Origin of the sequence: Actinoplanes sp. NPDC026623, from assembly GCF_040638275.1 — a bacterium.
GTDB lineage: Bacteria > Actinomycetota > Actinomycetes > Mycobacteriales > Micromonosporaceae > Actinoplanes.
In genome coordinates this window covers 1-44,089 of the sequence record NZ_JBEZXZ010000056.1, presented here as the reverse complement: position 1 = coordinate 44,089, position 44,089 = coordinate 1, and the positions used below count along the sequence as shown (strand labels likewise).

General features: G+C 73.9%; 45 protein-coding genes and 1 pseudogene. 14 read left to right on the top strand and 32 right to left on the bottom strand.

Going from position 1 to position 44,089, the window contains the following annotated elements; all coding sequences use genetic code 11:
- On the top strand, window positions 1–2,922 hold a 2,922-nt coding region (locus tag AB0F10_RS18775), incomplete at its 5' end, for a S8 family serine peptidase (protein WP_360626050.1).
- On the opposite strand, the gene AB0F10_RS18770 is transcribed toward AB0F10_RS18775, so the two are convergent.
- From AB0F10_RS18770 to AB0F10_RS18760, 3 genes are all read right to left on the bottom strand, one after another.
- A complete protein-coding gene (locus AB0F10_RS18770; RefSeq protein ID WP_360626064.1) occupies window positions 2,891–3,316 on the bottom strand; it encodes a type II toxin-antitoxin system VapC family toxin in 426 nt (141 codons plus the stop codon). The two genes, AB0F10_RS18775 and AB0F10_RS18770, sit on opposite strands and share 32 nt — an antisense overlap.
- A complete protein-coding gene (locus AB0F10_RS18765; protein WP_360626047.1) occupies window positions 3,316–3,564 on the bottom strand; it encodes a FitA-like ribbon-helix-helix domain-containing protein in 249 nt (82 codons plus the stop codon). The genes AB0F10_RS18770 and AB0F10_RS18765 overlap by 1 nt, the downstream gene beginning before the upstream one ends.
- Window positions 3,565–3,722: 158 nt before the next feature.
- Window positions 3,723–4,022, bottom strand: coding sequence for a hypothetical protein (locus AB0F10_RS18760; protein WP_360626044.1), 300 nt, complete (start codon window positions 4,020–4,022; stop codon window positions 3,723–3,725).
- A gap of 84 nt (window positions 4,023–4,106) precedes the next feature.
- On the opposite strand from AB0F10_RS18760, the gene AB0F10_RS18755 reads away from it, so the two are divergent.
- Window positions 4,107–5,330, top strand: coding sequence for an alpha/beta fold hydrolase (locus AB0F10_RS18755; protein WP_360626041.1), 1,224 nt, complete (start codon window positions 4,107–4,109; stop codon window positions 5,328–5,330).
- 9 nt (window positions 5,331–5,339) lie between these two features.
- Here the strand turns inward: AB0F10_RS18755 and AB0F10_RS18750 are convergent, their stop codons facing one another.
- Window positions 5,340–6,047 (bottom strand): type 1 glutamine amidotransferase domain-containing protein, encoded by a 708-nt coding sequence (locus tag AB0F10_RS18750; protein ID WP_360626039.1) that lies wholly within the window; start codon window positions 6,045–6,047, stop codon window positions 5,340–5,342.
- A gap of 112 nt (window positions 6,048–6,159) precedes the next feature.
- Here AB0F10_RS18750 and AB0F10_RS18745 point away from each other — a divergent pair, with 112 nt between their 5' ends.
- Window positions 6,160–7,062 (top strand): LysR family transcriptional regulator, encoded by a 903-nt coding sequence (locus tag AB0F10_RS18745; RefSeq protein WP_360626036.1) that lies wholly within the window; start codon window positions 6,160–6,162, stop codon window positions 7,060–7,062.
- Here the strand turns inward: AB0F10_RS18745 and AB0F10_RS18740 are convergent.
- Window positions 7,054–7,956: a MerR family transcriptional regulator gene (locus AB0F10_RS18740; RefSeq protein WP_360626033.1), complete on the bottom strand. Its 903-nt coding sequence runs from the start codon at window positions 7,954–7,956 to the stop codon at window positions 7,054–7,056. The genes AB0F10_RS18745 and AB0F10_RS18740 overlap by 9 nt on opposite strands.
- A 79-nt stretch (window positions 7,957–8,035) precedes the next feature.
- Here AB0F10_RS18740 and AB0F10_RS18735 point away from each other — a divergent pair, with 79 nt between their 5' ends.
- Both AB0F10_RS18735 and AB0F10_RS18730 read left to right on the top strand, forming a co-directional pair.
- A complete protein-coding gene (locus AB0F10_RS18735) occupies window positions 8,036–8,803 on the top strand; it encodes a class I SAM-dependent methyltransferase (RefSeq protein ID WP_360626030.1) in 768 nt (255 codons plus the stop codon).
- 10 nt (window positions 8,804–8,813) lie between these two features.
- Window positions 8,814–9,875 (top strand): PIN domain-containing protein, encoded by a 1,062-nt coding sequence (locus AB0F10_RS18730; RefSeq protein WP_360626027.1) that lies wholly within the window; start codon window positions 8,814–8,816, stop codon window positions 9,873–9,875.
- A 36-nt stretch (window positions 9,876–9,911) separates the two neighbouring features.
- Here the strand turns inward: AB0F10_RS18730 and AB0F10_RS18725 are convergent.
- The 3 genes and pseudogenes from AB0F10_RS18725 to AB0F10_RS18715 all read right to left on the bottom strand — a co-directional run bounded on the left by AB0F10_RS18725 (window position 9,912) and on the right by AB0F10_RS18715 (window position 12,219).
- Window positions 9,912–10,132: pseudogene (locus tag AB0F10_RS18725) on the bottom strand (prevent-host-death protein).
- Between the two features lie 8 nt (window positions 10,133–10,140).
- Window positions 10,141–10,581 carry a hypothetical protein gene (locus AB0F10_RS18720; protein WP_360626024.1) on the bottom strand — a complete coding sequence of 147 codons (441 nt, stop codon included), beginning with the start codon at window positions 10,579–10,581 and terminating at the stop codon, window positions 10,141–10,143.
- 90 nt (window positions 10,582–10,671) lie between these two features.
- Window positions 10,672–12,219, bottom strand: a complete 1,548-nt coding sequence (locus AB0F10_RS18715) for an MDR family MFS transporter (protein ID WP_360626061.1) — start codon at window positions 12,217–12,219, stop codon at window positions 10,672–10,674.
- Between the two features lie 175 nt (window positions 12,220–12,394).
- Here AB0F10_RS18715 and AB0F10_RS18710 point away from each other — a divergent pair, with 175 nt between their 5' ends.
- Window positions 12,395–12,967 (top strand): helix-turn-helix domain-containing protein, encoded by a 573-nt coding sequence (locus tag AB0F10_RS18710; protein ID WP_360626021.1) that lies wholly within the window; start codon window positions 12,395–12,397, stop codon window positions 12,965–12,967.
- Window positions 12,968–12,988: 21 nt separating this feature from the next.
- Here the strand turns inward: AB0F10_RS18710 and AB0F10_RS18705 are convergent, their stop codons facing one another.
- Entirely contained in the window at window positions 12,989–13,447 is a 459-nt protein-coding gene (locus AB0F10_RS18705) for a carboxymuconolactone decarboxylase family protein (RefSeq protein WP_360626018.1), read from the bottom strand.
- 107 nt (window positions 13,448–13,554) lie between these two features.
- Here AB0F10_RS18705 and AB0F10_RS18700 point away from each other — a divergent pair, with 107 nt between their 5' ends.
- Entirely contained in the window at window positions 13,555–14,418 is an 864-nt protein-coding gene (locus tag AB0F10_RS18700) for a sigma-70 family RNA polymerase sigma factor (RefSeq protein WP_360626015.1), read from the top strand.
- Here AB0F10_RS18700 and AB0F10_RS18695 read toward each other — a convergent pair.
- Genes AB0F10_RS18695 through AB0F10_RS18685 form a run of 3 tightly spaced genes read right to left on the bottom strand, consistent with a single transcriptional unit; the run spans window position 14,415 to window position 16,117 of the window.
- Entirely contained in the window at window positions 14,415–14,717 is a 303-nt protein-coding gene (locus AB0F10_RS18695) for a substrate-binding domain-containing protein (protein WP_360626058.1), read from the bottom strand. The two genes, AB0F10_RS18700 and AB0F10_RS18695, sit on opposite strands and share 4 nt — an antisense overlap.
- Window positions 14,718–14,725: 8 nt before the next feature.
- The gene (locus tag AB0F10_RS18690) at window positions 14,726–15,235 is read right to left on the bottom strand and encodes a LacI family DNA-binding transcriptional regulator (protein ID WP_360626012.1); all 510 of its coding nucleotides are present in this window, start codon (window positions 15,233–15,235) and stop codon (window positions 14,726–14,728) included.
- A 15-nt stretch (window positions 15,236–15,250) separates the two neighbouring features.
- Window positions 15,251–16,117 carry an MOSC domain-containing protein gene (locus AB0F10_RS18685; RefSeq protein ID WP_360626009.1) on the bottom strand — a complete coding sequence of 289 codons (867 nt, stop codon included), beginning with the start codon at window positions 16,115–16,117 and terminating at the stop codon, window positions 15,251–15,253.
- A gap of 123 nt (window positions 16,118–16,240) precedes the next feature.
- On the opposite strand from AB0F10_RS18685, the gene AB0F10_RS18680 reads away from it, so the two are divergent.
- From AB0F10_RS18680 to AB0F10_RS18665, 4 genes are all read left to right on the top strand, one after another.
- Window positions 16,241–17,776 carry a sodium:proton antiporter gene (locus AB0F10_RS18680; protein WP_360626006.1) on the top strand — a complete coding sequence of 512 codons (1,536 nt, stop codon included), beginning with the start codon at window positions 16,241–16,243 and terminating at the stop codon, window positions 17,774–17,776.
- Between the two features lie 91 nt (window positions 17,777–17,867).
- Complete coding sequence (locus AB0F10_RS18675) at window positions 17,868–18,509, top strand: TetR family transcriptional regulator (protein WP_360626003.1); 642 nt, start codon at window positions 17,868–17,870, stop codon at window positions 18,507–18,509.
- Window positions 18,506–19,873, top strand: a complete 1,368-nt coding sequence (locus AB0F10_RS18670; protein ID WP_360626000.1) for a patatin-like phospholipase family protein — start codon at window positions 18,506–18,508, stop codon at window positions 19,871–19,873. Before AB0F10_RS18675 ends, AB0F10_RS18670 begins: the two co-directional genes overlap by 4 nt.
- Before the next feature lie 34 nt (window positions 19,874–19,907).
- The gene (locus tag AB0F10_RS18665) at window positions 19,908–21,002 is read left to right on the top strand and encodes an MFS transporter (RefSeq protein ID WP_360625997.1); all 1,095 of its coding nucleotides are present in this window, start codon (window positions 19,908–19,910) and stop codon (window positions 21,000–21,002) included.
- On the opposite strand, the gene AB0F10_RS18660 is transcribed toward AB0F10_RS18665, so the two are convergent.
- Together AB0F10_RS18660 and AB0F10_RS18655 are read right to left on the bottom strand one after the other, a co-directional pair.
- Window positions 20,950–22,659 (bottom strand): insulinase family protein, encoded by a 1,710-nt coding sequence (locus tag AB0F10_RS18660; RefSeq protein WP_360625994.1) that lies wholly within the window; start codon window positions 22,657–22,659, stop codon window positions 20,950–20,952. The genes AB0F10_RS18665 and AB0F10_RS18660 overlap by 53 nt on opposite strands.
- Entirely contained in the window at window positions 22,656–23,600 is a 945-nt protein-coding gene (locus AB0F10_RS18655; RefSeq protein ID WP_360625991.1) for a hypothetical protein, read from the bottom strand. The genes AB0F10_RS18660 and AB0F10_RS18655 overlap by 4 nt, the downstream gene beginning before the upstream one ends.
- 164 nt (window positions 23,601–23,764) lie before the next feature.
- On the opposite strand from AB0F10_RS18655, the gene AB0F10_RS18650 reads away from it, so the two are divergent.
- Window positions 23,765–24,730, top strand: coding sequence for a hypothetical protein (locus AB0F10_RS18650; RefSeq protein WP_360625988.1), 966 nt, complete (start codon window positions 23,765–23,767; stop codon window positions 24,728–24,730).
- Window positions 24,731–24,819: 89 nt separating this feature from the next.
- Here the strand turns inward: AB0F10_RS18650 and AB0F10_RS18645 are convergent, their stop codons facing one another.
- From AB0F10_RS18645 to AB0F10_RS18620, 6 genes are read right to left on the bottom strand one after another with little or no spacing between them, the layout of a single operon-like run.
- The gene (locus AB0F10_RS18645; protein WP_360625985.1) at window positions 24,820–25,773 is read right to left on the bottom strand and encodes an NAD(P)-dependent alcohol dehydrogenase; all 954 of its coding nucleotides are present in this window, start codon (window positions 25,771–25,773) and stop codon (window positions 24,820–24,822) included.
- Between the two features lie 51 nt (window positions 25,774–25,824).
- A complete protein-coding gene (locus AB0F10_RS18640) occupies window positions 25,825–26,253 on the bottom strand; it encodes a hypothetical protein (protein ID WP_360625982.1) in 429 nt (142 codons plus the stop codon).
- Window positions 26,250–27,527, bottom strand: a complete 1,278-nt coding sequence (locus AB0F10_RS18635; protein ID WP_360625979.1) for a molybdopterin-dependent oxidoreductase — start codon at window positions 27,525–27,527, stop codon at window positions 26,250–26,252. The genes AB0F10_RS18640 and AB0F10_RS18635 overlap by 4 nt, the downstream gene beginning before the upstream one ends.
- Window positions 27,500–28,150: a methyltransferase domain-containing protein gene (locus AB0F10_RS18630; RefSeq protein ID WP_360625976.1), complete on the bottom strand. Its 651-nt coding sequence runs from the start codon at window positions 28,148–28,150 to the stop codon at window positions 27,500–27,502. The genes AB0F10_RS18635 and AB0F10_RS18630 overlap by 28 nt, the downstream gene beginning before the upstream one ends.
- Window positions 28,147–28,776: a DUF2064 domain-containing protein gene (locus AB0F10_RS18625; RefSeq protein WP_360625973.1), complete on the bottom strand. Its 630-nt coding sequence runs from the start codon at window positions 28,774–28,776 to the stop codon at window positions 28,147–28,149. The genes AB0F10_RS18630 and AB0F10_RS18625 overlap by 4 nt, the downstream gene beginning before the upstream one ends.
- On the bottom strand, window positions 28,773–29,432 hold the full coding sequence (locus AB0F10_RS18620; RefSeq protein WP_360625970.1) for a glycosyltransferase family 2 protein: 660 nt from the start codon (window positions 29,430–29,432) through the stop codon (window positions 28,773–28,775). The genes AB0F10_RS18625 and AB0F10_RS18620 overlap by 4 nt, the downstream gene beginning before the upstream one ends.
- 142 nt (window positions 29,433–29,574) lie before the next feature.
- On the opposite strand from AB0F10_RS18620, the gene AB0F10_RS18615 reads away from it, so the two are divergent.
- The gene (locus AB0F10_RS18615) at window positions 29,575–30,630 is read left to right on the top strand and encodes an NAD-dependent epimerase/dehydratase family protein (protein ID WP_360625967.1); all 1,056 of its coding nucleotides are present in this window, start codon (window positions 29,575–29,577) and stop codon (window positions 30,628–30,630) included.
- Complete coding sequence (locus AB0F10_RS18610) at window positions 30,627–31,964, top strand: hypothetical protein (RefSeq protein WP_360625964.1); 1,338 nt, start codon at window positions 30,627–30,629, stop codon at window positions 31,962–31,964. The genes AB0F10_RS18615 and AB0F10_RS18610 overlap by 4 nt, the downstream gene beginning before the upstream one ends.
- Here AB0F10_RS18610 and AB0F10_RS18605 read toward each other — a convergent pair whose 3' ends face one another.
- The 12 genes from AB0F10_RS18605 to AB0F10_RS18550 form a co-directional block, all read right to left on the bottom strand.
- Entirely contained in the window at window positions 31,965–33,143 is a 1,179-nt protein-coding gene (locus AB0F10_RS18605; RefSeq protein ID WP_360625961.1) for an ABC transporter permease, read from the bottom strand.
- Window positions 33,136–33,795: an ABC transporter ATP-binding protein gene (locus tag AB0F10_RS18600; protein WP_360626055.1), complete on the bottom strand. Its 660-nt coding sequence runs from the start codon at window positions 33,793–33,795 to the stop codon at window positions 33,136–33,138. Before AB0F10_RS18600 ends, AB0F10_RS18605 begins: the two co-directional genes overlap by 8 nt.
- Window positions 33,796–33,803: 8 nt before the next feature.
- Complete coding sequence (locus AB0F10_RS18595; protein ID WP_360625958.1) at window positions 33,804–34,856, bottom strand: peptidoglycan-binding protein; 1,053 nt, start codon at window positions 34,854–34,856, stop codon at window positions 33,804–33,806.
- Window positions 34,856–35,407 (bottom strand): hypothetical protein, encoded by a 552-nt coding sequence (locus AB0F10_RS18590; RefSeq protein WP_360625955.1) that lies wholly within the window; start codon window positions 35,405–35,407, stop codon window positions 34,856–34,858. The genes AB0F10_RS18595 and AB0F10_RS18590 overlap by 1 nt, the downstream gene beginning before the upstream one ends.
- 47 nt (window positions 35,408–35,454) lie before the next feature.
- A complete protein-coding gene (locus tag AB0F10_RS18585) occupies window positions 35,455–36,645 on the bottom strand; it encodes an ATP-binding protein (RefSeq protein WP_360625952.1) in 1,191 nt (396 codons plus the stop codon).
- 15 nt (window positions 36,646–36,660) lie between these two features.
- The gene (locus AB0F10_RS18580) at window positions 36,661–37,314 is read right to left on the bottom strand and encodes a response regulator transcription factor (protein WP_360625949.1); all 654 of its coding nucleotides are present in this window, start codon (window positions 37,312–37,314) and stop codon (window positions 36,661–36,663) included.
- A 50-nt stretch (window positions 37,315–37,364) separates the two neighbouring features.
- Complete coding sequence (locus AB0F10_RS18575; protein WP_360625946.1) at window positions 37,365–39,074, bottom strand: ABC transporter ATP-binding protein; 1,710 nt, start codon at window positions 39,072–39,074, stop codon at window positions 37,365–37,367.
- The gene (locus AB0F10_RS18570) at window positions 39,071–40,675 is read right to left on the bottom strand and encodes an ABC transporter ATP-binding protein (RefSeq protein WP_360626053.1); all 1,605 of its coding nucleotides are present in this window, start codon (window positions 40,673–40,675) and stop codon (window positions 39,071–39,073) included. Before AB0F10_RS18570 ends, AB0F10_RS18575 begins: the two co-directional genes overlap by 4 nt.
- 138 nt (window positions 40,676–40,813) lie before the next feature.
- Complete coding sequence (locus AB0F10_RS18565) at window positions 40,814–42,487, bottom strand: RICIN domain-containing protein (protein WP_360625943.1); 1,674 nt, start codon at window positions 42,485–42,487, stop codon at window positions 40,814–40,816.
- Between the two features lie 62 nt (window positions 42,488–42,549).
- Window positions 42,550–43,026, bottom strand: coding sequence for a hypothetical protein (locus AB0F10_RS18560; protein ID WP_360625940.1), 477 nt, complete (start codon window positions 43,024–43,026; stop codon window positions 42,550–42,552).
- Window positions 43,027–43,051: 25 nt separating this feature from the next.
- Window positions 43,052–43,846 (bottom strand): TIGR02452 family protein, encoded by a 795-nt coding sequence (locus AB0F10_RS18555; protein ID WP_360625937.1) that lies wholly within the window; start codon window positions 43,844–43,846, stop codon window positions 43,052–43,054.
- A 42-nt stretch (window positions 43,847–43,888) separates the two neighbouring features.
- Entirely contained in the window at window positions 43,889–44,020 is a 132-nt protein-coding gene (locus AB0F10_RS18550; protein WP_360625934.1) for a hypothetical protein, read from the bottom strand.
- Between the last annotated feature and the right edge of the window lie 69 nt (window positions 44,021–44,089).

Here is a 44,089-nt window from a genome sequence, read left to right as displayed (position 1 = left end):
CTGGACCGTAAGGTCCGGGCCACGTTCGCACCCGGCACCGGCACCGGCGCAGGCCGGACCGACGCCAACCTGCGCCAGATCTCCGCGCCGCGGGCGTGGCGGGCCGGGTACACCGGCCGGGGCGCGCGGGTCGCGGTGCTGGACACCGGCGTCGACGCCACCCACCCGGACCTGGTCGGCCAGATCGCCGAGAAGATGGACTTCACGGCCGAGGGCGGGGACGCCGTCGACCACTTCGGACACGGGACCCACGTGGCGGCCACGATCGCCGGCACCGGCGCGGCATCGGGCGGCGCGCGCCGGGGCGTGGCGCCGCAGGCCCGGCTCGTCGTCGGCAAGGTCCTCGACGACGACGGCGGCGGCACCGAATCGCAGCTGATCGCCGGGATGGAGTGGGCCGCGAGCCGGGCCGCCGTGGTCAACATGAGCCTCGGCGCCGGGGATCCGAGCGACGGCACCGACCCGGCCTCGCTCGCGCTGGACGCCCTGTCGGAGCAGACCGGCGCGCTGTTCGTCGTCGCGGCCGGCAACTCCGGGCCGTCCGACGGCTCCGTCTCCTGGCCGGGCGCCGCGGCGAAGGCACTCACCGTCGGCGCGGTCGACGGCGACGACGCGGTCGCCGGGTTCTCCAGCCGCGGGCCGCTGGTCGGCACCCGGGCCGCGAAGCCCGAACTGGTCGCGCCGGGCGTGGACATCGTCGCGGCGCGCGCGGCCGGCACCGCCATGGGCCGGACGATCGACGCGCGCTACGTGGCCGCCTCCGGCACGTCGATGGCGACACCGCACGTCGCCGGCGCCGCCGCGGTGCTGGCGCAGCGGCACCCCGACTGGCGCGCCGAGCAGCTGAAGGCCGCGCTGATCGGCGCGGCCGACCCGATCACCGGCGCCGAGGGGTACGCGCGGGGAACCGGGCGCCTCAACGTGGCCCGGCCGCTGTCCGGCGTGGTCAGCACCACGCCCGTGGCCGGCCTCGGCACCCTGGCGTTCCCGCAGTCGGGCACCGCCTCCACGAAGCTGGCCTGGCTCAACACCGGCACCCGGCCGGCGGAGGCCGCCCTCGACGTGCGGGTGACCGACCGGCACGGCGCCGCCGCCGCGGCCGGCGCCGTGTCGCTGTCGGCGCGGGCCGTCCGGCTCGACGGGGGCGCCGGCGGCGCGGTCACGCTGAGCGTCGACCAGGCCGCGTTCGCGGCCCGGCCCGGCTTCTACACGGCCGAGGTCACCGCGCGGGTGGGCGGCGAGGTCGCGGCACGGACGCTTGTGACGTTCTTCGTGGAGCCGCCCAGCTACGACCTGGCGATCGAGACGACCACGATCCCGGGCACGCCGGCGGAGGCGGGCGCGAGCGTCAGCATCCAGATGACCAACATCGACGACCCCGCCCTGTACTCCGGCTACGTCTCCGCCGAACCCGGTGAGACGCTGACGGTCCGGGTACCCGCGGGCCCGTACAGCGTGATGGGCTCGTTCATGGCATGGGCGGACACGGACGAGCGGATGGCCCTGGCCGGCGACCCGGACGTCCAGGTCGCGGGGGACACGACGGTGCGGCTCGACCTGACCCGGGCCCGGCGGCTCACGGCGAGCGTCGACGACGTCGCCACGGAGGCCTCGTCGGTCGGCCTCACCTACCTGCAGATGCCGCGGCGCGGGGTCGGCTGGACCGACTTCGCGTTCGCGTGGGGCGCCTCCGCCCGGGAGTGGAACGTGTTCCTGGCACCGAACGACGGCACCGAGGTCGGCACGTTCGAGGCGTTCGGCGCGTTCGGGCTCGACGCGCCCGGCGACGGGCCCAGCCCCTACCTCTACGACCTGATCCACAGGTACGGGAACGGGGTTCCCGCCGATCCGGCGTACCGGGTCACCGGCGCCGAGAAGGCGGCGCTGGCCCGGATCGACCAGCGGTTCCACCGGCTCGACACCCCCGCCTCGGAGACCGGGCACAAGCGGTACGGGTTCGGCCCGGAGGGCATCTTCCTTTCCGACACGTACACGAGCGGGCTCTCCGGTGACCGCACCGACTACCTGTCGCCCGGTTTCGCCTGGCTGGACGAGGCGTTCTGGAACGGCATCGTCACCCAGGAGCCGACCGCCCGCTACGAGCCGGGCAGCCGCCAGGAGAAGGTGTGGGTGCGGCAGCCGCTGCGCTCCGACTGGTTCGACGAGCCGGACGGCGGCGTGAGCTTCTGCCAGCCGGCCGCGCCGAGCCGCACCCGGGGCAACATGCACGTCGAACTCGTCACCCTGACCGACCAGCACGGCCGGTTCGACTGCCTCGCCGACGGCTGGGACCTCGAGATGAAGCGCAGGCTCACCCTCGAGCGGGACGGGAGGCGCGTCGGCGAGGTGGCCGGCTCGGCCGCGAACTTCCCCGTGCCGCGCGGGGCCGCCGACTACCGCCTGACCTACGACGTCGACACCACCCCGGCCGGCCTGCCGGTGTCCACCAGGGTCACCACCTCCTGGACGTTCCGGTCGGCGGGCCCGCGGGGCACCGGCGACGCCCCGCTGCCGCTGCTGTCGGTGGACTACACCCTGCCGCTGGACGCGGCGAACCACCCGGCGTCCGGCACGGCGACGTTCACGGTCCGCCAGGCCCGCGGCGTACGCCCGCAGGCCGTCACCGCGTTCACGCTGGACGCGTCCGTCGACGGTGGGGGCACCTGGCGGCGGGTCCGGGTCGTGGGCGCAGGCGGGGGCGCGTACCAGGCGGAACTGCCGCGACCCGCGGCGGGCGCGACCGTCTCGCTGCGGGTGAGCGCCAGGGGTGGGGCCGGCAGCGGCATCCAACAGACCGTCATCGACGCCTACCGGCCCGAAGTCGACACGGTGCTCACCCGCTCGCGGCTACAGGCACCGAGTCCGCCAACGGCTAACCCGGTAGCTCCCATTAGGCGGTTGTCTCCTGCCACGGGTCGATGAGCGAGATTCCGGTATCGATGAAGTCCTTGGTGTTGCGCGTGGCCAGGGTCGCGACCTGAGATCGGCAGATAGCGGCGATCTGGCCATCAAATCCACTGATCGGGTTGCCGCTTCCTTCGCGGCCGGCGACCACGAAGGCGTAGGCGCCGGCCGCAGCGAGGTCGAAGGGCAGAATCTGGCGGGGGAAGGCAGCAAAGATTTCGTCGGCGGCCTGATGCAGGTCATGCTTGCGGCGGCCATCCGATAGCCGCGCGATGCCGTAGCGGATCTCGGCGACGGTGACCGAGGTGGTGTAGAGGCCGGTACTGGGCGTTTGCTGTAGCCACGCGAGCACGGCCGGCGCGGGTGCAGCACGCATGAGTTCGGAGACGACGTTGGTGTCGAGGACGATCATCACTCGCCGAAATCCGCCGCTCGGGGTGGGATGGTCCGGGCCGGAACGTCGAGGTCAACTCCGCCGAGCTGCGCGAACCGCTCGGTCAGCGCGCTGAAGAGGTCGGTTCGCGGGCGTTCTTCCTCGGTGGCGGCCGCCGTGAGAATCAGGCGAATCTCAGCCTCCATGGAACGGCCGTGCCGGGCGGCCCGGAGACGCAGCTTCTCTTTGACGGAGTCGTCCAGATCTCGAATGCTGAGCGCTGCCACTGCCTCATCTCCTCACGACTCGCAATGATAGCAATGCTAGCGCGGGCGGCCCGCAACCGATGGCCGCCCGCTACTTCCGACGTGAGCCGGCGAAATGTCCTCGCATCACTTCGCAGGGGACGGCAGAGCGGGTGTCGGTGTGAGAAACGAGCAGAGGCTCACCGCACCGGGAGGTTCACCCGGCGGCCCAGGCCGAACTGCGGCGCGTTGGTGTCGGTCACCATGGCGAACGCGCCCGCGGGCACGCCCTCCCGGGTCGCCACCCGCGACGCCGCCGCCAGCAGGGTGCGCTCGCTCGCGCCGGCGATGAAGAAGATGTAGGCGTCGCCGAACTCCTCGCCGTCGTCGTACTCCTCGAGGCCGAGCTCCTCCTCCAGGTCGATCATGAAGTCACCGACGTCGTCGATCCAGTCACCCTCGGCGGTCATCGGAATGTGGATCTCTACCAGCACAGCCATGCCGACAATGATCCAGCAACGGCCGCCGGGCCCGGCCCGCGGGTTTCCCCGCGCTCCCCCGCCGGATCATGCTGAGGTGGTCCGGTGGGATCAGGGGCGGGAGTACGGCGGCTGTTCGACGACCCGCTGTGGCAGATGTTCGCCGAGACCGCGCTGCGGACGTCGACCCGGGGCGGCGCCGAGTACGGCGAGGTCGCCGCGATCGTGGAGCGCGCCGGCCCGGGCGGCGCGGACGACTGGCACGCGGCCTGGAGCGGATACGCCGCCACCGTGCGGGGCTGGGCCGAGGACAGCCGGGACCGGGGCCACCGGGTCAGCGCCCGCGAGGCGTACCTGCGGGCCGCGACCTACCTGCGGATGTCGTACCAGCCGCTGTTCGGCGAGCCGGCCGATCCGCGGCTGGTGGCGGCGTTCGAGCTCGAGTCGGACTGCTTCGGCCGGTTCGCCGCGCTCGCGCCTCGCCCGGTGCGGCCGGTGCGGGTGCCGTTCGAGGACACGAGCCTGCCCGGCTATCTGTGGCTGGTCGACGACCGGCCGCGGCCGGTGCTGATCGGCGTCGACGGCTACGACAGCAACGTTCACGAGATGTACTGCTCGTTCGCCGTGCCGGCGCTGCGCCGGGGCTACCACTGCCTGCTGGTGGACGGCCCCGGCCAGGGCGGCGCGCTGGTGCTGCAGCGGTTGCGGATGCGGCCCGACTGGGAGAGCGTGCTGCGGGCGGTCGTCGACGCCGCGCTCGGCATGCCCGAGATCGACGGCGACCGGATCGCCGTCATGGGCTGGAGCTTCGGCGGCTTCCTCGCCCCGCGCGGCGCCGCGGGCGAGCCGAGGATCACGGCGCTGGTCGCCGATCCGGGCCAGTGGGACCAGGGCGACGCGATCCGGGCCATCCTGCCGGCGCCGGTGCGCGACCGGTTCCCCGATGTCGACCCCGCGGAGCTTGAGCCGCTGCTGGCCGCCGTGGTGAACGATCCGGTCGCCCGGTGGAAGCTGGTGCAGCGCGGGTTGTGGGTGCACGGCTCGGCGACCCTGGCCGAACTGCTGATCGACCTGGGCCGCCGCTACACCCTGTCGGACGTCGCCGGGTCGATCGCCTGCCCGACGCTTGTCGGCGCCGCCGACGGTGACCCGGCGTCGGCCGGCGCCGAGAAGCTGTACGCGGCGCTGAACTGCCCGAAGACGTTGGTGCGGTTCAGCGCCGCGGAGGGCGCGGCCGGGCACTGCGAGGCCTGGAACCGGTCCCGCTTCGACCAGGTCGTCTTCGACTGGCTCGACGAGATCCTGCGCCCGCCGGCTCCGCTCAGCTGACCGCCTGCTTCAGCCGGCCTTGACCAGCGACTGAACCACCTCGCGGGCCGTGTCGGCGCTCGACTGCGGGTTCTGTCCGGTGATCAGGTTTCCGTCGCGGACGACCGTGCTGGTCCACGCCGGACCGGACTCGATCACCGCGCCGAGCTCGCGCAGCCGCGACTCCACCAGGTACGGGCTGCGGTCGCCGAGCCCGCCCTGCCGCTCCTCCTCGTCGGTGAAGACGGTGAGCCGGCGCCCGGCGAACAGGAACCGCCCGTCCGCGCCGACGGCGCTCAGCAGCCCGGCCGGGCCGTGGCAGAGCGCCGCGACGGTGAGCCGCCGGGCGTCGGCCTCGGCCAGGATCCGGGCCAGCTCCGGGTCGGTGGCCAGGTCGGCCATCGGCCCGTGCCCGCCCGGCAGGTACACGGCGTCGTAGTCGCCGGTCCGCACGTCGGCGAGCGCGAGCGGCTGCCGCAGCTCCCCCGCGATCGCGTCGAGGTAGGCACGGAATTCGGCGGCGTCGGCGGCGGAGACGCCACCCCGCTCGTCGAGGCTGATCGGGTCGACCGGCGCGGGGCGCCCGCCGGGTGTCGCGATCCGCACGTCCGCGCCGGCCTCGCGCAGGATCCGGTGCGACGCGGCCACCTCCTCGGCCCAGAAGCCGGTCGGATGGCTGTCGCCGTCGGCCAGCGTGAGCGAGTCCGCCGCCGTGATCACCATGAGCACAGAGGGCATCGTGTTTCTCCTTCGAGGAAGAGCGAACGGGGTTGGGCAGGTGCCCGCCCCTCAATGGAAACTATCGCTATCGTTGCGAACGGCTATAAGGATTCTTATATCGGGCGGTGTCATGGATCTTGATCTGCTCGCGGTCTTCCTGGACATCTACCGCACCGGCTCGCTGTCCGCGGCCGCCGGCATCCGCGGCGTCAGCCAGCCCGCGATCAGCGGTCAGCTCGCCCGGCTCGAGCGCGACGTCGGCGCGCCCCTGTTCGTGCGCACCCCGCGCGGCGCCACCCCGACCGACCGCGCCGACGACCTCGCCCGCCGCGCGGGGCCGCACCTCGACGCGCTGCGCCAGGCCCTCGCGGCCGGCGACCCGGGACCCGATCCGCTCGGCCCGATCCGGATCGGCGGCCCCGCCGAGGGCATGACCGCCCGCATCCTGCCCGCGCTGACCCCGCTGGTCGAGCGCGGCCTGCGGGTCCGGGCGAGCTTCGGCCTCGCCGCCGACCTGCTGGCCGCGCTCGCCCGCGGCGAACTCGACCTGGTCGTCTCCGCGATCCGGCCGACGGCCCGCGGCCTGCTCGCGACGCCGCTCATCGACGAGCAGTTCGTGCTGCTCGGGCCCCCGTCGCTGGCCCGGACCGTCGACCCGGTCACGCTGGCCGCCGATCCGGTACGGGCGCTGGCCCACCTGCCGCTCGTCGCGTACGCGGAGGACCTGCCGATCGTGCGCCGCTACTGGCGTTCCGAGTTCGGCCGCCGCCCGCCCAACGAGGTGGTCATGACGGCACCGGACCTGCGGGCGGTCCTCGCCGCGGTGATCGCCGGCGCCGGGGTCTCCGTCCTGCCCCACTTCCTGGCCGAGGCGGCGCTGGGCGCCGGCTCCGTGCTGGAGCTGCACCGCCCGCAGGTCGAGCCGCTCAACACCATCTATCTGGCGGTCGCCGCCGGACGGCAACGCGACCCGAGCATCGCGGCGGTGCACCGCCGGCTGCTCGACCGGGCCCGGCAGTGGGGCTCACTCTGAACACCGGCGCTGGGTGAGCCAGCGCAGGACGTCCAGGGCGTGCGACGAGGGTTCCGGGATCGGGTGGAAGACGTGCTCGACCACGCCGTCGAGGACGACGAGCGTCAGCCGCTCGTACAGGATCATGTCGCCCGCCGTGAACGTCGGCAGGCCGAGCCCCCCGGCCAGGGTCATCCGCGGGTCCGGGAGGAGCGGGTACGGCAGCCGCAGCCGGTGCACGAGCTCGCGCTGATAGCCGGCCGACTGCGCGGACAGCCCGTAGACGCGGTCCGCACCGGCGGCGAGTATCTCGGCGTGGTGGTCGCGGAACCAGGCGGCCTGCTCGGTGCCGGCCAGCGCGCCGTGGATCTCCAGCAGGCTGTTGGGCAGGTCGACGCCGGGCCGCCCGGTCAGCGGGTAGACGAAGATGACGCTGCGCCCGGGGCCCAGCGCGCCGAGCTCGACCGGCCGCCCGTCGGTGGCGCAGAAGCCGAGCGGCGGCAGCGGGCCGCCGACCAGGGCGGCGGGGTCCGCGCCGCGGGCCGGCCCGCCGGTCGCGACCAGGCCGGCGGCGGCGTCGTCGAGGCGGGCATCGAGGGCGTCACGCTGGGAGGTCAGCCTGCCGATGCGTTCCTCCAGGCCGGTGATGGTGCTGCGGTAGGTCGCCAGCGCCGCGGCGCACACGCCTGCGTCGTCGGATCCGTCGGCGATGGACTCGACGAACGGGCGGGTCTCCTCGACGCTGAGGCCCAGCGCCGTCAGCTCGCGGATCTGCTCGACCAGGCGCACCGCGATCGGGTCGTACTCGCGGTAGCCGTTACCCAGCCGCCGGGGCACGACCAGCCCCGCCGACTCGTAGTACCGCAGCGCCCGGATCGTGGTCCCGGTCCGGCGCGCCAGCTCACCCACCCGCATGCGGCGACCCTAAACCCGCACCCCCGGGTACGGGAAAGGCCTTGACCTGTACCCCCGGGTGCGGGTTTAGCGTCATCGCATGATCAGGGCATCGAGCGGCGACTTCGACTACGAGACCAGGGGCCACGACTACGCGGCACAGCGGCGCCCCGACCCCCGGATCGCGGCGCTGATCCACGCGGCGCTGGGCCCGGCCCGGACGGTCCTGAACGTCGGCGCCGGCGCCGGCTCCTACGAGCCCGCCGACCGTTACGTCCTCGCGGTCGAACCCTCGGCCCGGATGCGCGCCCAGCGGCCGGCAACGGCGGCACCGGCGCTGGACGCCACCGCGGAGCACCTGCCGTTCGACGACGACAGCTTCGACGCGGCGATGGCGACCGTGACCGTGCACCAGTGGCCGGACCCCGGCCGCGGGCTGGCCGAGCTGCGCCGGGTCGCCCGCGGCCCGGTGGCGGTGCTGACCTTCGACGGCGACGCCCTGGACCGGCTCTGGCTGGCCGAGTACGCCCCGGAACTCATGGCGGTGGAACGCCGCCGGTATCCCCCGATCGCCACCATCGCGGCCGCGATCGGGGCCGGCACCGAGGTCATCGCGGTGCCGATCCCGATCGACTGCGTCGACGGTTTCACCGAGGCCTACTACGCCCGCCCCGAGCGGTTCCTCGACCCGCGGGTCCGTGCCGCGCAATCCGCCTGGAGCTTCGTCGACGACGCGGCCGCCACCCGGGCCGTCGACCGGCTGCGCGCCGACCTCGACTCCGGCGCCTGGGACACCCGCCACGGCCACCTGCGCGCCCAGCCCTGGTTCATCGGATCACTGCGCCTGCTCGTGGGCCGGCGCGCGTAGGCTGACCTGCGTGGATCAAGAAGAACGCATCGCCCTGTTCCTTGACTACGAGAACCTGGCGATCAGCGCGCGCGACCACCTCGGCGGCATACCGTTCGAGCTCCGCCCCGTCGCCGACGCGCTCGCCGAGCGGGGACGCGTCGTGGTGCGCCGGGCGTACGCGGACTGGTCCTACTTCGACCAGGACCGCCGGATGCTCACCCGCTCGCACGTCGAGCTCATCGACATCCCCCAGCGGATGGGCGCCTCGCGCAAGAACGCCGCCGACATCAAAATGGTGGTGGACGCCTTGGAGGTGGCCTTCGAGCGGGCGTACATCTCGACCTTCGTGCTCTGCACCGGCGACAGCGACTTCACCCCGCTGGTGCACAAGCTCCGCGAGCTCAACAAGCGCGTCATCGGGGTCGGCGTCGAGAAATCGACCTCCGCGCTGCTGCCGCCGGCCTGCGACGAGTTCCTCTACTACGACCGCCTCGAGGGCGTCGAGATCCCGCCGGCCCGGGTCCGGCAGACCCGCCCGGTCAGCCCGCCCCCGGCTGCGGCGCCGGAGCCCCAGCCGGCCGCGGAAGCGCCCATGCGTGACGTCGACACGCTCGCCGCGCTGGTCGCGCAGACCGTCGCCGGCCTGCAGCGCAGTTCGAGCGGCGCGGTGACCGCCTCGACGATCAAGCGGACCCTGCTCCGCAAGGACCCCACCTTCAACGAGGCGGACTACGGGTTCCGCGCCTTCGGCGAGCTGCTCCGCCACCTCGTCGGGCACAACGTGGTCGAGCTGACGCCGAGCTCGGCGAAGGGCGATCCCGAGGTCACGCTTCCGGAGCACGGCGACCGGGAGGCCGCGTTCGCGCTGCTGCGCACGGTGGTCTTCGACCTCGCCGGCAGCGACGGGTCGACGGCGCTCTCCGGCCTCAAGAACCAGGTACGCAAGGTGGCGCCCGACTTCAGCGAGAAGAAGCTCGGCTACCGCAGCTTCCTGCAGTTCTGCAAGGCGGCGGCGACCGGCGGCGTCGTCGACCTCAAATGGAACGCCGGCGCCGACGACTACCTGCTCACCACCAGCACCCAGGACTGAACGCACCCGCCCGGGCTACCGTCACGGCCATCACACTCATTCGCCGATACCGAAGCCCGCGGCGATGTCGGCGTTGGTCCGGGGTGAGTCCCAGTCTCCCGACAGGTCCAACTGTCCGGCGAGGGAGCCGACCGCGATGCGGTTGACCCGCCGCACCGACGGCACGATCCCGCCACCGGGTTGCCCGCCCGGTCGGTGACGCGCGCCAGGTGGGTCTTGGCGTCATGCATGTCGTGGTGCACCGGCTCGGTCGACATGGGGGCGTTCAGCGGCGGCCGGTGGACAGGGCGACGAGGAACTGGCCGCCGCCCGCGTCGACGCTCGCGGTCACCGGCAGTCCGGGCACCAGCCGGGAGAACCGGTCGACCAGCCAGTCCGCCGCCTCCTGGGCGTCCTTGCGGCTGGGGCAGCGGGCGACCAGCTCGCGGCCGCCCTTGCGTTCGAGGCGCTCGGCGACGGTGATCAGCGGGGCGGGCTCCACCACGTGCAGCCGGTCCGGCCAGGCGATGACGACCTTGACCGCGCCCTTGCGGGTGTTGCAGGCGCGGTGCGCGAGCCGCTCGGCGACCTTGGCCTTCCGGTCGGCGGTGCGGCTGTCGACGCTGGGGCCGCGCGGGTCGTTCACCGACATGTCGGCGTCGACCGGCTCGTCGCACACCCAGCATCGCCAGCCGTCACGCTTCGCCACGTCATCGAGGAGACTCATCCGAGAAAACTAGCGTGCTGGCGCCGCACAGGTTTGTGGGGCGCCCCCTGAACGGGTGGCGCCCCACGACTGCGATCGGAATCGGCCGGGTCAGCCGACCAGCACTTCTTCCTTCGTCTCGGTCGGCTTCGCGGCCGGCTCGGCGACGGGCCTGCCGCCCCGCAGCGGCACGTGCTTGACGAACACCGCCACGACGATGCCGACGGCGGCCACGACGCTTCCCCAGAGGAACAGGGTGTCGATGCCGTCGGTGACGGCCCGCTCGAAGACCTGCTGCACGGCCTGCGGCAGGGTGCGCAGCAGGTGCGGGGTCATCGAGGAGGTCGAGGGACTCCCGCCGGCCGCGGCCCCCGAGTGGCTGAGCGAGTCGGTGAGGTTGTGTGCGTAGACGGCGCCCAGGACGGACACGCCGAGCGAGCCGCCCATGTTGCGCAGGAAGGTCGACACTCCGGTGCCGGCGCCCATGTCGCGCAGCTCGAGGCTGTTCTGGGCGATCAGGGTGCTGGTCTGCATGATGCCGCCCATCCCGACGCCGAGCACCACCATGTACACCGCGGTGACGAACGTCGACGTGCCGACGTCGACCGTGGAGAACAGGAACATCCCGGCGGCCACCACGATCGAGCCGATGATCGGGAAGATCCGGTAGCGCCCGGTCCGGCTGATCACCTGGCCGACGAGGATGCTGACCACCATCACGGCCATCATCATCGGCATCAGCAGCAGGCCGCTGTTGGTCGCCGACGCGCCCTGCACGAACTGCTGGTACTGCGGCAGGTAGCCGATGGCGCCGAAGAGTGCGAAGCCGGAGATGAAGGCGATGCCGCCGGCCAGGCTGAAGTTGCGGTTCTTGAACACCCGCAGCGGCATGATCGGCTCGGGCTGGCGGCGTTCCACCACGATGAACGCGATCAGGCCGACGATCGTGAGGGCGGCGAGTCCGAGGATCTGCGGCGAGGCCCAGTCGTACTCGGTGCCGCCCCAGCTCGTGATGAGCACCAGCGAGGTGATCCACACGGTCAGCAGGCCGGTGCCGAGCCAGTCGATACGCGCGCGGCCCGTGCCCCGGGGCAGCTTCGCGAGGGTGATCCAGCTGACCACCAGCGCGATCGCGCCCAGCGGCAGGTTCACGTAGAACGCCCAGCGCCACGACACGTGGTCGGTGATGAAGCCACCGATCAGCGGGCCACCGATCATCGCGACCGGCATGACCGCCATCATGATGCCCTGGTACTTGCTGCGGTCCCGGGGCGGAATCATCTCGCCGACGATCGACAGCACGCCGACGATCAGGCCACCCGCGCCGAGACCCTGCAGCGCCCGGAAGCCGACCAGCTCCGGCATGTTCTGTGCCACGCCGCAGAGGGCGGAGCCGATCAGGAAGACCAGGATCGCCGAGACGAAGGTGATCCGCCGCCCGAAGAGGTCGCCGAGCTTGCCCCAGATCGGTGTCGCGATCGTGCTCGCCAGGATGTAGCCCGTGGTGACCCAGGCCAGGTGCTGCAGGCCACCGAGTTCACCGACGATCGTCGGCAGCGCGGGCGCGACGATCATGTTGTCGAGCTGGGCGAGCAGCATGGCGATCACAAGACCGCTCATCGTCACCAGGATCTGGCGGTGGGTGAATCCCAGCCCCACCGTAGTGGGCTCCGCCGTGGGCGCCTCTGCAGGCTTCGTCACAGGCCACCGGCCTCTCTGATCTCGTCTTGCTCCGGCCACTTCCAACTTGCTGGTCGACCGGCTAGGTATTCAGCTTAGAAATTTGACTAGCCGCACGGCAAGTTATCTACTGCTTATGGGAGGCAGCACACACATGGCACTGCGAAACGACGGCGTCGACAGCCGCCGCACCGACACCCGTGACCGGATCCTGGCCGTCGCCCTGCGCCTGTTCGCCGAGCGGGGCTACGCCAACACCTCGCTGCGCGAGATCGCCGAGCAGCTCGACGTGACCAAGGCCGCGCTGTACTTCCACTACAAGACCAAGGAAGACATCGTCACCGGCATCCTGCGCGGCTACCTCGACGGCCTCGACGGCCTGCTCGACGACGCCGACCCGCGGCCGGCGACCCGGGCCGGCCGCGAGCGCCTGCTGCGCCGGCTCGCCGACCACCAGGCCGCCTGGGGCGTCGACCTCACCCGGCTGGTCCGGCAGAACTACACCGAGATCAGCAACCTCCCCGTCGGCGCCGACCTCCGCACGTCACACCTGCGCCTGCTGGACGCCCTCGCCGGGCCGGACTCGACCCTGCTCAGCCGGACCCGCGCCCGCACCGCCGTCGCCGCCCTGCAGACCGTGGCCCTGTCCGCCACGGTGGAGGACGGCGACGAGGACGAGCTGCGCGAGGCCGCGCTCACCGTTGCCCTGGAGGTCCTCGACGCATGAGTGCCGCTACGGCGGGCCGGCTCAGCCCCAGGACTGCGGAGCCGGCTGGCGGGTCGTGGCGTTCAGGCGGTTGAAGAAGTTGGTGGTGGCGATCCACAGCACGATCGCGGCGAGCTCCGGCTCGGTGAAGTGCCCGGCGGCGGCGTCCCAGATGTCGTCCGGCACGGCGTCGCCGCGGTCGGCGAGGCGGGTGGCGGCCTCGGACAGGGCGAGCGCGGCGCGCTCCGCGTCGGTGAAGTACGGCGTCTCGCGCCAGACCGCGACGGCGAAGAGCCGGTCGTCGGTTTCGCCGTTCTTCCTGGCGCTGCGGGCACCGGAGTCCACGCAGGCGCTGCAGCCGTTGATCTGGCTGGCGCGCAGGTGGACCAGCTCCAGGGTGCTTTCGGGCACGCCCGCGGAATGCGCGGCCTTGTAGAGCAGATTGATCGCCTTGACGGCGTCGGGAAGAAGCGTCGCCGGGTTGGTCATCCGTGCCTGCATGATGGTCTCCTGTCACATCCTGACGGTTCGTTCCGTCATGGGTGGGACGGATCGCGGCGCGACGGTGTGACGACTGTGGCGCCCGTCACAACAAGGAGGCGGCGGGCATGGGCGACGAGGTTCTCGCCGAGCGGTTCGAGCCGCATCGGCCTCGGCTGCGCGCCATCGCGTACCGGATGCTGGGCTCCGGGGCCGAGGCCGAGGACGCCGTTCAGGAGGCCTGGCTGCGGCTGAGCCGGACCGGCACCGACCGGGTGGACAACCTCCCCGCGTGGCTGAACACGGTCGTCGGCCGGATCTGCCTGGACCTGCTGCGGTCGCGCACCGGCCGGCGCGAGGAGCCGCTGCACGAGCTCGGCGGCGAGCCGCCGGCCGGCGACGCCGGCCCGGAGCAGGAGGCGATGCTCGCCGATTCGATCGGGACGGCGTTGCTGGTGGTCCTCGACACCCTCACGCCGACCGAGCGGCTCGCGTTCGTGCTGCACGACATGTTCGCCGTCTCGTTCGAGGAGATCGCCGTCGTGGTCGGGCGCAGCCCGGCCGCCGCGCGGCAGCTCGCCAGCCGGGCCCGCCGCCGGGTGCGGAACGGCTCGCCGGACGGGCCGGCGGACGCCTCACGCCGCCGGGCGATCGTCGACGCGTTCCTCGCGGCGTCCCGCGGCGGGGAGATGGCCACGCTGCTGCAACTGCTCGACCCGGACGTCGTCATGCGCGCCGACGAGACGGCCGCCCGGATGGGTTCGGCCGGCGAGTCGCACGGCGCCGAGGTCGTCGCGCGGTTCTTCGCCGGGCGCGCGCAGGGCGCCGTGCCGGCCGAGATCGACGGCGCGGCGGGTGCCGTCGTCGTGCTCGACGGCCAGACCAGGATCGCGCTCGGGTTCGTCATCGTCGGCGACCGCATCGCCGGTGTCGACGTCGTGGCCGACCCGGCCCAGCTCGGCCTGCTGGAGCTGGTGCTCCTCGACGGCTAACGCGTGTCGACGGAGCTCTGCCGCACCTGCAGGGCGGCCGGGAACACGCACCGCCAGTGCGGGGCGAGCTGCCGGCGCACCAGCGCCCGGGTGGCGGCCGCCGCCATCTCCTCGACCGGCTGATGCACCGACGACAACGGCGGGGTGGTGCAGACCGCGATCACGCTGTCGTCGAAACCCACCACCGCCACGTCCCGCGGCACCCGCCGGCCGATGTCGGCGAGCGCCTGCATCGCGCCGGTCGCCATCACGTCGCAGCCGACGAAGATCGCGTCGACGCCCGGATGCTCGGCAAGCAGGCGCAGGGTCAGCTCGTACCCGGCCTCCCGGCGGAACTTGCCGATCGCGGGACGCCCGGCGCGGACGGGCCCATCGACACCACCCGGTCGCAGCGGGCGTAGAACTCAGCCGCGACCGCCGGGGACACATTGAGCAGCAGGGCACCCAGGCTCACCGTGTCCGCGATCCTGGCCAGCAGGGTGGACACGCCGGATTCGTCGACCACGTGTACGCGCAACTGGGCGTTGCCGCCGGACAACTCCTGCAGGATCCCGGCGGTCACCCGGCCGTAGTACGGGCTGTTGCCGAACGTCGCCGCGTCGTCGACCACGACGAGTTCGACCACGTTGCCGTGGCCGAACGCCAGGGCCTGAGCGACCGGATCGGGCCGGTATCCCAGCCGTGTGATCACCTGCTTGACGTGCTCGCGGGTGCGCGGGGACACACCGGGCGCGTCGTTGATGACCCGGGAGGCCGCGGTGATGGACACACCCGCCTCGGCGGCGACATCGGCAAGCGTCGGCCTCTTCTGTGACATCGGCCAACTATATGATCAGCCCCGGGTCACCAGGACCTCGTCGCCGACCCGGACGACGCCCGGCTCCACCACCGACAGATAGACACCGACGCACGACAGCGCCCCGAGGTCGAACACGTCGATCCGGTGCTCGCGGGCGACCGTACGCATGATGCCCGGATCGGCGGGCAGCTCGTGCTGGGCCAGCGTCGGCACCACGCAGCGCGGCGTCGGCGCCACCACCGCGAACGCGGCGCCGCCGATCCGCAGCGTCGCGCCCAGCCAGCCGTCCTCGGGATGGAACACTGTGGACGCGGTGCCGACGATCAGGTTCGGGCGGAAGCGGCGCGGGTCGAAATCGGCGCCCGGGTTGTGCGTACGCAGGGTGTCCAGGCTGCCGGTGGTGACCAGATGGACCGCGCCGAAGTCGAAGAACGTGCCGGCCGCGACCCGTCCCGAGGTGATCGCCGTGCCGGTGCCGTCCACGACGGCGGCGGCCGCCTGCGCCTCGGGCAGGCCCCCGGCGTATTCCGGAACGGCGCGCTCGAGGAGTCCGTCGCGCGGCGGCGCGTCCGACAGCGAGACCGGGCGGCCCAGCAGCGCCGACAGGCGCTCGTCGAGCAGTGCGGAACCACTGTCGTGGGTGTCGCCGCCGGGCAGGGTCACCCGGGCGGAGCCGGCGCCGGTCCACCGGCCCCGGCACCGCAGCAGCGGACCCCACTTGCGCGGATGCTTGGCGCTGCCCACCGCGCCGTCGCCGTCGAGGACGGCGAACGCGCGGTCGCCGCGCAGGCCCCGCGCGGTGAAATCACCGTGCGTGAGTTCCTCGCCCAGCATCGACTTCACGGCATAGCGGCGCAGGCCGCGCACGACACCCACGCTCACCAGTCGATTCTCCATCATGCGGGCGGCACCGCCGCCGGCGGTGCCGCCGGCGGCGGTCCTGGGCCGGCAGCGCCCGCTCGACGGCGGTGGCGTCGTGATCGTGGGGCGCCGACACGCTCTAGCCTGATCATCGTGGACGGAGTGCAACTACTTCTCATCATCATCGGCGCCGGCATCGCCGTGTCGGCGATCGCCCGCAAGCGGAACGTCGAGCCGGGCATGATCATCGTGGTGCTGGCCGCGGCGGCCTCGTTCATCCCGGCGGTGCCGCGGCTCGAGCTCGACAGCGAGTTCATCCTGGCGGTCGTGGTGCCCCCGCTGCTCTACTCGGCGACCCGCGGTGCCTCGTTCGCGGCGTTCGGCGCCAACCTGCGGGCGATCATCACGCTCGGGGTGCTGCTCGTCCTGCTCACCGCGGGCCTGCTCGGGCTGGTCGCCTCCTGGCTGCTGCCGACGATCGGGGCCGCCGCGTTCGTGCTCGGCTCGGTGCTCGCGCCGCCGGACACGATCACCACGGTGTCGCACGGTGACGAGATCGGGCTGCCCAAGCGCGTCACCTCGATCCTCACCGGGGAGAGCCTGGTCAACGACGCGACCGCGCTCACCCTGTTCAGCATCGCGATCGGCGTGGTCGGCGGCGAGCACGCCTCCTGGCAGCACGGCGCGCTGGAACTGCTGCGGAACGCGGTGGTGGGCATCGGGATCGGCGCCCTGTTCGCGCTGATGACGCTGTGGATCCGCAAGCGGCTGGGCAACCCGACGCTGGAGACGGCGCTGGTGCTGCTGGTGCCGTTCACGGCGTTCCTGGTCGCCGAGGAGGCGGGAGCGTCGGGAATCCTCGCGGTGGTCACTGCCGCGTTCTCGATCAGCATCAACCTGACCCTCGATCCGAGGCACCAGTACCCGGGCGCCTACCGCACCCGGCTGCAGGAGCGGTCCTTCTGGCCGGTGCTGGACTTCGTGCTGGAGACGTTCGTCTTCGCCTACATCGGCCTGCAACTGAGGTTCGTGTTCGAGGATCTGGCCGGCTCGCGGGAGCCGGGGCTGGTCCGCACCCTGGTGGCGGCCGGCGTCCTGCTGGTGGTGGCGATCGGGTTCCGGCTGGTGGCGGTGTACCTGCTGTTCGGACGGTGGACGCTGCGGAACCACCTGATCAAGCGGCGGTCCGAGCGGGACGAATCCTTCCGCAACGCCTACGAGCAGGCCAGGCAGCGGCGGAACCGGGGCGGCGGCGAGCCGCTGGATCCTCCGACGCAGAAGGAGACGCTGCTGGTCGGCTGGATCGGCATGCGCGGCATCCTCACCCTGGCCGCGGCCGGCGCCATCCCGAAGGACGTCGCGGGCCGGGACGCGATCCTGGCGATCGCGCTGCTCGTCACGCTCGGCACGCTGCTCACCCAGGGCACCACGATCGGCTGGCTGACCCGGCGGCTGAGGTTCGACCTGAGCGGCGAGCGAGCCGAGGAGGAGGGCCTGCGCGAGCAGGGCCGCCGGATCGTGGCCGGGGCGTCCGCGGAGCCCGCCACCGACCCGGACGCCTCCTTCGAGGCGCAGCGGCTGGCGCTCGGCAGGGCCGTCATGGAGCGGCGGCTGACCGAGGAGATCGCCCGCGAGATGATCGAGGACATCGACCTGCGTCAGGCCGCCCGGCACACCGCGCATCCGGCCGGCGCCTGACACCGACCCCCGGGTGGTTCCGTTGTTCTGAACCGTGGTTCACTCCTTGTCTTGGGATTGAATCCGGATTCATAACTTGGGGGACTCCCAGATGCCATACCGGCCGACCGCGCTGACCAGGAAGAACGCCGAGGACAAGCGGGACGGGCTGCTCCGCGCGGCCCGCTCGCTGGTGGCCACCGACGGTTTCAAGGCGGCCACCGTCGCCGCGATCGCGGCGCGATGCCAGGCCAGCGTCGGGTCCGTGTACTCGTACTTCGACAGCCGCGACTGGCTGCTGGCCGAGGTGTTCCGCAGCGCCGCTAGCCACGAGATCGACACGGCGCGGGTGGCCGTGTCCGGCACCGGCCGGCCCGCGCCGGAGCGCCTCAACGCGCTGATCCGCACGTTCGCCGGCCGGGCGCTGCAGGGCCGCCGGATGGCCTGGGCCCTGCTGTTCGAGCCGGTCAGCCCGGCGGTGGAGGCGGAACGCCTGGTCTACCGCCGCAGCTACACCGAGCTGAGCGAGCAGATCATCCGCGACGGCCTCGCCGGCGGCGACTTCGTGCCGCAGGACCCCGGGCTGGCCGCCTCCGCCATCATGGGCGCGATCTCCGAATCCCTGGTCGGCTGGATCCGCCCGGACAGCCCCGAACCCACCTCCGAGGCGCAGGCCGGTGCGCTGGACGGGATCCGGCTGTTCTGCTTCCGGGCCCTCGGCGCACAGGACCTGACAATCGGAGGGACCCGATGACCACGACACCCCAGCTCGCCACCGCGCAGCGGGTCCTCGCCGGCCAGTCCGTCACCCGGATGCTCGGCACCCGGCTGGTCTCGTTCGGTGAGGGCAGCGCCATCGTCGAACTCGACATCCGCTCCGAGATCACCAACCACCACGGCGCGGTGCACGGCGGCATCGTCGCCTACGCCGCCGACTGCGCGCTGGCCTTCGCCGGCGGCGCGGCGCTCGGACCCGATGTGGTCACCTCCGGGCTCACCATCGACTACCTCGCCGCGGCCCGGGGCACGACGCTGCGCGCGCACGGCACGGTCATGCGCGCCGCCGGGCGCCGCGCCGCCTGCCGCTGCGACGTCTACGCCGTCGCCGGCGACGGAACACAGACCCTGGTGGCGGTCGCGCAGGGAACCATCGTCGCGCCCGGCGGGGAACCGGCCCTACGCGCGGGCCGAACCCGCACCGCCACCGTCCAGCAGATTCTCGCCGAGCGCCACCGCACCGGCCGCACCGACGACGGCGCGACGGTCGCGCTGGTCATCGAGGGCGGCGGCATGCGCGGCATCGTCTCCGCCGCGATGGCCGCGGTCATCGAGCGGGAGGGCCTGCTGCCGTCGATCGACATGATCGTCGGCACCTCCGCCGGCGCGGTCAACGCCGCCGCCCTCGCGGTCGGCGCCGCCGGCGCGATGGCCGAGTCCTACGCCGAGGTGTTCGCCTCCCCCGAATTCATCGACGTGCGCCGCCTGGTCCGCGGCCGCCCCGCCATCGACGGCTCCCGCATCGTCAACCACGTCGACCAGCTCTTCGACGTCGGCTCCGCGGCCGGCGGCGCGTGGAACGACCGGCTCGTCATGGTCGCCACCGATGTGGACACCGGCCGCACCGAGGCCCTGACCGGCTTCACCGACCGCACCGACCTGATCAGCAGCATCCAGGCGTCCGGCTCGCTGCCCCTGCTCGGCGGCGACCCGGTCGTCCTGCGCGGGCGCCGCTGGCTGGACGGCGGCATCGTGGAGGCCGTGCCGGTCGTCACCGCCGCCGCCCGCGGCGCGACCCACGCCCTGGTGCTCGCCACCCGGCCGCCGGGCACGCAGCCCGCCTACGGCCCCGCCGACGCGCTGGCCGAGCGCTACCTGCGCCGACTCAACCCGGAACTGGCCGCCGCCTACCGCGGCCGCCCGCACCGCTACCGGGAGACCCTCCAGCAGGTACGGGACGGCTGGTGCCACGGCCTGAGCACGCTCGCGCTGACGCCGCGGCCCAGCGACCCGCTGCCGGCCCGCCTCGAACGCGACCGGGCCGCGCTGCGCGCCGCCCGCACCGCGGCCACGGACGCCGCCCGCGAACACCTCGCCTTCCTCCTGAAACCGGCGACGTGACGTCGGAGCGGGTCGCCGCGGTCCTTCGCCTTCCGTGAGCTGGTCGCCGCTGCCCCCGTCCGGGCACCTGCGGACGCTGTCCTGGGCCACCCTGGCCAACACGCTCGGCAGCGGGCTCTGGCTCGCCGGGTCGGCGCTCTACCTCACCCGGGGGGCTTCCTCGCTCATCGTGGTGGCCGGCCTCGACGCCCTGCTGGCCTCCGGCAACCTCGCGGTCCGCGCCGCCCTGGTCGCGGCGATCGCGGGCCCGCGCGGACGCGTGGCGGCGTTCGCGACCCTGCGGGCGGTGGCGAACATCGGCATCGGCGCCGGCGCCGCGCTGGCCGGGCTCGCCCTGACGGCCGACACCCCACTCGCGTACCGGCTACTGGTGATCGGCAACGCGTCGACCCATGCGATCTCCGCGGCGCTCGTCATGCGCCTGCCCGCCGTACGGCCGGCGCCGGCCGCCGCCACGCCGCGCCGTGGTCTGCTCGGGCCGGCACTGCGGGACGTTCCCTTCCTCGCGGTCGGCACCGCGTCGGCGGCGCTCTCGCTGCACGAGGTGATACTCGCACTGATCATCCCGCTCTGGGTGGTGTCACACACGGCCGCGGGGGCGGGGGCGGTGCCCGCGATTCTGGTCATCAACACCGCGCTGACGGTGCTGGTGGCCGTGCGACTCAGCCGCGGCGTCCGCACGGCGGCGACGGCGGCCCGGACCGTGCGCCGCGCGGGCCTGGTGCTGGCGGCGGCGATGCTGCTCTTCGCCGCGACCGGCAGCCTGCCCGCCACTCCCGGGATCGTACTGCTGCTCCTCACGACCGTGGTGTACACCATCGGCGACCTGTGGCACTCGGTCGGCAGCGCGGGACTCGCCTACGACCTGGCCGACCCGGACGCGGTCGGTGCCTACCAGGGCGCCGACCAACTGCTCGGCGGGGCGGTCCGCGCCGCCGGGCCGGCCCTGCTGACACTGCTGATCCTGGACGGCGGGGTCGCCGGGTGGGCGGCCACCGCCGCGCTCTTCGCGGCCGCCGGCCTGCTCAGCCCGGGCCTGACCCGCTGGGCATCGCGCACGCGCAGGCCGGCGGGGGTCACTCCAGCATTCGCCACACCTGCTGGACGCGGGGAATCAGGTTGCGGATGAGATAGCTCGACCAGACGCCGCCGCCCGCCACCGCCACCAGTTGCCCGCGAATCGTCCCCGCACCGGTCACCATGCCGACGATCCCCAGCACGGTCAGTCCGGCGGCGAGCAACAGCAGGAACCCGAGCTTGGGTACGCCGGCCCGCTGCCACAACCTGAGGCGGCTGCCGAGGGGCCGGACGCCGGGGGGCCGGCTGTACCGATCCGGGTCCGGCACCGGAATCGAGGACGGGTCGCGCGCGGGCATGTCGACCCGCAGGTGCGGCGGGACGGCCGCGTCGATGACGGGCGGGACGGCCGCGCCGCCGGCGAACAGCGTCGGCTCGACGGTCAGCGAGATCGCGTCCTCGCCGATCAGGGTGCGGCACCCGTCCGGCCAGGCCAGCACGACCGCGCACTGGTCGAAGCGGACGGTGATCGCCTCCTGCGGGCCGGCCAGGCTGACGCCCTGCTCGCCGACCACCAGCCGCGCGTCGCTGCCCTCGAGAGACCGGTACGCCTGGCCGTCCACCGCGCCGTCGGAGACGGAGGGGGCCGCCGCGAACCCGGCCCAGTCGGCGCTGCGACCGGCCGGGACCATCAGCAGCGCCGAGCCCAGCGCCTCCTCGGCGACCTCGTGCACGTCGGCGACGGTCACGTTCCTCAGCTCGGCGGCCAGTTCCTCGGCCGACGGCTGCGGCTCGCCGGTGAGCAGGGCCAGCGCGAGCGACGGCAGCCGGGTCGCCGACACCTCGGCGTTGTCCAGGGCGTCGGCCCGCCTGGCGACGACCGCCGCCAGGTCGGCCGGCTCGATCCGGCCGACCCGCAGCTTGGCCAGGACGTCGATGAACCCGCCGAGCACCGCGTCCTGCTTCTCCGGCAGCGCGTCGGCGAGCGCGGTGACGACGGCGTACCCGTCGCCGCGCGGGTTGTAGTCGGCGCTCGCCGTGTAGGACAGGCCGCCCTCCTGGCGCAGCCCGCGGAACAGTTCGCGCTCCAGCACGCCGGCGAACACTCCCGCGGCGGTGCGGCGCCGGACGACCGCGTCCAGCGCCACGGTCCGGGAGCCGCCGGAGAAGTACGCGGGCGTGACCGGCAGCGCCGACGACGCGGCCGGCACGGCTTGGCGCTCGCCGGCCGGCAGCCGCAGGGTCAGGCCCGCCGGCACGTCGCTGCCGGTGATCCAGAGCACCGCGTTGTCCCGGGTGAAGTATCGGGCGGCCCACGCGCTCAGGTCGTCCGGAGTGATCATGTGCAGCCCGAACTCCGGATAGCCGATCAGGCCGTGGCCCCGGGCACCGTACCGCCACAGTGCCATCGGCTCGGTGACGTGCGGCGTCCGACTGCCGTGCTCCGTACGCAGGATCGCCTTCTCGGTCTCCAGCCGGTCCAGCGGCAGGGCGCTCAGCGCATCGCACACCCCCGACAGGAAGCCCGCGACGTCCTTCTCGGGGCCCTGCATGTGGAAGTACGTCGTGACCGGCGCGGTCGCGCCGTTGTAGTGGTAGTCGGCGAGGCCCATCGGGTGCAGCACGAGGTGTTCGAGCAGGTGGGTGATGCCCGCCCGGGACAGGGTCTCGTCGGCCCGGCCGACCCGGAACATCAGCCCGGCCTGCAGGGGCCCGGCGGTGGGCGCGATCAGCGCCGGCACGCCGTCGATCTCGGTGCGGCGGATCATCGCGCACCCGCGATCGCGTACGCCCGCGCCCGCCGCCGGACGAACGCCTCGGCGGGGTTGCCGAGGTATTCCCAGGGATCCTTGCTGGCGAAGCGGTCCAGCGCGTTGAACTGTGCCGCCGCCTCCCGGTTGTCGCCCATGAGGCTGAACGCCATCGCGAAGGAGTTGCGCACACCGACCCAGCCGTAGTCGTGCCGGAAGTCCGGGTCCAGCACCGAGCGGGCGGCGGCCTCGTGGACCTCGTCGCGGGCGAACGGGGTCGCCAGGTGGCTCTCGTCGTCGCCGAGCGCCCGCTCGAGGTGCCCCGTGACGACCAGGACGGCGTTGTTCGCGCCCTTCGGGGCGGCCAGCATCCGCTCCCTGGCGAAGGCGTGCACCTGCTCCCAGGTGCCGTCCCACTTCGGACACAGCGACTGCAGGAGTTGTGACTGCGCCGGCAGGTGGTGCGGGTCGTGCGCGGCCAGGCGGTCGTAGCGCCGGCGCACCTCGGAGATCCCCAGCCCGAGGCCCCGGGCGCTGATCAGCCGCTCGCACCAGACCGCGACATCCGCGGGATTGCGGGCCGCCGCGGTGATGAGGATCTGCTCGGCGCGGCGCAGGTGCTCGTGGAAGACGCGGAACTGCCCGGCGCTGACGTGCTCGGCCATGGCCCTCGTCCGCACCGCCCACCCCGCGTCGATGAGACGCCCGCCGAGCATGGCGCCGGCGACGGAATCATCGGGGTCGCGGTCCAGCACGTCCCGCAGGAACCGTTCGGTGTCCGGGACCGTGGCGGCGAAGCGGATCAGCATCGTCCGGGCGGCGGATTCCGGCGCCGCGTCGACAAGCGCGCGCACGGCGGCCCAGTCCTGGACGACCAGCGCGTTGCGCACCCGGCCCATCACGGGGTACGCGGCGACAGGATCGAAATCGGGATACGGCTGGGCCGGGGCGACGGGCATGGCGCGGATCTTAAGTGAACTTCGCGTTTCGCGGGACCTGCCGGCGCTCGCGGAGTGGGCCGGCGATGCCGTCCGGGTACCGCGGGCTGCCGGCTGTTCCCCCGGTGGTGCGGCCCCCGATCGGGTGACCGAGATTCGGGACGCTTCTTGGGATGATGATTCGCATGCCGGCCCGAGCGACATTGGATTCGGTTCGTATCGTCCAGCGCGGCACGGAACTGCACGTGCATGGCTGGGCCGCCGGGACCGAGGGACTCGGGCCGGTGGTCTATCGAGACACCCCGCAGCGGTGGGCCGAGGCGGTGCGCGGTCACGCGCAGCCGCCGCTGGACGCCGGCGCGGTCGCCCTGGCCTGCTGCGGGCTGGTTCTCGTGCTGGCCTGCTCGTTCGTGCCAGGTCTCGGACCGGATGGCTTCCTCGGCGGCGCCATCGTCGTCGTCCTGACCTTCGCCGTCGCCATCTGGCTGCGGCTGCGGACCACCGGCTCCGCGCGGAGGGACCGCGCCCGGCTCCGGCAGACCGGCGATGTCTACCGGCTGACCGGCGCCGCCGAGCAGCAGCGGCTTCGCAAGCTCCTGGAGACCGTCGAGAGCCTGGACGGCATCCTGGTGGATCTGCACCGGTTTCAGGCCGGCGGTCCCCGGCCGATGGTGCACCTCGCCGACCTGCAACGCTCCGCCGCCCGCGCCCTGCTGACGGTCGCGGGGCAGCTGAGCATCCTGCAGTCCGTCGGCGCCGAACGGCGGAAGACCCGGGCCACGGCGCAGCGTCTCCGGGCCCTCGATCCGGCCCTGCGCGCGAAGCTCGGCCAGGCGGACGCCGCGATGGCCCGGAGCATGAAGCTGGTGGAGGACGAGATGAAGCCGGTCGTCCGGGACCTCAAACAGATGACCGCCCTCGCCGGCGACGTGCTCGACACCTGGCGGTACCAGCTGCGCAGGCGGGCCGAGGAGGAGCACGCACACCGGGTGCTGCGCGACGCGTGGACCGTGCTCGACGGCTCGGCGGACCCGGAGGAGCCGGCCTCGGACCGCGACTGGCGAAGCGAGATCATGGCCACGATGCAGGCCCTGAGGGCCCTCATCGACCAGTACGGCCCGGACTTCCTGCCCCCGGCCGACCACCCGTGAACCGTCCCATCCGGATGGCACCAAGGCGTGATTCCGCAGGGTGGGCCGGCTGGGCGGCAACTGATCGGTGCCGGCGGACGTAGCCGTGGTCACGCCACGGCTACGACGACCTTGCCGAGGGCGTTGCCCTCGCCGACCCGGGCCAGCGCCTCGGGCACCTCGTCGAGGGTGAACGTCCTGTCGATGTGGATGGCGAGGCCACCCGCCAGGCAGAGGTCGGCGACCGGTTCGAAGTGCGCCGGCCCCTGCCTGACCGCGAGCACGCCCAGCCGCCGCCGCGTGACCAGGCCGGCCGGCGATCCGACCGTCAGCACCCGCAGCAGCGCACCGACCGATCCGCCGACGCACCGGTAGCGGCCGCCCGGTGCCAGCGCCCGGCGGTAGGCGAACACCGACCGGTGCGCGACCAGATCCAGAATCAGGTCGTACGGTTCGCCGCGGGTGAAGTCCTCGCCGCGATAGTCGATCACCGCGTCCGCGCCGACCGACCGCATGAAGGCGAGCTTGCCCGCGTTGTCGACGCCGGTCACGTGGGCGCCGAGCCGCTTGGCCAGCTGGATCGCGAACGAGCCCGAGCCTCCGCCGGCACCGTTGATCAGGACCCGCTGCCCGGCCGCGGCGCCGGCGGTGCCCTGCCACGCGATGACGCCCGCCTGCGGAATCGCCGACGCCTCGGCGAAGGACAGGGCCGCGGGTTTGCGGGACAACGCCGACTCGGCGGCGATCGCGTACTCGGCGAAGCCGCCCTTGAGGGCGAGGTTGTCGCCGTACACCTCGTCACCGGGCTGGAACCGGGTCACGGCCGGGCCGACCGCCTCGACCCATCCGGCGATGTCCGAGCCCAGCGTCCGGCGGGCGGGCGTGCGCAGGCCGCCGATCCGTGCATACAGCGGCGAGCCGCGCAGGGTCTCCCAGTCGCTGAGGTTGACCGAGGTCGCCGCGATCCTGACGAGCACCTGGCCGGCGCCGGGAGACGGCGTGGGAATCGTCTCGATCCGCAGAACGTCCAGCTGCCCGTACCGTTCATACACGACCGCTCTCAACCGGGCACCCCTCGCCGTTCGGTGGGACACGCACGGACGACGCCGACGGCCTCACCCGTTTCTACTACGACGAGGCAACCGGCGGCGCGGCCGGTGCCGGGCGACGGCGAACCCGGCGGCCGTCGCCCAGACGGCCGCGTAGACGACGAGCAGGCCGCGGCCGTAGTTCAGCGGCAGGATCGACGGGTTGCCGGGGACCCGGCCGCGGCCCAGCACCAGCGGCAGCGCCACCACCGTCACGGCGAGGCTGACCACCGCGGCGACCCGGACGGGCGTGCGCAGCCGGGGCGGGACGATCCTGCCGATCAGCACGCCGACGCCGATGGACAGCGGCAGCAGCAGTGCGTCGTGCACCACGAGGACGGCGACGAGAAAGATCAGCACGCCGCCCTTGAGGTCGCGGTCGGCGAGTGCGCCGCTTATCGCGTACGCGATGAGGAGCGCGCCGGAACCGACGAGCGCGCGCCGGGCGGTCTTCACGAGGCGCTCCGGGCGGTGATCCGGGCGACCCACTTGGTCTGCAGCACACCGGGGCGGTTCGGGGCGATGAGGCGGGCCGGGTAGCCGTGGTCCGGGTGCAGGACCTCGCCGCCGAGCCGCAGCGCGATGAGCGTGTACGGGTCCCGGACGTGCGGGGGCGGCACGGTCGTGGCCCGGTACCGGCCGCGGGCCTCGAGGGATTCGACGTAGGCCTCGGCGTGCTCCGGATCGACGCCGACGAGGGCGGCCAGATCACGCAGCCGCACGCCGGTCCAGGTCCCGGTCGAGCTCCAGCCCTCGACGCAGCTGATCGGCAGGACGACCGTGTGCTGCGGCAGCGCGGCCAGCCCGGCCAGGTCGAGACTCACCGTCCGCGCCGGGCCGGCGATGGTCAGCCGGTACCCGGGGTCGAAGGCGGCGTCGCGCACCCCGGCGCCGGCGGCGGTCTTGTTGACCGGCAGCCCCTGCGGACCGGTGCCGGGCCGTCGCGGTGCGAGCAGCGCGACCGGCGCGAGCGGGGCGACGGTCTGCCCGGCGGTGGCGAGGGTGATGACGCCGGCGGCCGCGCCGACGGCGCCGAGCAGCCCGCGCCGGGTGAGCCCGCCGGGCCGCGTCCGGTCGGGCGTGGCCCGGGCGAGCGCCCGGCGGACGATCGGGAGTTTGACGCCGAGGTGGGCCATCAGGGCACCGGCCGCCAGCCACGCCGACCAGTAATGGCCCGCGGTGAAAAAGAACGGCATCGGGGTGTACCAGCGGGCGATGTTGAGGATGCCGCTGAACAGTTGGAACAGCGCGGCGGCGACCAGCACGGCGACGCCGGCCCGTTCGACGGCGTGGACGAGGGTGCGCGCGGGCGGCCAGCCGAACAGCCGCGGGTAGACCGACCAGAGTTTCGCGCCGAGCAGCGGCACCGATGCCAGGCCGGTGGCGACGTGCAGGCCCTGGGTGACGCGGTACAGGCCGACCGGCCGGGACGGCCACCAGAACCAGGCGGGCGGGTGCTGGATCAGGTGGCTGATCAGTCCGGTGAGGAAGCAGACGGCGAAGGCGACGGCCAGGGCCAGCCCGAGCAGGCTGGTCAGCCGCGGCGAGCGCAGGCGTGAGTCGAAGGCATCCCGTCGCAGCGGGCCGCGGCGCAGCGCCGCCGGTGGCGGCGGAAGCGGCGCCCGCACCCACCGGTTCGCCGCCGCGCCCAGTTCGGCCAGCCGGGCCGGCAACGATCGTGGCGGGCCCGCCGGTTTGCGGCTCAGGTCGGGGTCAGCGTCGCGAACCATCGGTCCGCCTCCGTCCATTCGCATTCCACCCGCAACGCGCTCGCCTCCGCGAGCGCGGCCAGCTCGCCGGCGGCCAGCTGAGCCCACCGGAACGGCGCGCCGGGGTTGCCGGCCTCGTCGTGCAGCCAGGCGTCGCCGGCCCAGCTTCGGGTGCCGGGCGGCCCCAGCTCGACGTGCAGACGGCCGTCGCGGGCGAGCAGCTCGCGGCACCGGCGCAGCAGCGCGCCGGGATCGCCGCCGATGCCGATGTTGCCGTCGGCCAGCAGCAGGTGCCGCCAGCGGCCGAGCCCGGGTACGTGGCCGAAGACGTCACGGCGCATGGCGGTGGCGCCCCGGGCGCGGGCGAGGCGCACGGCCGCGGCGCTGACGTCGATGCCCAGCGCCGGGTGGCCGAGCCGGTTGAGCGCGCCGGTCAGCCGGCCGGGGCCGCACCCGATGTCAAGGGTCGGCCCGGCGCAGCGGGCCAGGAGTCCCCGGTCGCCCGGCAGGTGGCTTCGGCACCAGGCGGCGGGATCGAACCGGTGGCGGGCGCCGCGATCGTCGGTGACCGTCAGCGCGACCGGGAATCCGGCGCCGGCCCGGGCAATGGTCGCGTCGAAGACGGTCAGGGCGGCCGTGGTCATCTCGCCGCCGCAACGGCCTGCGGGAAGCGGCCGGCCGCGGGACACGCCACGGCGACCGCACACGCGTCCACAAAGGTGTCGACGTCGCGCAGCGCCGGCAGCTCCGCGATCCGCAGGCCGCGGTCACGCAGCGCGGCAAGGGTCAGGGCGCCCGTGTCCGAAGTGGACGTCGGGATGTCGCGCAGGACCCGTCCGTGTGCCGGATCGTTGAGGCCCAGGGCCCACCAGCCGCCGTCCTCGGCGGGCCCGAACACCGCGTCGACGTCGTCCTCGCCGAGGCGCCGCACGGCGGCGGCGAGCAGTCCGGCGCCGACCTGCGGGGTGTCCATGCCGATCAGCAGGCTCCCCGCGCCGGCGATCCGGGTGTCGGCGTACGCGTTCTCCAGTCGCTCGCCGAGCGTCGTCCCCCGCTGCGCCGTCCTGCCCCAGCCCGGCGGCGCCGGGTGGTCGCCCTCGACGACGAGCCGGCGCCGCACGCCCGGCGTGGCGGCGACGGCGGCCAGGGTGTCCGCGAGCGCGGCGGCGGCGATCCCGGCGGCCTCCCGGGGAGTGCACGGTGGGCAGAGCCGGGTCTTGACCCGGCCCGGCACCGGCGTCTTGGCCAGGACCAGCACCTGGGCGCTCATCGGGCGAGCACCGCGCTCATGTCGCGGATCGCCCGCGCGGTGCCCCGGATCGTGCCGGTGACCTTCGACTTCGTGCCCGCCGCCCGCGGGTGGTAGGCCACGTCGACCTCGGTGACCTCCCAGCCCGCGCCGGCCGCGGCGATCAGCAGTTCGAGCGGGTACCCGAAGCGGCGATCCACCAGGCCGAGGTCGAGCAGGTCGTCACGCCGCGCGGCGCGCATCGGGCCGATGTCGTGCACCCGCAGGCCCGTGGTGCGGCGCAGCCGGCGGGCGAGCACCGCGTTGCCGAGGCGGGCGTGCGGCGGCCACACACCGCGGCCGACCGGCCGGCGCCTGCCCACCGCCAGCCGGGCGGCGCCCGCGCGGACCGGGTCGGCGACCGACGGCAGGTCGGCGGGGTCGAACGAGCCGTCGGCGTCCATCACGCAGACGATCCCGTCGACCGGGTCGGCGGCGACCGTTCCGGCGTGCACCGCCGCCCCGTAGCCGGGCCGCGGCACCGCGACGACCCGGGCGCCGAGGCCGCGGGCCACCTGGGCCGAGCCGTCGGTCGAGCCGTTGTCGACGACGATCGGACGGTATCCGGCGGGCATCCGCGGCAGCAGCCAGGCCAGGGCGGGAGCCTCGTTGAGGCAGGGCAGAACGACATCGGTCACGAACGGAAAAGTAGCCTCGGCCGGGCGCCCGCAACGGCGAATCCACCTTACGAAGTCCTTACCTGTGCGCAATCCTTACCATCCGCTGACGTGCTTCGCGGATCGGCGATCGGCGGGCCGCGGCGGGCCTAGGGTCGGTCGGGTGACACACGTACTCGTGACCGGCGGCGCCGGCTTCATCGGCACCCACGTGACCTCCGCCCTGCTGAACGCCGGGCACCGGGTGAGCATCCTCGACGTCGGCCATCCGGCCGCGCACGCCGGGCCGCCGCCGGACACCGTCCACGGTGTCGCGGTGCGGCGGGCGGACCTCCGGGACGGCGCCGCGGTCGCCGCGGCGCTGCGCGGCGTCGACGCCGTCGTGCACCAGGCCGCGATGGTCGGGATGGGTGTCGACCTCGACGACCTGCCCGAGTACGTCGGCTGCAACGATCTCGGCACCGCCGTGCTGCTCGCGGCGATGGCCCGGGCCGGCGTGCACCGGCTCGTGCTGGCCGGCTCGATGGTCGTGTACGGGGAGGGCGCCTACACCTGCCCCGCCGACGGCCCGGCCCGGCCCGCCGCGCGTGCGGTCGCCGACCTCGCCGCCGGGCGTTTCGAGCCGACCTGTCTCCTCTGTGGACGGACCCTGACCTCGGTGCCGGTGGACGAGGACGCCCCGCTCGACCCCCGCAGCGTGTACGCGGCCACCAAGCTCGCCCAGGAGCACCTGAGCGCCGCCTGGGCCCGGCAGTGCGGCGGCACGGTCGTGGCGCTGCGCTACCACAACGTCTACGGCCCGGGGATGCCGCGCGACACCCCCTACAGCGGCGTCGCGGCGATCTTCCGTTCGGCGCTGGAGGCCGGCCGCGCGCCGCGGGTCTTCGAGGACGGCGCCCAGCGGCGCGACTTCGTACACGTCGGCGACGTGGCGCGGGCCAACGTCGCCGCGCTGGACGCCACCGGCCGGGACGACCGGGTGGGGCTGCGTGCCTACAACGTGGCCTCGGGCCGGGCCACGACCGTGGGCGAGATGGCGACGGCGCTGGCCCGGGCGGTCGGCGGCCCGGAGCCCGTGGTGACCGGCGAGTTCCGGCTCGGCGACGTGCGTCACGTGGTCGCCTCCCCCGAACGGGCCGCGGCGGAGCTGGGCTTCCGCGCCGAGGTCGATCTGGTGACCGGGCTGACGGAGTTCGCGCACGCGGCCCTGCGCGGATGAACGTCCGCGAGGCGCCGGCGACGGACCGGTCGACCCGCGCCGACCTGGTCGCGGGTGCCGCCGCGCTCGGGCTGGTCGCGCTCGCCTGCGTGGTCGGCGCGGCCCGGTACCTCGCGGGGCGGCCGGTGCACGCCACCTCGGCGCCGTTCACCGCCGTCTGGCTGCCGCACCTCGGCCCGGGTACGCCGCTCGCGCTCGCCGTGGCGGTGCTGGTGGCGTGTCACGGTCCGCGACTCGCGAGCGTGCTGGCCTGGCGGCGGCTGATGGCGGCCGGCTACGGGGCGGCGGCCGCCTGGATCCTGTCGCTCGCGCTGGTGGACGGCTGGCGGCGCGGGCTCGCGGGGCGGCTCACCACCGGGCACGAGTACCTCAGCGAGGTCGGCGGGGTCACCGACGTGCCCGCCATGCTGCGCGGATTCACCGGCCGGATCCTCGACTTCCAGCCGGACTCGTGGACCACGCACGTCGCCGGCCACCCGCCGGGCGCCCTCCTGGTCTTCGTCGGCCTCGACCGGATCGGCCTCGGCGGCGGCGCGGCGGCCGCCCTGGTGTGTGCCGGGGCCGGCGCGCTGATCGCGGTGGCGGTGCCGGTGACGATCCGCGCCCTCGGCGACGAGGACGCCGCCCGCGCGGCGGTGCCGTTCCTGGTGCTGTTCCCCGGCGCGGTCTGGATCGGCGCCTCCGCCGACGGCCTGTTCGCGGGGGCCGCCGCGACCGGCGCGGCGCTGCTCGCGGTGGCGCTGACCCGCCGCCGGGTCCTCGCCGGCGCCGCCGCAGGGGCGCTGCTGGCCTTCTGCCTCTACCTGTCCTACGGGCTCACCCTGTTCCTGCTGCCCATCCTGGCGGTGGTGCTGCTGGCCCGGCGCCTCGGGCCCCTGGCCTGGCGCGCGGTCGGCGCGGCCGCGGGCGCCGGCGCGGCGGTCGTGGCGGCGTTCACGCTCGCCGGCTTCCGGTGGCTCGACGGCTACCACCTCGTCGTCGAGCGGTACTACCAGGGCGTGGCGAGCGAGCGGCCGTACGGGTACTGGGTGTGGGCGAACCTGGCGCTGGTCGTGGCCTGCGCCGGGCCCGCCGCGGCGGCGATCCTGCGGCGGGCCGTGACGCGGGCCGGCCTGACGCCGGCGGTGCTGCTCCCCCTCGCCGGCCTCGCCGGGATCCTGGCGGCGGACCTGTCCGGGCTCAGCAAGGCCGAGGTGGAGCGGATCTGGCTGCCGTTCGCCTGCTGGCTGCCGGCGGGTGCGGCGCTGCTCCCGCCCCCGACGCGGCGCGGCTGGCTCCTCGCGCAGGCGGTGGTCGCGCTGCTGATCAACCACCTCCTGCTCACCACCTGGTGATCAGCTCGCCGCCAGGGCCTCCGTCGGCGCCAGGCGGGCCGCCCGGATCGCCGGATACAGGCCCGCGATCGCGCCGATCACCACCGTCGCGCCGACGCCGCCGACGAGGACCCACGGCGGCACGACCGTCGGCCACCGCTGCGTCGTGGCGTACGTCCCGGTCACCAGGCAGCCGAGCAGCACCCCGGCCGCGCCGCCGATCAGCGACAGCAGCAGCGACTCCGCGACGAACTGGATGCGGACTTGACCCCGGGTGGCGCCCAGCGATCTGCGCAGGCCGATCTCGCCGCGCCGCTCCAGCACCGAGATCACCATGGTGTTGGCGACGCCGATCCCGCCCACGAGCAGCGCGACCGCGCCCAGCCCGAGCAGCAGCGCGGTGAACGTCGCGTTCGCGGCGCGGCGGGCGGTCAGTGCCTCGGACGGCTTCGACACCATCGCCTCGCCCGGCGCCGCCGGGTTGGCCGTGGCGGCCAGCACCGCGCGCACCGCCTCCACCCGCGACTCCACCGACCGCGTGTAGACCGTCGTCGGATGCCCGTCGAAGCCCAGGTACGCGGTGGCCGCCGGCCACCCGATCAGCACCGCCGAGTCCAGTTCAGGCGCGAGCGGCACCTTCCGCAGCACCCCGACCACGGTCCACCACCGGCCGCCGATGTGGACGGCGGGCACGTCGCCGAGCCGCTCGGCGGCCGTCGCGCCGAGCACCGCCGCCGGATACCGGTCGGTCGCCGCGTTGAGCCAGGCGCCGTGGTCCAGCTCGGCGCCGACCGTCTCGCGCACGTCGAGCCGGGCCGCGAGCACGGACAGGCCGCCGGACTGCGCCGCCGGGATCCGGTCGGTGCGATAGGCATGCACCTCCGCGAGAACACCGGTCGCGGTGGCCGACAGCACCGGGCCGATCCGCTTGATCATCGAGACCGACTCGTCGGGCAGCGCGGCCGGTTCGCCGAGCATCGTGGTGCCGGGCGACACGGTCAGCAAGTTGGTGCCGAGCCGCGCCAGCTCCCGGTCGAGGTGGGCGCGGCTGGACGCGGAGATGCCCACCACGGCGGTCATCGCGGCGATGCCGATCGCGATGCCCAGCGCCGACAGCACGGCGCGCAGCGGGCGCGAGCGCAGGCCGTATCCGCCGAGCCGGGCCAGGTCCGACAGGCGCAGCCGGGAGGGCTCATACATCTCGGGCCACCCGTCCGTCGCGCAGCGACACCCGCCGCGGCAGGCTCTGCGCGATCTCGTGATCGTGCGTGATGACCAGGACCGTCGTGCCCGCCGAGTTCAGCCCGCGCAGCAGTTCCAGGACGCCGAGGCCGGCGACCGAGTCGAGATTCCCGGTCGGCTCGTCCGCGAGCAGCAGCGGCGGGTCGCCCGCGACCGCGCGGGCGATGGCCACCCGCTGGCGCTCGCCGCCGGAGAGCTGATGGGGGCGGTGGGTCAGCCGGTCGGCCAGGCCGACCCGCGCCAGCGCGGCCTCGGCGCGCCGCCGGCGTTCCCGCCTGCCGGCGCCGGTGTAGAGCAGGCCGTCGGCGACGTTGCCCAGCGCGTCCCGCCCCGCCGCGAGGTGGAACTGCTGGAAGACGAAGCCGATGCGCCGGGCGCGCAGCGCGGACACCCGCCGGTCGGACAGCGACGCCACGTCGTGCCCGTCGATGCGCACGGTGCCCCGCGACGGCCGGTCCAGCGTGCCGATCAGGTGCAGCATCGTGGACTTGCCGGAGCCCGACGGCCCGACGATCGCCGACAGCTCGCCGTACTCGACGACCAGGTCGACCGAGTGCAGCGCGGTGACCCCGCCGGGGTAGGTCCTGGTCACCCCGGTCAGCTCGACCAGTGGGGTGTTCACGACGGCATCGCCACCCTCGTGCCGGGCCGCAGCCCGCTCCCGGTGATCTCGACCTTGCCGTCGGCGAAGAGGCCGGTCTCCACCGCCAGGATCCGCGTCGCGCCCGCGTCGACGACCTGCACCCCGTACCCGCCCTCGGCGAGCGCGAGCAGGGCCGGCACCGGGACGGCCAGCACGTCCGGCCGCCGGCCGGCGGTGAACGCGACGGTGACCACGGCGGTGCCGGCGCTCTCGACCGCCGACCCGAACCGGATCGTCACCCGGAACCTGGTGACGCTCGCCCGGCCGTCGTCGCCCTCGGCCACGACCGTGGCGACCTTGACGATCTTTCCGGGTACGGCCGTGCCGCCGGGAAGCGTGACCCGCACCGCGGCGCCCTGCCGGGCGAGCCGCCCCGCGCTCGCGTCGAGCAGCACCGTGGCCCGCGGCGCGGTGCCGGTGACCTTCTCCACGGCGGCGCCGGGCCCCACCACGGCACCGACCTGGGTGCTCAGTGACTCCACCCGCGCCGCTCCGGGGGCGTACACGATCTGGCCGGGATCGACGGACCCGGTCTCGGCGCGGCCGAGGTCGTCCTGCCAGTGCTCGACCGCGGCGGCGGTCGACCGGCTGTAGCCGCGGTCGACGGTGAACCCGCGGTAGCCGAGCGCCCAGAGGTTCTGCTCGAACTGCTCGACGTCGGCTCCCCGGACGCCCGCAGAGAGCCTGCGATACGCGGGTATCGAGCCGTAGAGCAGCGTCACCGGCTTGTCGTCGAGGCGGAAGGCCGCCCCGCCCCGGGTGATCGTCGAGCCCTCCGCGGGCAGCCCGGTCACGGTGCCGCCGCCGCGCGCCCAGATCGTGGTGGTGTCGCCGTGTGCGAGCGTGCCGTCGTGGTCCTCCCGGTCGATCAGCGTCTGCCGGGCGACCTCGACGGTGTTCGCCGGCGTGCCGGGGGCGGAGCCGGCGGCCTCCTCGGCATCCGGCAGGTTGAAGATCGTGACCGCGGCGGCGACGGCGCCGGCCGAGAGCACGCCGGTGACCACGCCCGCGGTGCGCCGCGCCCGCATCAGGAGTCACCCTTGCTTCGCCGCGGCGGCAGGTACTTCCGGCACTCCTGCACGGCCTTCTCGAAGCCCGGGGCGGCGTGGGAGATCCCGGTGGCCTGCTCGTCGATGTTGATGCTGCCGTTGGCGTCGGGGTCCGGATACTTCGCGAATCCGTGGTCCCGCATGCACTGGGACACCTGCCGGAGCTTGTCGAGATCGTCGGCGCTGAGCGGGCCGTTCCGCCGCGCGCCGGGTGCGTACGCCTTGCACGCCTGCTCCGCCTTGTCGACCGTGCTCTGGTCGGTGCCGTCGGGGACGCTGACGCGCAGCCCCCCGTCCTGGCCCGGGTCGGGGAACCAGGTGAGGCCCTGACCGCGCATGCACTGCGAGAACTTCAGACCCGAGTCGTCGCCGCCGGCGGCGGGCGCGGCGGCGGCCGCGGACGCGCCGGGGTCGGCGGTCGCCACCCCCGGGTCCTCGTCCGTGGTGCAGCCCGCCACCGCCGCGACGAGCGTCAGGGCGAATGCGGACAGGAGAGACGCCGGGCGTTGCCTTCTGGTATTCGTCGTCATGGGTCATGTTCTACGCACCGACCGGTCACACGACGGGCACAAAGCCGCTAGGGGAACAGCACCCTGATCACCAGGCCGCCCTCCGGACGGGCGCGCACGATCAGTTCCGCCGAGTGCGCCACCGCGATCGACTGGACGATGGACAGCCCGAGGCCGTGGTGGCCGTCGTCCGCGGCCGAGCGGTGCAGCCGCTGGAACGGGTTGAGCAGCAGGTCCACCATCTCCGGCGGGACGGGCGGCCCGGTGTTCGTCACCGACAGGAAGCAGCGGGCGCCCTGCGCGCCCGTCGCCACCTCCACCTGGCCGCCCGGGACGTTGTAGCTCATCGCGTTGTCGACCAGGTTCGCCACCAGCCGCTCGACCAGTGCGGGGTCGCCGGTGACCGACGCGGGCGAGACGTCCGCCGTGACGGCCAGGTCCCGCTCCCGCGCCCGCGGCCGCGCGGCCCGCAGCACGTCGCCGGCCAGCCCCGACAGGTCGACGCTCTCCAGGCGGTCCGGGCCGCGCTCGCTGGTCGCCAGGACCAGCAGCGACTCGAGGAGCCGGGCCTGCTGCTCGCTGACCACCATCAGCTGCTCGAACTGCGCCCGGAACGAGTCGGCCGTCGCGTCCGGGTCGAGGACGGCCTCCTCCAGCAGGGCGTGCTCCAGCGTCAGCGGCGTACGCAGCTCGTGCGCGGCGTTGGCGACGAACCGCTTGTGCGAGTCGAGCGCCGCCTCCAGCCGGCCGAGCAGCCCGTCGACGGTGTCCGCGAGGTCCTTCAGCTCGTCGCGCGGCCCGGTGACCGCCAGCCGCTCGTGCACGTTGCGCGCCGAGATGAGCCGGATGGTGCCGGTCATGGTCTGCAGCGGACGCAGCACCCGCCCGGCCATCAGCCAGCCGAGCGCGACCGAGACGACCGACATGACGGCGAGCGCCACCCCCGACCTCACCAGCAGCTTGTGCATGATCTGCGCCTGCTGTTGAACGGCCTGCGCCTGCAGCGCCCGGGCGATGCGCTGCTCCGCCTCGGGCAGCCGGGCGCCCTCCGGCAGGGAACCCAGCACGTAGGTGCTGATGCTCTGCCCGCCGGAGGTCGACTGGCTGCGCGTGGACATCACGATGTTCGGCCCGCCGTGCGCGACGAGCAGGTAGGTGATGGTCAGCAGCACGGCGCCGGAGAGCAGGAAGAGCCCGCCGTACAGGACCGTGAGCCGCAGCCGGACCCGCATGCCGGAGAGCTTGGACGTCAGGCCCACGACGATTCCATCCGTTCAGATCAGATAGCCGGCTCGGGGCACGGTCTGTATCACCGCAGGCAGGCCGAGCTTCGACCGCAGGCGGTTCATGGTGGCCTTCACCGTCGTCGTGAACGGGTCCGTTTCCGCGTCCCACACCCGTTCCAGCAGCTCCTCGGCGGAGACCACCCGGCCCCGCGCGGCGAGCAGGTATTCGAGGACGGCCAGCTCCTTGGGGTTGAGCGCCAGCCGCGTACCGGCCCGGGTGGCGACCCGCCGCGCCGGGTCCAGCGTGAGGTCGCCGTGCACCAGGATGGGCGGCACCGCGGGCTGGGAACGCCGCCCGAGCGCCCGGATCCGGGCCACCAGCTCCGGATAGGCGAACGGCTTCGGCAGGTAGTCGTCCGCGCCGATCGTGAAGCCCCGCACCCGGTCGTCGATGGTGCCGGCGGCGGTCAGCATGAGCACCCGGGTGCGCAGCGGCTCGCTCATCAGCCGGCGGCACACCTCGTCGCCGGGCACGCCCGGCAGGTCCCGGTCGAGGACGACCACGTCGTAGTCGACCTCGACGGTGCGATCGAGCGCCGACGTGCCGTCGTAGGCCACGTCGACCGCCATGCCCTCGCGCCGCAGGACCCGCGCCACCGAATCGGCGAGCCGCACGTGATCCTCGACCACCAGGACCCTCATCCGTCCCAGCCTACGGGCGGGACGGTCACACAGCCGTCACAAGCGGCCGGTCACGCGCCGTGCCAGGTGCGCCACAGGGCCGCGTACGGCCCGTCCGCCCGGAGCAGCTCGTCGTGGCTGCCCAGCTCGATGATCCGGCCGCCGTCCATGACCGCCACCCGGTCGGCGTCGTGCGAGGTCTGCAGCCGGTGCGCGATGGCGATGACGGTGCGATCGTGCAGCACCGCGGCCAGGGCACGCTCCGCGCTGCGGGCGGCCGTCGGGTCCAGGAGCGCGGTCGCCTCGTCGAGGATGACGGTGTGCGGGTCGGCGAGCACCACCCGGGCCAGCGCGAGCTGCTGGGCCTGCCCGCCGTCCAGCGGGTCCTCGCCGAGGTCAGCGTCGAGGTCGACGGCCCAGTCGGCGCCGACGGTCTTCAGCGCCCGCCACAGCACGTCGTCCGGCGCCGCCACCATCAGGTTCTCCCGCAGCGACTCGCGGAAGACGTGGTGTTCCTGCGTCACCAGCACCACCTGCCGGCGCAGCTCGTCCGGCGGCAGGTCGGCGACGGGCACGCCGCCGACGGTCACCGACCCGGCGTGCGGGCGGTCCACCCCGGCGATCAGCCGGGCGAGGGTGGACTTGCCGGCCCCGGAGAGCCCGACGACGGCGAGCCGCTCCCCCGGCCGCACGGTCAGCTCCACGTCGTGCAGGACGTCCGGCCCGGACTCGTACGCGTAGCGCACCGCGCGCACCTCGATCCGGTCGCCGCCGGGCACCCGGGTCGAGCGGGCCGGCTCGGCGGGCACCGCGGCCAGCCCCTCGATGCGGGCGAACGACGCGCCGCTGCTCTGCAACTGCTCGATCCAGATGGTGATGTTGTCGAGCGGCCCGACCATCTGCCGCAGATACAGCACGGCCGCGGCGACCGTGCCGAGCGTGACGGAGCCGGCGAAGTAGAGCGAGCCGCCGGCCAGCAGCACCAGCACGACGGGCACCACGTACGAGATCTCCACCAGCGGGAAGAAGACCGAGCGCAGGCCCAGCGTCGCCAGCCGGGTGCGCCGGGTCTCGGCGATCGCCGCGTGCCCCTTGGCCAGGCGGCGCTCGCGCAGGTCGAAGGCCTCGATCGTCCGGGCCCCCGCGGTCGTCGCCGCCAGCTCGTCGGCCATCACCGAGTTGGCCGCGCCCTCGCGCAGGTACGCGTCCCGGGCCCGGCGCAGATACCACCGGGTGACGAACCAGATGCCGGAGAACCCGAGCAGGCCAACCGCGCCGAGCGCAGGGCTCAGCACCACCACGGCGACCACGATCATCAGCATCTGCACGGTGGCGATGAACAGCCCGGGCAGCAGGTCGCGCAGGGTCGTCGCGACCGCGTCCACGTCGGTCGTACCCCGGGCGGTCAGGTCGCCCGCCGGCACCCGCTCGACGACCGCGGCGGGCAGGTTCAGCGAGCGCCGCAGGAAGTCCTCGCGGATCCGGGCCGCGGTGCGCTCACCGAAGCGATAGCCGACCACCAACGCGTACCGGGACAGCAGCGTCTGGGTGACGGCGCAGGCCAGCACGGCGACGGCCAGCCGGTCCACCTGGTCCGTGCCGTGCCCGCCGGTGACGGTGTCGATGATCCGGCCGAGCAGCCACGGCCCGCCGAGCGCGGCCAGCGCGGCGAGGACGTTGAGGAGCACCAGCACCGCGACGGCGCGGCGCTCGGCGGCTAGCAGCCGGCGGGCGGCCCGGGCGACCAGCCGCTGGTCCGCGATCGGCAGCGCGGCACTCACGCCGCGTCCTGCTCGTCCTCGCCGAACACCCGGGCGACCAGGCGCACATAGCCGGGGACCGAGCCGAGCAGCTCCCGGTGGGATCCGGTGGCCGCCACCCGCCCGTCGACCAGGTAGTGCACGACGTCGGCCCGGTCGAGCAGCGCCGGCGACGTGGTGGCCAGCACCGTGCCGCGGCCGGCCCGGGCCGCACGGAGGCGCCCGGCGATCGCCGCCTCGGTGTGCGCGTCCACCGCCGACGTGGGCTCGGCGGCCAGCAACACCTCCGGCTCCTGATACAGCGCCCGGGCCAGCCGGACCCGCTGCCGCTGGCCGCCGGAGAGGTTCCGGGCGCCCCACTCGACCGGGTGCTCCGGCCCGCCGACGTCGTGTGCCGCCGCGGCCTCGATCGCCGCGCGCAGCCGCTCGTCCTGCGGGTCGTGGCGGCCGGCGACCACCTCGCGCAGCGGGTCGGCGAACAGGTCGGCCTCGTGCTCGGCGACCAGGATCCGCGCCCGCACCTCGTCCCGGGCGATGCTGTCGAGCCGCACGCCGCCCCAGGTCGCGTCCGTCGAGCCGTACCGGCCCAGCCGCTCGAGCACCGCGGACGCGTCGGCGGGCCGGGCGCTGGCGAGCGCGGTGAGCCGGCCGGGATCGACGGACACCCCGGACGCCGGATCGTGCAGGATCGCGGGTCCGGCCGGCGCCGGCCCGCCCGCGGTCCCGGCCGGAGGCAGGCCGAGGAAGGCGATCACGTGCCGGGCGGCCACCAGCCCCCGGGTGACGTCGGAGCCACAGATGATCATCATGCTGACCGGGATGACCAGCATGGCCGTGTAGCCGTACACGGCGATCAGCTCGCCGACGGTGAGCTCCCCCGCGGCCGCCTGCCGCGCCGCCAGCCAGATCACCAGCGCCAGGAAGACGCCGGGCAGCCCCTCGCCGAACGCGCCGACCCAGCTGCTCACCCGGCCCACCCCGTAGCCGAGGACGCGCAGGTCGGCGGAGTTGCGGGTGTAACGCGCCAGGTGGCCCTGCTTGCCGCCCAGCCCGTTGAGGATCCGCAGTCCGGCGAGCACGTCGACGAGCTGGGCGGCGAGCGCGCCCTGGCTGGTGCGGTACCTCGCCCCCGCCGCCTGCATCCGGGCCAGCACGGGACCGACCGCCAGGGCGAGGACCGGGACGCCGGCCAGCACCACGACGGCGAGCAGCGGCGAGGTGCTGAACAACAGGACCGCGACCACCGCGTACGCGAGCCCGCTGGCGAAGCCCATGCTCACGACGTTCATCGACCGCCCGATGGTCCACACGTCGGAGATGCCGATGGTGACCACCTCGCCGGCCGTGACCCGCCGGGGCAGGGCCGCACCGAGCCGGGTCGCGTGCGTCATCACCACATCGGCGGTACGCAGCGCGGCGGCCAGCCGCAGGTTGGTCATCGAACGGTGCCGCAGGATGCCCAGCCCCGCGCTCGCCACCCCGACCACCAGGACCGCCGCCGTCCAGGCGATCAGCGTCGCCGGCCGCCGCGGGCCGAGACCCCGGTCGATGGCCTGCGACAGCAGGTACGGGGTGAACGCCAGGCTCGCGTACCAGAGGGTGCCGAACGTCGCACCGCGCAGGACCCAGCCCCTCAGCTGTTTCGCGAGCCACCAGAGGTAACGTGCCGGTCCCCGGATATCCACGGGCATCATGCTGCCCGACCACCCATCGGGGGCGGCAACGCAATTTCACTCGCCCGTGCCCTCCGGCGGGGCGGCCTATCGCCAGTTCCAGCGCTGGTTGTCGGCGGTGCCGCAGGCCCACAGCACGATCTTCGTGCCGTTGGCGGTGCCGGCGTTGCCGGCGTCCACGCACAGCCCGGACTGCACGCCGGTGATGGTGCCGTCCGCGTTCACGTTCCACTGCTGGTTGGTCTGGCCGTTGCAGTCCCAGATCACCGCCGCGGTGCCGTTGGCGGTGCCGGCGTTGTAGGCGTCCAGGCACTTGTTGCCGTAGATCGTGAGCTGCTTGGAAGACGTGTACGTCCAGGACTGGTTGCTCTGGCCGTTGCAGTCCCAGAGCTGGGCCTGGGTGCCGTTGGTGGTGGACGAGTTGTTGATGTCCAGGCAGCGGCCGGACTGCTTCCCGGCGAGCGCGCCGGTCTTCGGCCCGCCGCCCGGGTTCTCGGTGCCGGTGACGGTCAGCAGGATCGAGTCGCGCGCGGGCACGCTCGCGCTGTAACTGGTCGTCTTCGTGCCGAGGTCCGTCGCGGTCCAGACGTTGCGGACGCTCGCCGTGGCGCCCAGGCCGAGGTCGGCGAAGCGTGCCGTGATGGTGGCCGCGGAGCCGGTCCGGTTGAGCAGGACCACCGCCCGGCGTCCGCTGCCGGAGAGCACCTTGCTGTAGACCTGCAGCCCGGACGCGGCCTCGGCGACCCTGACCCCCTGTCGTCCCAGGGAATCCTGGTCGATGGCGATGACCTCCCGGTTGGTGAGGATGTTCCTGGTCTCGGTGCTCATCGTCGCGAGGTTGTTGCCGGCCAGCAGCGGCGCGCCGGAGAGCGCCCACAGGCCGAGGTGGCTGCGGTTCTGCGCCGCGGTGAAGCCCGGCATGCCCACGATCAGCATGTCCGGGTCGTTGTAGTGCCCGACGCTCTGCGCGCTCGGGTGCTGCGCCGTGTCGAAGTTGGCGAGCGCGCGGTCCATCGAGGCCGACTCGCCGTAGTAGATGATGTCCGCGCTGGTGCGCCACATCGTGGACATCCCGGGTGCCCAGTTCCACGGGCTCTGCTTGCCCCAGTTGCACACCGAGAGCACCATCGGGCGGCCGGTCTGCGCCGTCGCCCGGGCGATCGAGTCGCTGATCGCCTGGTACGCGGTCTGCGCGTTCAGCCCCTCGGCGTCGCCGCCGCACCAGTCGACCTTGACGAAGTCGAAGCCCCACTTGGAGAACTGAAGGAAGTCCTGGTCGTAGTGGCCCTCGCTGCCGGACCCCGGCGCCGCCGGGCGGCCGGTCGGGTAGTAGTAGCCGCAGCCGTCGCGGCCGGCGTCGGTGTAGATGCCCGCCTTGAGGCCCTTGCCGTGGATGTAGGCCGCGATGGCCTGCATGCCGCCGGGCCACTCGTTGGTGTCCACGGTGATGTTGCCGGCCGAGTCGCGGGTGCCCTGCCACCACCCCTCGTCGATGTTGACGTACTGGTAGCCGGCGTCCTTGAGGCCGCCCGAAACCAGGGCGTCGGTCTGCGCCTTGATCACGTTGGCGTTGATCTTTGCGGCGAAGGTGTTCCACGAGGCCCAGCCCATCGGCGGGGTGCTGACCACGGCCACGGCCGCCTGCGCCGGCGTCGAGCCGCTCAGCCCGGCGGCGCCGGCCGCCAGCGTCACGACCGTCGCCGCCAGCGCGACCAACCATCCGGACCGCCCGTGCGCCGCGCGCACGAATCCCATCGCCATCGAGGCCTCCCTGTTCGGCTGGACCGCCACCCGAACAGTGTTAACGTTAACAACGACTGATGTCAATGAGGCGACCGGCCGGCGGTCACCCGCGCCGAGTCCAGCAATCGCTGAACAACCTCGCGGTCGGTATCGGAGGCAGAGACGGCGTAGTCGCCCGCGTACACGTAGCCGCCCCACCCAGCGCCGTCGGCGTCACGCCTGACGCCCGGGCCGTGTGCCGGGTCGAAGAGGGCGGAGCCGTAGAAGGCGACGCCCTCCGTGCGGCCGCAGGGCGACGAGCCCGGCAGCGCCCACTGCTTGAACTCACAGTCGCTCGGGTCCACCCGTTCCCAGGCGGACGGGATGTCGACCTGGACGCCCCGATACTCGATGGTCTGCCACCCCGGCCGCGCGCTGGGCGCGGCGGAACTGACGACCGCCGCCGGGCGCGGTTCGCCCGGCGCCCTGAACCAGATGAGCACGACGGCCAGGAGCACGACACCGGCGGCGGCCAGGGCGAGGGATCGGGCCCCGCGCGAAGCAGTCAGGAAAGTCACCGCGCTTGGACGGCGACGGCGGCGATCAAGTTCCCGCGCCCGCGAACGCCGCCGCGAACTCGTCCCGGTTGGGCCCGAGCACGGCGAACACGACCTCGTCCATCGGCGTCCGGGCCAGCGCCGCCCCGAACGCCTCCGCCACCGTCGTCGGATCGTTGCCGAACACCCCGCAGCCCCAGGCACCGAGCACCAGCCGCCGATGGCCGTGCGCGGCGGCGACCGCCAGGATCCGCGCCGCCCGGCGCCGCAGGATCGCGGGGACCTCCCCGGCCAGGCGCGGCTCGTTGCGCCGGATCATCGCCAGGTTAGGGGCGGCCGAGGTCAAGAACGTGACCGGGTACGCCTGCGTGAGCAGCCGCCCCCTGTCGTCGCGGAACACGGGTACGCCCGGTGAGTAGATCACCCGGTCGGTGTAGGTCAGCGCCGTCTGCGCCCGGTGGTGGGCATAGAACTCGCCGGCCGCGCGCAGGCAGGGATAGATCGCCGAACCGCGGGCGACGCTCTCCTCCTGCGCCTGTGCGCCGGTGAGGAACCCGCCGCCGGGACGCCGGGCGGAGGCGAAGACCAGCGCCGCCACGTCGCCGCCCAGCCGGCGGGCGGCCTCCAGCGTGGACTCGCCGGTCACCTCGATCCGGACCTCGGCCGGCGGCGCCGCGGTCGCGGATCCGTCCGGCAGCGCGTCGTCCGGCAGGTACAGCCGGGTGCCCGCGACCGCCGGCCCGACGTCGATCCGGACCTCGGCACCGCGCGGATCGAGATACCAGCCGCGTTCGGCGATCTCGACCGTTTCCTTCGCGATGTTCCGCAGGCGGCTACTCATGATCGTCAATCATGACCGCCTCGCGCCCCAGCGTCACCCGAGTTACCGTACGGCGGACACCAGGTCGGCGGCCGGCGCCTCGGCGGCGGCCGGCGCGGCCCGGCAGGCGGATCGCCGGGCGCCGACCGCGCACAGCAGCAGGCCCGCGACGAGCCAGGCGGACAGCACGATCACCGGCTGGGACGGTTTGGGCCGGGGGTGCCCACGAACTGCTGGTGGTTCGTTTCTACGCCGTTCGTGGGC

What these genes read in the sequence shown, in the direction of transcription:
- AB0F10_RS18750 (WP_360626039.1), bottom strand. Translation starts at nt 6,047, where the DNA reads ATGCCCTCTGTGCTCATGGTGATCACGGCGGCGGACTCGCTCACGCTG.
- AB0F10_RS18595 (WP_360625958.1), bottom strand. Translation starts at nt 34,856, where the DNA reads ATGCGGGCGCGGCGCACCGCGGGCGTGGTCACCGGCGTGCTCTCGGCC.
- AB0F10_RS18635 (WP_360625979.1), bottom strand. Translation starts at nt 27,527, where the DNA reads ATGGTTCGCGACGCTGACCCCGACCTGAGCCGCAAACCGGCGGGCCCG.
- AB0F10_RS18745 (WP_360626036.1), top strand. Translation starts at nt 6,160, where the DNA reads ATGGATCTTGATCTGCTCGCGGTCTTCCTGGACATCTACCGCACCGGC.
- AB0F10_RS18590 (WP_360625955.1), bottom strand. Translation starts at nt 35,407, where the DNA reads ATGACGACGAATACCAGAAGGCAACGCCCGGCGTCTCTCCTGTCCGCA.
- AB0F10_RS18690 (WP_360626012.1), bottom strand. Translation starts at nt 15,235, where the DNA reads ATGTCACAGAAGAGGCCGACGCTTGCCGATGTCGCCGCCGAGGCGGGT.
- AB0F10_RS18740 (WP_360626033.1), bottom strand. Translation starts at nt 7,956, where the DNA reads ATGCGGGTGGGTGAGCTGGCGCGCCGGACCGGGACCACGATCCGGGCG.
- AB0F10_RS18660 (WP_360625994.1), bottom strand. Translation starts at nt 22,659, where the DNA reads ATGATCCGCCGCACCGAGATCGACGGCGTGCCGGCGCTGATCGCGCCC.
- AB0F10_RS18760 (WP_360626044.1), bottom strand. Translation starts at nt 4,022, where the DNA reads ATGGCTGTGCTGGTAGAGATCCACATTCCGATGACCGCCGAGGGTGAC.
- AB0F10_RS18685 (WP_360626009.1), bottom strand. Translation starts at nt 16,117, where the DNA reads ATGATGGAGAATCGACTGGTGAGCGTGGGTGTCGTGCGCGGCCTGCGC.
- AB0F10_RS18770 (WP_360626064.1), bottom strand. Translation starts at nt 3,316, where the DNA reads ATGATCGTCCTCGACACCAACGTCGTCTCCGAACTCATGCGTGCTGCA.
- AB0F10_RS18610 (WP_360625964.1), top strand. Translation starts at nt 30,627, where the DNA reads ATGAACGTCCGCGAGGCGCCGGCGACGGACCGGTCGACCCGCGCCGAC.
- AB0F10_RS18735 (WP_360626030.1), top strand. Translation starts at nt 8,036, where the DNA reads ATGATCAGGGCATCGAGCGGCGACTTCGACTACGAGACCAGGGGCCAC.
- AB0F10_RS18710 (WP_360626021.1), top strand. Translation starts at nt 12,395, where the DNA reads ATGGCACTGCGAAACGACGGCGTCGACAGCCGCCGCACCGACACCCGT.
- AB0F10_RS18555 (WP_360625937.1), bottom strand. Translation starts at nt 43,846, where the DNA reads ATGAGTAGCCGCCTGCGGAACATCGCGAAGGAAACGGTCGAGATCGCC.
- AB0F10_RS18625 (WP_360625973.1), bottom strand. Translation starts at nt 28,776, where the DNA reads ATGAGCGCCCAGGTGCTGGTCCTGGCCAAGACGCCGGTGCCGGGCCGG.
- AB0F10_RS18650 (WP_360625988.1), top strand. Translation starts at nt 23,765, where the DNA reads ATGCCGGCCCGAGCGACATTGGATTCGGTTCGTATCGTCCAGCGCGGC.
- AB0F10_RS18580 (WP_360625949.1), bottom strand. Translation starts at nt 37,314, where the DNA reads ATGAGGGTCCTGGTGGTCGAGGATCACGTGCGGCTCGCCGATTCGGTG.
- AB0F10_RS18705 (WP_360626018.1), bottom strand. Translation starts at nt 13,447, where the DNA reads ATGCAGGCACGGATGACCAACCCGGCGACGCTTCTTCCCGACGCCGTC.
- AB0F10_RS18720 (WP_360626024.1), bottom strand. Translation starts at nt 10,581, where the DNA reads ATGAGTCTCCTCGATGACGTGGCGAAGCGTGACGGCTGGCGATGCTGG.
- AB0F10_RS18630 (WP_360625976.1), bottom strand. Translation starts at nt 28,150, where the DNA reads ATGACCACGGCCGCCCTGACCGTCTTCGACGCGACCATTGCCCGGGCC.
- AB0F10_RS18655 (WP_360625991.1), bottom strand. Translation starts at nt 23,600, where the DNA reads ATGCCCGTCGCCCCGGCCCAGCCGTATCCCGATTTCGATCCTGTCGCC.
- AB0F10_RS18700 (WP_360626015.1), top strand. Translation starts at nt 13,555, where the DNA reads ATGGGCGACGAGGTTCTCGCCGAGCGGTTCGAGCCGCATCGGCCTCGG.
- AB0F10_RS18675 (WP_360626003.1), top strand. Translation starts at nt 17,868, where the DNA reads ATGCCATACCGGCCGACCGCGCTGACCAGGAAGAACGCCGAGGACAAG.
- AB0F10_RS18565 (WP_360625943.1), bottom strand. Translation starts at nt 42,487, where the DNA reads ATGGCGATGGGATTCGTGCGCGCGGCGCACGGGCGGTCCGGATGGTTG.
- AB0F10_RS18605 (WP_360625961.1), bottom strand. Translation starts at nt 33,143, where the DNA reads ATGTATGAGCCCTCCCGGCTGCGCCTGTCGGACCTGGCCCGGCTCGGC.
- AB0F10_RS18670 (WP_360626000.1), top strand. Translation starts at nt 18,506, where the DNA reads ATGACCACGACACCCCAGCTCGCCACCGCGCAGCGGGTCCTCGCCGGC.